The 57,671-nt window shown below is 68.2% G+C and carries 45 protein-coding genes and 4 pseudogenes (1 of these 49 running past the window's edge); 22 read left to right on the top strand and 27 right to left on the bottom strand.

The window, feature by feature from the left end; genetic code table 11:
- Both AB0L75_RS38310 and AB0L75_RS38305 read left to right on the top strand, forming a co-directional pair.
- A protein-coding gene (locus tag AB0L75_RS38310) for a hypothetical protein (protein ID WP_365190721.1) crosses the window boundary here: on the top strand, positions 1 to 502 show its 3' portion. The gene continues 308 nt to the left of window position 1, outside the view; 502 of the gene's 810 nt are visible here — the last part of the coding sequence; its start codon lies off the left edge, out of view; the stop codon is at positions 500 to 502.
- Positions 503 to 713: 211 nt separating this feature from the next.
- Positions 714 to 1,034 (top strand): hypothetical protein, encoded by a 321-nt coding sequence (locus tag AB0L75_RS38305; RefSeq protein WP_365190719.1) that lies wholly within the window; start codon positions 714 to 716, stop codon positions 1,032 to 1,034.
- A 123-nt stretch (positions 1,035 to 1,157) separates the two neighbouring features.
- Here AB0L75_RS38305 and AB0L75_RS38300 read toward each other — a convergent pair whose 3' ends face one another.
- The 10 genes and pseudogenes from AB0L75_RS38300 to AB0L75_RS38255 form a co-directional block, all read right to left on the bottom strand.
- Complete coding sequence (locus tag AB0L75_RS38300; protein ID WP_365190718.1) at positions 1,158 to 2,099, bottom strand: DUF6193 family natural product biosynthesis protein; 942 nt, start codon at positions 2,097 to 2,099, stop codon at positions 1,158 to 1,160.
- A gap of 123 nt (positions 2,100 to 2,222) precedes the next feature.
- Positions 2,223 to 2,348 (bottom strand): hypothetical protein, encoded by a 126-nt coding sequence (locus tag AB0L75_RS38295; RefSeq protein ID WP_365190717.1) that lies wholly within the window; start codon positions 2,346 to 2,348, stop codon positions 2,223 to 2,225.
- A gap of 108 nt (positions 2,349 to 2,456) precedes the next feature.
- Positions 2,457 to 4,241, bottom strand: coding sequence for a reverse transcriptase domain-containing protein (locus tag AB0L75_RS38290; RefSeq protein ID WP_365190715.1), 1,785 nt, complete (start codon positions 4,239 to 4,241; stop codon positions 2,457 to 2,459).
- A gap of 372 nt (positions 4,242 to 4,613) precedes the next feature.
- Positions 4,614 to 5,312 carry a transposase gene (locus AB0L75_RS38285; RefSeq protein WP_365190714.1) on the bottom strand — a complete coding sequence of 233 codons (699 nt, stop codon included), beginning with the start codon at positions 5,310 to 5,312 and terminating at the stop codon, positions 4,614 to 4,616.
- A 165-nt stretch (positions 5,313 to 5,477) separates the two neighbouring features.
- Positions 5,478 to 6,383, bottom strand: a complete 906-nt coding sequence (locus AB0L75_RS38280; RefSeq protein WP_365190712.1) for an oxidoreductase — start codon at positions 6,381 to 6,383, stop codon at positions 5,478 to 5,480.
- A 95-nt stretch (positions 6,384 to 6,478) separates the two neighbouring features.
- Entirely contained in the window at positions 6,479 to 6,904 is a 426-nt protein-coding gene (locus AB0L75_RS38275) for a hypothetical protein (RefSeq protein ID WP_365190711.1), read from the bottom strand.
- 42 nt (positions 6,905 to 6,946) lie between these two features.
- Positions 6,947 to 7,156, bottom strand: a complete 210-nt coding sequence (locus AB0L75_RS38270; protein WP_365190709.1) for a hypothetical protein — start codon at positions 7,154 to 7,156, stop codon at positions 6,947 to 6,949.
- An 89-nt stretch (positions 7,157 to 7,245) separates the two neighbouring features.
- Positions 7,246 to 8,451 carry an acyl-CoA dehydrogenase family protein gene (locus AB0L75_RS38265; RefSeq protein ID WP_365190708.1) on the bottom strand — a complete coding sequence of 402 codons (1,206 nt, stop codon included), beginning with the start codon at positions 8,449 to 8,451 and terminating at the stop codon, positions 7,246 to 7,248.
- Positions 8,452 to 8,874: 423 nt separating this feature from the next.
- A complete protein-coding gene (locus AB0L75_RS38260) occupies positions 8,875 to 9,690 on the bottom strand; it encodes an SDR family oxidoreductase (RefSeq protein WP_365190707.1) in 816 nt (271 codons plus the stop codon).
- 212 nt (positions 9,691 to 9,902) lie between these two features.
- A pseudogene (locus tag AB0L75_RS38255) lies at positions 9,903 to 10,139 on the bottom strand (transposase family protein); the annotation flags it as partial.
- Positions 10,140 to 10,271: 132 nt separating this feature from the next.
- Between AB0L75_RS38255 and AB0L75_RS38250 the strand changes: the two are divergent.
- Positions 10,272 to 10,763 (top strand): hypothetical protein, encoded by a 492-nt coding sequence (locus AB0L75_RS38250; RefSeq protein WP_365190706.1) that lies wholly within the window; start codon positions 10,272 to 10,274, stop codon positions 10,761 to 10,763.
- Positions 10,764 to 10,928: 165 nt separating this feature from the next.
- On the opposite strand, the gene AB0L75_RS38245 is transcribed toward AB0L75_RS38250, so the two are convergent.
- Together AB0L75_RS38245 and AB0L75_RS38240 are read right to left on the bottom strand one after the other, a co-directional pair.
- On the bottom strand, positions 10,929 to 11,744 hold the full coding sequence (locus AB0L75_RS38245; protein ID WP_365190726.1) for a class I SAM-dependent methyltransferase: 816 nt from the start codon (positions 11,742 to 11,744) through the stop codon (positions 10,929 to 10,931).
- Between the two features lie 207 nt (positions 11,745 to 11,951).
- On the bottom strand, positions 11,952 to 13,001 hold the full coding sequence (locus AB0L75_RS38240; protein WP_365190704.1) for a S8 family serine peptidase: 1,050 nt from the start codon (positions 12,999 to 13,001) through the stop codon (positions 11,952 to 11,954).
- 781 nt (positions 13,002 to 13,782) lie between these two features.
- Here AB0L75_RS38240 and AB0L75_RS38235 point away from each other — a divergent pair.
- On the top strand, positions 13,783 to 16,311 hold the full coding sequence (locus tag AB0L75_RS38235; RefSeq protein WP_365190703.1) for a Helicase associated domain protein: 2,529 nt from the start codon (positions 13,783 to 13,785) through the stop codon (positions 16,309 to 16,311).
- Between the two features lie 193 nt (positions 16,312 to 16,504).
- Here AB0L75_RS38235 and AB0L75_RS38230 read toward each other — a convergent pair whose 3' ends face one another.
- Both AB0L75_RS38230 and AB0L75_RS38225 read right to left on the bottom strand, forming a co-directional pair.
- On the bottom strand, positions 16,505 to 17,011 hold the full coding sequence (locus tag AB0L75_RS38230) for a ricin-type beta-trefoil lectin domain protein (protein ID WP_365190702.1): 507 nt from the start codon (positions 17,009 to 17,011) through the stop codon (positions 16,505 to 16,507).
- Between the two features lie 503 nt (positions 17,012 to 17,514).
- Positions 17,515 to 19,413 carry a hypothetical protein gene (locus tag AB0L75_RS38225; protein ID WP_365190701.1) on the bottom strand — a complete coding sequence of 633 codons (1,899 nt, stop codon included), beginning with the start codon at positions 19,411 to 19,413 and terminating at the stop codon, positions 17,515 to 17,517.
- Between the two features lie 438 nt (positions 19,414 to 19,851).
- Between AB0L75_RS38225 and AB0L75_RS38220 the strand changes: the two genes are divergently transcribed.
- Both AB0L75_RS38220 and AB0L75_RS38215 read left to right on the top strand, forming a co-directional pair.
- Positions 19,852 to 20,151 (top strand): hypothetical protein, encoded by a 300-nt coding sequence (locus AB0L75_RS38220; protein WP_365190700.1) that lies wholly within the window; start codon positions 19,852 to 19,854, stop codon positions 20,149 to 20,151.
- A gap of 215 nt (positions 20,152 to 20,366) precedes the next feature.
- Positions 20,367 to 20,516: a hypothetical protein gene (locus AB0L75_RS38215; RefSeq protein WP_365190698.1), complete on the top strand. Its 150-nt coding sequence runs from the start codon at positions 20,367 to 20,369 to the stop codon at positions 20,514 to 20,516.
- A gap of 88 nt (positions 20,517 to 20,604) precedes the next feature.
- On the opposite strand, the gene AB0L75_RS38210 is transcribed toward AB0L75_RS38215, so the two are convergent.
- Positions 20,605 to 21,129, bottom strand: coding sequence for an SMI1/KNR4 family protein (locus AB0L75_RS38210; RefSeq protein ID WP_365190697.1), 525 nt, complete (start codon positions 21,127 to 21,129; stop codon positions 20,605 to 20,607).
- Positions 21,130 to 21,281: 152 nt separating this feature from the next.
- On the opposite strand from AB0L75_RS38210, the pseudogene AB0L75_RS38205 reads away from it, so the two are divergent.
- Positions 21,282 to 21,872 (top strand): annotated as a pseudogene (locus AB0L75_RS38205) (site-specific integrase); the annotation flags it as partial.
- 178 nt (positions 21,873 to 22,050) lie between these two features.
- Here the strand turns inward: AB0L75_RS38205 and AB0L75_RS38200 are convergent.
- Positions 22,051 to 22,383, bottom strand: coding sequence for a hypothetical protein (locus AB0L75_RS38200; protein WP_365190695.1), 333 nt, complete (start codon positions 22,381 to 22,383; stop codon positions 22,051 to 22,053).
- A gap of 82 nt (positions 22,384 to 22,465) precedes the next feature.
- Complete coding sequence (locus AB0L75_RS38195; RefSeq protein ID WP_365190693.1) at positions 22,466 to 30,262, bottom strand: ricin-type beta-trefoil lectin domain protein; 7,797 nt, start codon at positions 30,260 to 30,262, stop codon at positions 22,466 to 22,468.
- 299 nt (positions 30,263 to 30,561) lie between these two features.
- On the opposite strand from AB0L75_RS38195, the gene AB0L75_RS38190 reads away from it, so the two are divergent.
- The 3 genes from AB0L75_RS38190 (at position 30,562) to AB0L75_RS38180 (ending at position 37,931) form a co-directional block, all read left to right on the top strand.
- Positions 30,562 to 34,896, top strand: a complete 4,335-nt coding sequence (locus AB0L75_RS38190) for a LamG-like jellyroll fold domain-containing protein (RefSeq protein ID WP_365190692.1) — start codon at positions 30,562 to 30,564, stop codon at positions 34,894 to 34,896.
- A 357-nt stretch (positions 34,897 to 35,253) separates the two neighbouring features.
- The gene (locus AB0L75_RS38185) at positions 35,254 to 35,982 is read left to right on the top strand and encodes a hypothetical protein (RefSeq protein WP_365190690.1); all 729 of its coding nucleotides are present in this window, start codon (positions 35,254 to 35,256) and stop codon (positions 35,980 to 35,982) included.
- A gap of 1,046 nt (positions 35,983 to 37,028) precedes the next feature.
- Positions 37,029 to 37,931: a VCBS repeat-containing protein gene (locus AB0L75_RS38180; protein WP_365190688.1), complete on the top strand. Its 903-nt coding sequence runs from the start codon at positions 37,029 to 37,031 to the stop codon at positions 37,929 to 37,931.
- A gap of 36 nt (positions 37,932 to 37,967) precedes the next feature.
- Here the strand turns inward: AB0L75_RS38180 and AB0L75_RS38175 are convergent.
- Positions 37,968 to 38,584: pseudogene (locus tag AB0L75_RS38175) on the bottom strand (maleylpyruvate isomerase N-terminal domain-containing protein).
- Positions 38,585 to 38,648: 64 nt separating this feature from the next.
- Entirely contained in the window at positions 38,649 to 39,053 is a 405-nt protein-coding gene (locus AB0L75_RS38170) for a nuclear transport factor 2 family protein (protein WP_365190686.1), read from the bottom strand.
- A gap of 141 nt (positions 39,054 to 39,194) precedes the next feature.
- Here AB0L75_RS38170 and AB0L75_RS38165 point away from each other — a divergent pair, with 141 nt between their 5' ends.
- On the top strand, positions 39,195 to 40,031 hold the full coding sequence (locus AB0L75_RS38165) for a MerR family transcriptional regulator (RefSeq protein ID WP_365190684.1): 837 nt from the start codon (positions 39,195 to 39,197) through the stop codon (positions 40,029 to 40,031).
- Between the two features lie 101 nt (positions 40,032 to 40,132).
- Here AB0L75_RS38165 and AB0L75_RS38160 read toward each other — a convergent pair whose 3' ends face one another.
- The 5 genes from AB0L75_RS38160 to AB0L75_RS38140 all read right to left on the bottom strand — a co-directional run bounded on the left by AB0L75_RS38160 (position 40,133) and on the right by AB0L75_RS38140 (position 44,221).
- Positions 40,133 to 41,116 (bottom strand): sugar-binding domain-containing protein, encoded by a 984-nt coding sequence (locus AB0L75_RS38160; RefSeq protein ID WP_365190682.1) that lies wholly within the window; start codon positions 41,114 to 41,116, stop codon positions 40,133 to 40,135.
- A 43-nt stretch (positions 41,117 to 41,159) separates the two neighbouring features.
- Positions 41,160 to 41,627: an ATP-binding protein gene (locus AB0L75_RS38155; protein WP_365190681.1), complete on the bottom strand. Its 468-nt coding sequence runs from the start codon at positions 41,625 to 41,627 to the stop codon at positions 41,160 to 41,162.
- A gap of 286 nt (positions 41,628 to 41,913) precedes the next feature.
- Complete coding sequence (locus AB0L75_RS38150) at positions 41,914 to 42,510, bottom strand: Type-2Aa cytolytic delta-endotoxin (protein ID WP_365190679.1); 597 nt, start codon at positions 42,508 to 42,510, stop codon at positions 41,914 to 41,916.
- Entirely contained in the window at positions 42,503 to 42,895 is a 393-nt protein-coding gene (locus AB0L75_RS38145) for an antibiotic biosynthesis monooxygenase (protein ID WP_365190677.1), read from the bottom strand. The genes AB0L75_RS38150 and AB0L75_RS38145 overlap by 8 nt, the downstream gene beginning before the upstream one ends.
- Before the next feature lie 96 nt (positions 42,896 to 42,991).
- Positions 42,992 to 44,221: an alpha/beta fold hydrolase gene (locus tag AB0L75_RS38140; protein WP_365190676.1), complete on the bottom strand. Its 1,230-nt coding sequence runs from the start codon at positions 44,219 to 44,221 to the stop codon at positions 42,992 to 42,994.
- A gap of 101 nt (positions 44,222 to 44,322) precedes the next feature.
- Between AB0L75_RS38140 and AB0L75_RS38135 the strand changes: the two genes are divergently transcribed.
- Positions 44,323 to 44,952, top strand: a complete 630-nt coding sequence (locus AB0L75_RS38135) for a TetR/AcrR family transcriptional regulator (RefSeq protein ID WP_365190725.1) — start codon at positions 44,323 to 44,325, stop codon at positions 44,950 to 44,952.
- Between the two features lie 158 nt (positions 44,953 to 45,110).
- Positions 45,111 to 45,449, top strand: a complete 339-nt coding sequence (locus AB0L75_RS38130; RefSeq protein WP_365190675.1) for a helix-turn-helix transcriptional regulator — start codon at positions 45,111 to 45,113, stop codon at positions 45,447 to 45,449.
- Here the strand turns inward: AB0L75_RS38130 and AB0L75_RS38125 are convergent.
- Positions 45,439 to 46,314 carry a hypothetical protein gene (locus AB0L75_RS38125; RefSeq protein ID WP_365190673.1) on the bottom strand — a complete coding sequence of 292 codons (876 nt, stop codon included), beginning with the start codon at positions 46,312 to 46,314 and terminating at the stop codon, positions 45,439 to 45,441. The two genes, AB0L75_RS38130 and AB0L75_RS38125, sit on opposite strands and share 11 nt — an antisense overlap.
- 152 nt (positions 46,315 to 46,466) lie before the next feature.
- Between AB0L75_RS38125 and AB0L75_RS38120 the strand changes: the two genes are divergently transcribed.
- The 3 genes from AB0L75_RS38120 to AB0L75_RS38110 all read left to right on the top strand — a co-directional run bounded on the left by AB0L75_RS38120 (position 46,467) and on the right by AB0L75_RS38110 (position 50,073).
- A complete protein-coding gene (locus AB0L75_RS38120; RefSeq protein ID WP_365190672.1) occupies positions 46,467 to 47,054 on the top strand; it encodes a histidine phosphatase family protein in 588 nt (195 codons plus the stop codon).
- Between the two features lie 224 nt (positions 47,055 to 47,278).
- Positions 47,279 to 49,324 carry an endonuclease/exonuclease/phosphatase family protein gene (locus AB0L75_RS38115; protein ID WP_365190670.1) on the top strand — a complete coding sequence of 682 codons (2,046 nt, stop codon included), beginning with the start codon at positions 47,279 to 47,281 and terminating at the stop codon, positions 49,322 to 49,324.
- An 89-nt stretch (positions 49,325 to 49,413) separates the two neighbouring features.
- The gene (locus AB0L75_RS38110; RefSeq protein ID WP_365190668.1) at positions 49,414 to 50,073 is read left to right on the top strand and encodes a zinc ribbon domain-containing protein; all 660 of its coding nucleotides are present in this window, start codon (positions 49,414 to 49,416) and stop codon (positions 50,071 to 50,073) included.
- Between the two features lie 100 nt (positions 50,074 to 50,173).
- Here AB0L75_RS38110 and AB0L75_RS38105 read toward each other — a convergent pair whose 3' ends face one another.
- Positions 50,174 to 50,638: a helix-turn-helix domain-containing protein gene (locus AB0L75_RS38105; RefSeq protein ID WP_365190666.1), complete on the bottom strand. Its 465-nt coding sequence runs from the start codon at positions 50,636 to 50,638 to the stop codon at positions 50,174 to 50,176.
- A 129-nt stretch (positions 50,639 to 50,767) separates the two neighbouring features.
- Here AB0L75_RS38105 and AB0L75_RS38100 point away from each other — a divergent pair, with 129 nt between their 5' ends.
- Positions 50,768 to 52,000, top strand: coding sequence for an MFS transporter (locus tag AB0L75_RS38100; protein ID WP_365190665.1), 1,233 nt, complete (start codon positions 50,768 to 50,770; stop codon positions 51,998 to 52,000).
- 43 nt (positions 52,001 to 52,043) lie between these two features.
- Here AB0L75_RS38100 and AB0L75_RS38095 read toward each other — a convergent pair whose 3' ends face one another.
- A complete protein-coding gene (locus tag AB0L75_RS38095) occupies positions 52,044 to 52,910 on the bottom strand; it encodes an AraC family transcriptional regulator (protein ID WP_365190663.1) in 867 nt (288 codons plus the stop codon).
- Between the two features lie 201 nt (positions 52,911 to 53,111).
- Between AB0L75_RS38095 and AB0L75_RS38090 the strand changes: the two are divergent.
- The 5 genes and pseudogenes from AB0L75_RS38090 to AB0L75_RS38070 all read left to right on the top strand — a co-directional run.
- Positions 53,112 to 53,253 (top strand): annotated as a pseudogene (locus AB0L75_RS38090) (DDE endonuclease); the annotation flags it as partial.
- A gap of 240 nt (positions 53,254 to 53,493) precedes the next feature.
- Positions 53,494 to 54,561: a MerR family transcriptional regulator gene (locus tag AB0L75_RS38085; RefSeq protein WP_365190662.1), complete on the top strand. Its 1,068-nt coding sequence runs from the start codon at positions 53,494 to 53,496 to the stop codon at positions 54,559 to 54,561.
- 353 nt (positions 54,562 to 54,914) lie between these two features.
- Entirely contained in the window at positions 54,915 to 55,487 is a 573-nt protein-coding gene (locus AB0L75_RS38080) for a helix-turn-helix domain-containing protein (protein WP_365190661.1), read from the top strand.
- On the top strand, positions 55,484 to 56,038 hold the full coding sequence (locus AB0L75_RS38075; protein WP_365190660.1) for a transposase: 555 nt from the start codon (positions 55,484 to 55,486) through the stop codon (positions 56,036 to 56,038). Before AB0L75_RS38080 ends, AB0L75_RS38075 begins: the two co-directional genes overlap by 4 nt.
- Before the next feature lie 151 nt (positions 56,039 to 56,189).
- A complete protein-coding gene (locus AB0L75_RS38070; protein WP_365190659.1) occupies positions 56,190 to 57,515 on the top strand; it encodes an IS701 family transposase in 1,326 nt (441 codons plus the stop codon).
- Positions 57,516 to 57,671 lie beyond the last annotated feature (156 nt).

Here is a 57,671-nt window from a genome sequence, read left to right as displayed (position 1 = left end):
AAGCGAGCGCTGGCGGGAAGCGGTGTCCACCGCACTGATCGGCAGCTGGTGCGATCCCCTGTGGCAGACCGGACAACTGTCCTCCACCGCGCTCGGGGCCCTGAAGGCGGAGGCGCGTGTGGTGCACCGGCAATTGGTGCCCCTGTGGCGGCGCCGGACACGGCACGGCCGGGTGCTCTCCCTGGACGCGAGCCTCGGCGACGGGCTGTCGCTGTACGACCTGGTCGCCACCGACGTCGACCTGCTCGCGCGCACCGCGGACGGGGTGTTCGAAGACGAGCGGCTCAACCGCGTGCTGCACGGCCTGACCGAGAACGAGCGACAGACCGTGTTCGCGTACGCCGAGGGCGAGGGCACCACCTGGACCGAGGCTGCGGTGTACGCCAGCGCCACCGACCCGGAGGCCTTCGGCGAACGGGTCCGCCGCAAGGCCAAGCGCCTCGCCGCCGAGCAACGGCGGCGTGCTGAGCAGCGCCGGACCGGCTCGCCTGCACCCCGCTGACCCACCCCTCGGCGTTGCCCTGCTGGTGCCGCGTTCCTCCCCCAAGAAGTGTGCCCCTTCCGCAGGGACTTGCACTGCTTACCCCCCCGGCTCTCCCACGCGTCGGCACTGTCAGATCCGCTGCCCGCGACGCAAGGGGTGGAACTGCCACACGCTCCGCCCCGCACACGCATCCGGCGCCTGCGCCCTCCGAGTCCGAAGGACCACCGACATGACCACCCGCACGTCCGTGCGCCGCTTCCTCGCCCGGACCGTCCTGCCCGTCCTGCCCGTCGGCGCCGGCGGCTTGACGCTTGCCCTCATGTACTGCACCGGCGCCCCCTTGGGGGGCGTCGCCACGGTAGGCGCCACCGTCAGCACCGTTGTCGGTGCCCTGCCGCAGCTGCTGCCGCAGGAGTCCGAGCACCGCCGCGACGTGTGGCGCGACCTCCTCCTCCACCGCGAGCGCATGGCGCGGCTGCGGATCAACGCTGCACAGGCCCGGCTCCGCACCACGGGAGGGCGACCTGACCGGAACGAGGTGCCCAGCTGACGGCAGGTGTGGGGCCACCTTCAAGCAGGAGCCGGCCGCTTTCAGGGCTCTGGCCGCTCTATCGTGAAGGATCTCGAGTAGAGGCCGCGGAGTGCTGATATCGACGGGCGTGGCCACACACCGTCACACGTGCTCGCCCGCGGAGGCGGTGATGACGGGCTCGGGGCCGGTGGGCAGGAGTTCAAGCACCAGGGCCACGGCTTCTTCGGCGGTCTCGACTTCGCCGATCACGGCGAAAGGACTGCGTCGGCGAACCTCGAACCGTCCGTTGTACAGGGGCTCGATCGATCCGCCCAGCACACTCCAGGGGTAGCTGGTGGAGCTGCTGAAGAGCAGGGCGAAGTGGCTGGTGAACGGATACAGCCGCCGGAGTCGTGGTTGAGCGGCGGCAGCCTCCAGCAGCGGAACGATGCCCGGATACGGGCGCCCGGGCGAGCGGATCTGGTGCACTGCATGCCTCCACTGCCAGCTGAGTCGTAGGGACTGCCAATGGGCCTCGACAACGTCAGCCGGCCCGCGACTGCGTGCTGCAGCTATGTCTGGCAGAACTGGCTTTGGAGGCAGGGGCAACTGTTGATCGCAGGTCTCGTCATTCGCGTCCACTGTCATAGTGTCGCGGCCGTACATGGCTCGCTTGAGCGTTTTCACCCGGTTTTCGTGCCCTTCGACGACTCCGGAGCTCCAGGGCAGGGCGAGATCGCAGGCCCGGGTGATGTCCGGGCAGGCGAGCGGGACTTGAAGGGCTCGCTCGGCCTGGCTTTCGGTGAGCGTCTCCCGGGGCCGCATGATCCACGAGGTGATCTTGCGGGGGCTCGGGATGTCGACCCGGACGGGTTCGGCGGTGCCCGACCGGAGGGCGGCGAGGTGTTTACGGACGACCTGACGGCTGCCGGGGTAGCCGCGAGCCTGGATCTCCAGGAACAGTCGGGTGCCGCTGACCTGGCCTTGGGCTTCGGTGAAGCGGACGTTGAGGTATGCCTTGAACGGCTCCAGGACGCCGTTGGGGCGGCGCTCGCGGGCGCAGGCCGGCCGCTCGTCGAGGTCGGTGCCGCGGAAGCGGCGCACGGTCTTGCGGTCGAGGTTCAGGCGGCGGGCGATGGCACTGATCGTCCGGCGTTTGCCCAGCAGGCGGTGGATGTCCTCGTAGCGATGGCGGATGCGTTCGATGATCTGGGCGCGGGGCAGTTCCTAGGGCGGTAACAGAATCGGGGGCGACTCCGGCATCTCGGTCACCGTCTCCTCCTCGGCACGCTTGCGCAGGCAGTCGCGGTGCTGATGGCAGGTCTTCTCCACCGCCGCAGACAGGTTCTGCAACAGGGTACTGGTGGGCCGTCGGCGAGGTGCCTGCTGAGCAGGCCCTGTTCCCACGGCCCCCAGCCCGAACGACGCATGCGACTTTCGCCGCACGTCGCTCTCCGGTGACTACTCCGTGAGTGCTCGCACAGGTCTTATGCCGTGGATGTCCGCGTGACAACTTCCGCAGACCACAAGGGTTTTGCGGTGTCGTGCGGCCATGAGATCCGCCCACGGCGGCCGGTTCCCGGTTCGTCCGAGGTCGGCGAGTTTGGCAACGTGATGGACTTCCACCTCGTCGACGCATCCGCATGCCTCGCACCGTCCTGCAAGAAGCCGAGTGACCAGCTCCTTGCGCTTGATGGTGACCGGAGCCAGCCGACGGTCGGTGAGGACCGTCTTCTTGTTCTGTCGCAGCGGGATCCCGCCGAACCGTCCGACCAGCGGCTTCCTGCCGGTGCGTTCGACGCGGGCCTCGAAGCACTTGCGCGGCCCGAACGGTGTCTCAATTGTGGTCGCGTACTTGCGGGCCATCTTCGACACCGACGAGCGGTGCTTGTTGGCGAGCGTCATGAGCATCGAGGTCTCCATGACCCATTGCAGCCGGGCCAGTCGAAAGACATCGCCGGCCATCAGGTAGTACTGGACGATGCCGCGGTACTCGGATCCGTAGGTGCTGATGATGTCGTGATCATCGTGGTTCAGCAGCTCGGGCCGACGCGCGGGTTTGCCGCGCTCCTTGTACTGGGCCTGCTTGGCAGATACCACCGAACGGGGGACACGCAGACCGATAGTCCCATTGACAGAGCGTCGTCTGCCGGAGACCTTGCGGTCGTTGTGAAGTACGGTGATGTCGTAGCCGAGGAATCTCACCGCCCCGGTTCGAGCGTGCGTAATAAGCGTCTTTTCTGGTGACAGTTCCAACTTGAGTTCGTTACGCAGGAATTGCGCCAGACGCCTCTTGATTTCCTCAGCTTCTGCCCTTGGTCCGGCGAACCCGAGCAGGGTGTCATCGGCATAGCGAACATACCTCAGCCGTCGATATCCAGGATCCTGGGTATCCATGCTGGGCATGCTGTGGAGTAGCTTGCGCAGCTCCTTCACCTTGGCGCGGTCTCCGCGCTTCCGGGCGGTTGCCATTGCCTCCCATGTGCGTTTAAAGGCACGGTTCGGCTTTCTGACTCTTCCTCGGGTGTGTTTTGGGATGAGAACTTTCTCGACGTACTCGTCCAACTTGTGCAGGTAAATGTTGGACAGAATCGGGGAGACCACTCCACCTTGCGGGCTACCGCTGTGCGTGGCGTTCCAGATCCAGTCCTCCATGTGTCCGGCCTTGAGCATGTTCCGCACCAGTCGCAGGAACCGGTTATCGCGGATCTTTTCGCCCAATATCCGAAGCATGACCGAATGGTCGAGTCTGTCGAAGCACTGAGCAATGTCGCCTTCGATGAACCAAGTTGTCCCCGTCCAGGTCTTCGCCACATCACGCAAGGCCGTGTGGCAACCTCGGCGAGGGCGGAAACCGTGAGAGGAGTCAGAGAAGCTCGGCTCGTAATACGCCTCAAGCAGCAGGCGCACTACTTCACCGACGAGCTTGTCCGACCACGGCGGCAGGCCGAGCGGTCGCAGCTTCGCGCTGCCCCGCCCCTTCGGGATGTAGACCCTCCTGGCTGGGCTCCACCTGTAGCGTTCGTGGCGCAGCGCGTCGATGACGTGCTCGATCTTGCCCAGCGACATGCCGTCCACGGTCTCCCCGTTGACCCCGGGCGTCATCGCTCCCTTGTTGGAGTACAGACGTCCGTAGGCCAGCAGATACAACTGCGGATTGAAGAGCTGTCGATACAGTTCATTGCACGGCAGGCTGCGCCTGCCGCGTTCGCGGAGGACACCCAGCACCGTTTCGGCGCTCTGCATTTCGCATACCTTTCGACTCTGTGGTGTCCGATCACCTGGCCCCCTTCGCCCGATGCGGACGGCTTTCCCGTCCTCCTTGGCCGGTCGTGACTCCGGCGACTACTACGGGGCCTCCGTCGCCATAGGAAGATCTCTTCCCGTAGGCGATCCCATGTTCGTCCTTGTCGTACGTCCTAGCGTGATTTAGGTGCCCCACTCATCTCCTTGAATGCCCTCGCTGGGCATCGCTCCGCACCCTGGAGGTTGCGTCGGCCATGGCACTAAGCCATCGCAGGGCGCGGCGTCGGTGTCAGGTATCTTTCCGGCGGACTTGACCTTCAGTCTTCTGGAGATTGGGGTTCAGGCAATCCAGCTTTCACCGTGTCACGCGGGTCACTCGACGCCCCGTCTCCGATACCTGAGCCCGGCCGTCGATTTTCTGGCATGCTGCGGTCCCATCACCGTTTCCGGATTAGGTGAGCCATCAGACCCAAGAATCTCCCTCCAAATTCTTCCCGACTGAATCGGGGATACGACAAGGCGCCTCATGGCGCACAGCCAGCGATCAGCGACTTCCAGGGCATGCGGGGCAGCTTCTCTGACCGCCTTGGTGTAGGCGGTAGCCCGGTCCCGGCAGATGATCTCCGCTCCGGGATGCTCGGTCAGCCAGGTCGCGAACATCTCGGAGGTGCGATCGGGCAGCACGTCCACGACCCGGCCGGCCTCGTCGTCAACGAGCACGGTGCCGTAGGTGCAGCCCTTGAGGAAGGCGGACTCGTCCACCCCGAGCACCCGCGGCGCACGGGCCGGCGCCGTCGGCGCCGTCGGCGCCGTCAACAGCCCGAGCAGCCGGGTCCGGCCCGCGGCCGGCCGGAGGCGGCGGCACAACCGCGCGGCCGGACGTCCGCCGAGCTCGATCGCGATCGACCGCAGCCAGCCTGTCAGCCCGGTGCTGGAGCGGCGGTGCCGCTCGGACAGGCCCGGTACCTGCTCGACGAACGTCTTACGGGAACAGCTCTTCCGGTCGCAGAAGTACCGGCGGACCCACAACCGGATCACGACCTGGCAAGATCCCAACGGTCTTTCATTCAAGGCGCGTTGGTACGTGCTGTGTATGCGTCTCGCCTGCTTCCGGCAGTACCTGGGGATTCACGAAACTGCGGACAGAGCCCTGAAGACGACCAGGGGCACTCCTCGCCCCACCCGATCCAGTTTTCAACGGAGTGGAGAAGTTCACCGAACATCGCGGGCAAAGGCTCAGGCAGTGCTCTCGTCCGGCTTGTCGAGGAGGGCCAACTCCTCCTCGGTCAGGCGCAGGGCTCCTGCGGCGATGTTCTCTGCCAGGTGCGCCGGGTTCCTGGTGCCGGGAATGGCCAGCACATGCGGACCACGGTGGAGGGTCCAGGCGAGCCGCACCTGGGCTGGCGTCGCATGGTGTGCGTGGGCAACGGACTGGACGCGCGCGTCCTGCTCCTGGCCTGCGGCTGCCTCGCGCCGCAAGCCGGAGACCGCGAAGAACGGGACGAAGGCGATACCCTGCTCCCCGCACAGGTCCACCAGCCCAGTCTCGTCAGCGCGGCGCCAGTCCAGGCCGTAGGAGTTCTGCACGCAGACCACGGGCGCGATCATTTGGGCCTCAGCCACGTGCTCGGGCAGGACAGCGGATAGCCCGAGGTGCCGGATCAGGCCGGCATCGCGCAGCTCGGCGAGGGCGCCGAAGTGCTCGGCGATCGTGGCTGTGCGGGGGCCGCCGGCGCGCAGGTTCACCACGTCCAGGTAGTCCCGGCCGAGCTGGCGCAGGTTCTCCTCGACCTGGCCACGCAGCTGGTCGGGGCGGACCGTATCGAGCCACTCGCCGGAGGGATCGCGTGCCGGGCCGACCTTGGTCACCACGACCACGTCGCCGCGCCAGGACGAGAGGGCGCGGTTGATGATCTCGTTCGCGGACCGCAGTGGTGAGAAGTAGAAGGCGGCCGTGTCGATGTGGTTGACGCCCTGCTCGAACGCACTGTGCAGCAGGTCGACGGCGGCATCGCGGTCGATCGGCGTGCCGTCGGAGTTCCCCATCATGCCGTTGCCCGTCAGTCGCATCGCGCCGTAGCCGATGCGATTCACCTCCAGGTCCCCGAGCTTCCAGGTCCCCGCTGTCGCCACTGCGCTCACCGTGCTCCTCCACCCGTCGGTTCGTCAGGTCCTGGAGTATGGGGCCGTCTCGGTGTGCTGCGACAGGTCAACGGGCTGCGCGAAACATCACGTCCCTATCCGGAACTAACCATCTTTGCAGAGCCGTTGGACTTGACGAGAGAGCGCCGTTCGGCCACCACGTAGTCGAGATACTCGTCCTGGACCATGCCAGCGTTGACCCACCTTCCGCGTCCCGCTCCGGTGGCGTCTTCGGCGGCTGCGAGGGCGGCTAGCGGGGCGTCGCGAGTCGCGACAAGGCGGCCGAACTCCTCTTCCTCATCGTCGGTGCAAAGAGGAGGGAACTCGACCACGTCAACGAAGGTCTCGTGACCGACGTCTTCCAGGGTGTGCAGGTAGATCTCGTAGCGGGTCTTGGCCGGTCTGACCTCGATGTAGCGGATGCCGGGACGCTCGGGTGAGCCAGCAGGGCCGAGGAACTGCTCGACCGGTCGGCCCTGCCTCAGGGCGCCAAGGGCGAAGGACTCCGTCAGATAGCGCACGTGAGAAGCGTAGAGGGCCTGTAGGGACGGTCAGTGTGATGCTCATGGCTGGTTGAGGATGCGGGTCCGGCGCAGTTCGAAGGAGGCCCTGCCATACATCGCCCGCTTGAGCGTTCGCACCCAGCCCGGACACTGGCCCGGACGTGCCATCGACACCGCCTCCACCACCAGGACGCCGGAGGAGTCACTCACCCTCTCCACCCGCACATCGATCCCGGGAAACAGCACATCCTCAACCGACTTGCTCGCCACGACAGGAAACACCCTGCCGAAACGATCCCCCGTTCCCGCCGCTGACCCGGGGGTTCACGAAACGGCCGCCAGAGCCGGACGCTCCCCGTTCAGATCAGCGGGGCGATCTGGTCCTCGATACCGAGCAGGGCCCGGCCGTACATCTCGGTCGCGATGGCGGGGTTGACCATGGCGTGCCGCGTACCAGTCTCCAGATCCCGCCAGATGCGCTGCAGCGGACTGTCGTCGGCGAAACTCCGGGCCCCCTGGACGCTCAGCAGCAGGTCCACTGCATCTCGTGAGCTGCGGGCGACTGTGCCGATATCCATGCGCGCTCGGGTCCGGTTGACCAGGGGCATGCACTGGCCGCTCGCCGCCCAGTCGTCGGCATCGTCCGCGGCACGCATCAGGTGCAGGGTGGCGGTGTCGATCAATGATGCTGCCTCGGCGATCTGCATCTGGGTGGAGGGTGCCTCGCGTGCCTGTGCGTAGTGCGTATGCGAAATGCCCCGCCCCGTGGCGAGGGAGGCCAGCACCAGCTCCATCGCGCCGCGGGCCAGGCCCAGCAGAGGGCCGGCGAGTGACAGGGCGAGCGTGGGGACGAACGCCGCGCGGTACAGGGTCTCGTCCTTGAACTCGGTCGGATAAGTGCCCTGGAGCGCGTGCGTCACCGACAGAATGCGGTGGGCCGGGACAAAGACGCCGTCGGCGACGAGGGTGTTGCTGCCGGTGCCGCGCATCCCGGCAACGTGCCAGGTGTCCTCGATCGTCAGCTGGTCCATCGGGACCAGGGCCAGTGCTTGGTCCAGGCGCTCGCCGCGCTCGCCTGTGCGCGTCATGCCGAGCAGCGCCCATCGGGCGTGGAGACAGCCGGAGGCGAAGCCCCACCGTCCGGTGACGATGCTGCCTGCGTCGGCCGTCCTGCCGGTCCCATGGGGTGGCAGGACCGCACAGGCACGGGTGCCGGGATCCTGCGCATAGACCTCACGCTGCGCGCGTTGGGGATAGAGGCCGATGAGCCAGCCCGAGATGTTGATCAAGCTGGTGGTCCAGGCAGTCGATCCACAGCCGCGGCCGAGTTCGGAACTCACTTCGACCAGCGTGCGGATACGTTCCTGGTGGCCGCCGAGCCGCTGGGGAACGGTGAGGCTGAACAGGCCGGCCTCATCGAGTGCCGCGATGTTCTCCGCAGCGACACAGCGGTCCTGTTCGGTGCGGGCGGCATTGCGCCGGAGTAAATCGACCAAGGCTGCGGCCCGTCCGGGCAGCGTGGCCTGCTCGAAGTCCGGGGCAGGTTCCGCGGCGCCCATCGTCATGAGAGGTCCTCCTTCGCACATGAACCGGCCGGGCAAGAGGCCAGCAGCCACCCGGCACCGTACCCGTATGCCTGCGCCCGCACCTCCTGTTGCGGTCGGCCACCTGCTGCACGCAATCGAAAGACCGCGGCTGCGCCCTCGTCGACGAGGGCGATCCCACGGGTCCTCTGTTCACGGTCCTCCCCCGGGAGACGGTGTGGGGGCCGCGTCTGGAGCGGGTGATGGCGGCCAATGCCGTCCGGTGGGGGCTGGGGATCGGCCGAGCTGGGGCCTTGAGCAGTGACGGTTGCTGGTGCGGGACGCGGTGATCACTGCTCAGCCGGGGTTCGGGAGGGTATGCAGCCAGTCGCGCGCACTCGTGATCACCCGGTGCGCGGCCAGCCCTGCCGCAGGCGCTGTGGAACAAGCCTGTCCGGTGGTCCGCTACAGGCGCGGGGTGCGCGCCTCGATCCGGTAGTCGAAGGCGGCACCGCCGACGCCGACCGTGGTCACCCCGCCGTCGACGGTGAGGACGGCCCCGTTGGCGTAGGACGCGGCGGGCGACAGCAGCCAGTCGATCGCCGCGGCGACCTCCTCCGGATCACCCGGCCGCCCGGCGGGAGTCAGCCGGTTCGCCTCCTCGTACGCCGCCTCGGCACCGCCCGCCAGCCCCGCCTCCGCCGCGAACCGCGCCATCCGCTGGTCGGCCATCTCCGTACGCACCCAGCCCGGGCACACCACGTTGGCCCGCACCCCCCGCGGCCCGTAGTCGACGGCGAGGGAGCGGCAGAGGTGGAGCAAGCCCGCCTTGGACGTCGCATAGGCGGCGTTGCCGACGCTGTTGCGGAGCGCGGCGACCGAGGCTACCGCGACCACCGCACCACGGGCCGCCAGCAGATGCGGCAGCGCGGCACGCAGCAGCAGGAACGGGCCGGTGAGATTGGTCCGTATCAGCTCTTCCCAGTCCTCCACCGTGGTGTCGCCGACCGCGCCGCCCCGCCCGATTCCGGCGTTGAGCACCACACCGTCGAGTCTCCCGTAGGCCGTCACCGTCGTCTCGACGAGTTCGCGCACGGCCTCGGGGTCCGCGGCGTCGGAAGGGTGGGCCAGCGCTCCGGTCTCCTCGGCCACCCGGCGCAGTGGCTCGGGCCTCCGCCCGGAGATCACGACCTGGTGCCCGGCCGCGCGCAACAGCCGGGCGGTGGCGGCCCCGATTCCCGTCCCCCCGCCCGTCACCAGGACAACACGCTGTTCCGACATGGTCGTTCGCCTCCGAAGGTGGTCAGCTTCCGGTTCCCCGCACTGCGAGCATACGAAGCGCCGGCGCCTCCGGACCGACCGGGTGCAGCTGCCGTCGGCACCGCGGCTGGGTGCGGGGCGAGGAACGACCGCGGCGAACAAATCTGCGACTAATGCGCACACACCGAAAACATCACCGGGTCGTGTCTGGGGGCAACCACCCGGCTGGCGGCCTCGGCGATCGTGCGGTCGCGTGTGGGCACGAAGGTGCCGTCCACGATGAGCACGGTGTCCTTGCGGAACCGCTGGCGTGGCTGGAGGGCGAGCAGCGAGCCAAGATGGTCGATGATCCGGTCGGCCGCCGACTTCGAGATGCCGAACAGCGACGCGAGCTGCCCCATCGTCAAGTTCGTTCGCCAGCAGGCCGTGACCAGCAGGATGCGATCCTCCAGCGGCAGACTCCAAGGCCGACTGCTCTGTCGATCTGTGGCCCCGCGATCGTTCCACTCTGGACGAGGTTGCCGAGCGACAAGCGTGGTTCACGGATCGGCAAACCAGCGTCTCTCCACCTCTCGGGCCGGGATCGGCCCAGAATGCTGCCCATGGTCGACCAAGAGCGGAACGAGGCAGAGGCACCGACATTCCTGTCGGCCGCAGCCGAGGTGGCTCGACTGCTGGACCTCGACAACGCGGCGAGCGTGCCGGAAGACAGGCACGCTCGGCACCTGGCCCATGCGGTACGCAAGCCACTCCTCGAACGCGTCAGTCTGTCCGAGGAGTTCTTCGCACCGTTGTTGGCCGCAGCCGTCCATGACCCTGACCCCAGCTTCTGCCGTTGGTTCATCGAGCCCGCGCTCTACGTATTCGGGCGCCGGCGAGTCACGGCGGCACTGCTCAACTACGCGCGGGCGGGTACGGACGCGGAGCAAGCGGGCGCCAAGCGGGCCTGGTACTGCGCCCACTTGCCACTGCGTGCCGACCGGTCTCCGGCATACGCGCCCGGTGGAAGTCGCGATCCGGCTCTCGACGAGTCCCAGGACATGGTGGACAAGTGGCTGCAGTACACCGCCTCACCGGATCGCAACGGATCCTGATCCTGCGCACGCGGATATCGGGACAAGCTTTAGATGACCGATTCCAAGGGGTTGAGTGGTCGTAGGCGGTCAGTGCGCGCATGACCGGCTGGCCGCGCGTGAACCTGGCTCCACTCATCAGTCCGGCCCCCTTGGAATCGATCATTCAGGGAACCGGGAGGCGCTCTACCGGCGGACCGCCGAGATGAGTCCGCCGGGCCACTCTTCGCGCTGCGGCGGGGTGCTGATCGGGCGGCCGTAGGCGGCAGCGCACTCGCGCAGGGTGTGGCAGTCGGCCTCCCAGCCGTGCCCGGCCAGCCAGCCCACCGGGTCGTCGGGCATCTCCGAGACCCACATGGACGCCGCCGATCCCGGCACGGCGTCCGCGCCGAAGCGCTCGATCACACCGCGCGAGCCCAACGTCAGCCCCATCCGACTGCCTGCCGCCGACTGCGCGCTGATCCGGGCCAGCAGCAGCTCCACCGCGTCCTCGGGCAGATAGATCAGCAGTCCTTCGGCGATCCACACGGTCGGCACCGCCGGGTCGTGCCCTGCGGCGGCCAGCGCGCCCGGCCAGTCCTCACGCAGATCCACCGCGACGGTGATCCGCTCGCAGCGTGCGACGGCCCGCTCCTGGCGCAGCACCGAAGCCTTGAAGTCCAGTGGCGCGGCGGTGTCGACCTCGAACAGCCGGGTGCCCTCGGGCCAGTCCATCCGGAAGGCCCGGCTGTCCATGCCGGCGCCGAGCAGCACGACCTGCCGGATCCCGGACGCGGAGGCCTGCTGCAACAGGTCGTCGAGGAACCTCGTCCTGATGACGATGGAGAACGCCACGGCCAGCCGACGGCGTCGCGCGGCCTCGTCATCGGGCAGCGGCGGCGAGGAGGGCCACAGGCCGCCGGCGGCGGCGAAGGCCTGTGCCAGTGGGTCGCGGAACAGCGCGTTCTCCCGCTCGGTCTCCAGCGCCCGCACCCTGGCCACACCCACCGCCGTGGCCCACACTCCCGACGGCTGCACCCGCTCCTGCTCATCAGTCACCGCGCCAGCCTAGATGATTGATTCCAAGGGGCCTGATGAGTGGAGCCAGGTTCATGCGCGGCCAGCCAACCGGTCCCAGATCAGAAGCAGGTACTCACAGCGCTCGGTAAGCGGGGAGGTGAGCCACGGCGCCGCTCACCGTCGGCGTCTTTCCCGGCTCGATGTCTCGCATCAGGCGGCGCCGTACCCTCCGACCGAGGGGTCACGCAGTCCGGCAACGCCGGCGGGGGTGCCGATACCGGTGGGCGCGTCGTATCCGGGCACCGCGGAGAAGGAGCCGGCCATGCCGGTGGTGATGTCGAAGAAGTCCTGCGGGTGGGCGTAGGGATAGGAGTTGGGAAACGTGCCGGGAGCGGGGTTGCCGGCCAGTGCGTACATCCCCGCGACCAGCGGGGAGGCCACGCTGGTGCCGCCCGCGACCACCCAGCCGGTGGAACCGTCGGGGATGGGGGATGTGGTGTACACCGCCACGCCGGTGGCGATGTCCGCGACCGCGGAGACGTCGGCGATGGTGCGGTTCGGGCAGATGGTGTCGTGCTGGAAGGCGGGCTTGGGCTCGAAGAGAGAGCAGCCGCATCCGCTGCCGTTCCAAGCGCTTTCCGTCCAGCCGCGACGGTTGTGCGCACGAAACAGTGAAGTACCGCCCACGGCGGTGACATAGGGGGATGCGGGCGGATACCGCGTCTGGCCTCCGTCGTCACCCGAGCTGAAGGTGAAGGCCACGCCTGTGTGGTTGAAGTGGAAGTCGAAGGCGCTCTCGAACGAGGCCTCCGGCAGGTCCCAGCTGTTGGAGATGAACTTGGCGCCCTGGGCGAAAGCCTGGTCCACCCCGGCGAACACCTCGCCGGGGGCGGAGTCGTCGTCTTCGACGACCAGGATGTGGCAGCCCGGGCAGGCGGCGCTCACCATGTCCACATCGATGGCCTCCTCGAGCGACCATTCCGGGACGACGGTGGTCGGCAGGGCGCTGCCGCCGTTCTGGTTGATCACACGGAGGCAGCCGCTGGCCGTGGTGCACGGCGGGAGGTGGAACTGGCGACGGTAGACGGCCAGATCGCTCTCCATGTCGGGATGGTGGTAGGCGACGTTGATGGCCACGGTCCGGCGCCTGCCGTGGGTGCCGGCCAGCTCGTAGGCACTGCGGATGTCGAGCGGGCTGAGGCCTGCCGGCTGCGCACCCGGTGGGAGGGAAGCGACGGCTCTGAAGTTGGGATTGATCATGGCCAGACAGGCCGCCCGATGCCAATCGGATGTCGGCCGGCAAACTCGCACGGGAGGCAGCGGTTCGGGTCGGTCGGCAGCCGAACCATGGACGGCCGCTGGACGGTGACCGGGGTGACCGACGGGCGAGCCCTGAGCCTGGGCGGTCGCCGAAGCCGCCGCCAAGCCCACCAGCACGAAGACCGCGGCCCGCAACGACCGGATCGGACGGGCGCGGAACATGACACTCCTCCGGAGCCGGACGGGCGGCGCCGTGCTCGGGCGGGCTGTAGCCGCCTGGTCTTCGGGCTCGCGTCCTTGGCCCGTGCCTCCCGGCTCTTCCCGCCGGTCCGCGCAACCCGTAGCGGCGTCTGCCGCGGCGCCCACTGTCGGCCCCCGACCACGGGACCAAACCCGAGCAGCACCTGATCACCCGTCGGATGGCTTACCGAAACCGCCCATACAGCAGATCCCCGGATCACGGACGGCAACGACGCCTGTCGACAGCTAGCTGCCGATCGGCAGGAGCGGGTGGCGGCTCGTCATGGCAGTGCCGCACCAGCAAGATCACGGTGTACAGCTGGCGAATGGGTTCCCGTCATGCTCGTGGGTCTTCCCTCGCACGTTCCTTGCTTCAGTTTGAAAGTGGATAGACTCTGGAATCAGAAAAAAATTCAGTGGAGGGGATATGTGCCGGTCACGGTGCGCCTTCACTGAAGCTGATCAGCGTCCGACCAGCCTGACCAGTGCCCTCATGAGCGGAGCCGCGCCAGCTCGACCCGGCAGACCGGAGCAGATTGGAATGGCAGTGACGCAACTCCGTCCCCACCAGCGGGAAGCCGTTGACGCGGTACTGCGGCACCTGGAATTGCCTGCGCGATCGACCGTGCCCGAACGCGGGCTGCGGACTCAGGTGGTCATGGCAACCGGCTCCGGGAAGACCCTCGTCGCCCTGCGCAGCGCGGAGGAACTGCGGGCGGGCCGGGTACTGGTGCTCGTGCCCTCGCTGGACCTGCTCGCGCAGACCGAGGCTGCCTGGCGGGAGGGCGGCCGTACCGGGCCGATGATCGGGGTCTCGTCCCTGCGCGGGGATGAGGTGGCGTTCCCGAACACCACGGACGCGTACGAGCTGGTCAACTGGGTGCGGCCGTTCGACAAGGTCACGGTGTTCGCCACGTACGCCTCGCTCGGGCTGGGCACACTGGAACGCGCGCACAGGGCCGGCCTTCCCGGCTGGGACCTGATCGTGGTCGACGAGGCGCACCGGACCTCGGGACGGATCGGGAAGCCGTGGGCGGTCGTCCACAACAACACGCGCATCCCCTCACTGCGACGCCTGTACATGACCGCCACGCCCCGGCTGTGGCAGCTGGATGAGGACACGGAGCAGGGCGCGCCGGGTGAGCTGGTGGCGAGCATGGAGGACGACCCCAACGGGCCATTCGGGGCGCGCTGCCACACCCTCACGCTCTCCGAGGCGATCGACCGGGGCATCTGCGCCCCCTACCAGGTCGTGTGCCTCGACATCACTGACACCCACCTGCAGGCAGCCCAGCTCCTCGGCATCGAAGGCCGTTCGGACCAGGTCCGCGGGGCCCGGCTCGCCGCCCTGCAGACCGCGCTGCTCAAGGCGGCCTCGGAGGAGGACTTCCGGCGCACGCTGGTCTTCCACCACGTGGTGAAGGAGGCCGAGGCTTTCGCAGCCGGCCTTGCGGACGTCGCCGCGCGGCTGCACGCGGACGACCCGGAGCTGTACCCCAGGACGATCTGGGCCGACTGGCTGTGCGGCGATCACAAGCCCAACCACCGTCGGCGGGTCCTCGGAGAGTTCGCCGACGGGATCGCCACGGACGGCACGGTCGTGGAGAAGGGCTACCTGGGATCCGTGAGGGTCCTGGGCGAGGGCGTCGACACCCGCAACTGCGACTCCGTGTTCTGGGCCGACGTGCGCGGCTCCATGCCGGATCTCGTCCAGGCCGTGGGCCGGGCGCTGCGGATGCAACCCGGCGAGGGCAAGACCGCATCCCTCGTGGTACCGGTCCTGCTCGGACCCGGGGAGACAGCGGACAACATGCTCACCTCCCGGGCGTACGGCGGCTTGGCGAAACTGCTCGAGGCGCTCAGGGCGCACGACGCCAGGGTCGTGGAGGCCCTGGCGCAGCAGCAGGCACAGAGCCGGGTCCGGGGCGTGCGGAGCCGCAGCGGGGCAGAAGGCGAGGAAGCCGAGAGCGACCGAAGCGACCGAAGCGACCGACTGTCAGTGCCGGCCAGAGAGCTGCTGAAGTTCTCCACCCCGCGTGACCCGGCGCACCTGGCCGCGTTCATCAACCTGCGCGTCCTCAACCCCGAACACGCCCACTGGCGCCGCGGGATCGAGGCCGCCGTCCTCTACCACCGGCTCCACGGCGACCTGAAGGTCCCCTTCACCTACCGCGTCCCGGGCCGCGACGACGCGGCGGCAAAGACCGAGGGATGGCCGGACTCGCTCGCCGCCTTCCCGCTGGGGCAATGGATCGCCGACGCCAGAAGGTTCTACGCCCGCGGGCACATGGACGAAGACCGCATCGCACAGTTGCAGCAGCTGGGCATGGTCTGGTCCCACTTCGATGTCGCATGGGAAGAGGGCCTGGCCGCCGCCCGTGGGTGGGCCGCGGAACACGGGCACCTGCTGGCCCCGACCGACGCCACCTACCAGGGCTACAAGGTGGGCATCTGGCTGAAGAACCAGCGGGCCGCCGCCCGTAAGGCCGCCCAGAACGAGCAGCGGCGTGCCGAAGGCCGGCCGGTTCAGTCCGCGGTCGGGGCGCTCTCGCAGGAGCGACGCGAGCAACTGGACGGCATCGACCCCGCCTGGTGTCCGGCCTGGACGGTGAAATGGCAGCGATGCTTCCACCTGGTGCGGACACACCTGGAAGCCGGCGGCACACTGCCCGCATCGCCGGGCGACGTCGTGAACCAGGGCGAGGACCTCGGACACTGGGTGCACCAGCAGCGGCTCGGCTTCGACCAGCTCACCGGCGCGCAGCAGTGGATGTGCGAACACATCCTCGCCATCGAACCCACAGGCGAGGACGAGAGGCCGGAACCGCGACGTGCGCAGGCCGACCGGTGGGCCCTCAACTACACCGCCGCCCGCCAGTACTACGAACGCGAAGGCCATCTCCGCGTACCCCGCAAGCATGTGGAGACCATCGCGGTCGGCGGCGACGAGGACCAGGAGGAGCGCGCCATCAAGCTCGGCGCCTGGATCAGCAACCAGCGCAGCAGAGCCGCCGCACTGTCACCGGAGCGGATCGAACAGCTCTCCACCATCGCCATGCGCTGGGCATAGAAGAGGGTATGGCGCAGGGTGAGTTGTTCAGTGCGTCGGCGAAAGCCCGCACGCCGCGCTCGAACAGCGGAAACAGGCGGACAAGGGCGTACAGGACGAAGCCAGAATCATCTGCCCCGTTTACCCAAACCCTGACCACGACCCCGACCCGACCCCGACCCCGAGCGGGATTTCGAACCCGCCATGGTATGGGTCAGGCGAGTTCCCACTGTTGGTAGGCGTTGTTCAGGTGGCAGTCGTTGAACTCCAGCCAAAAACCTGAGCTGGCTGGGTTCTGCTGTCCCGAGTCCAGGCAGATGCTGGGATCTTCGTGATTCTGAAAGAGGAACACGTTGTTGTACACGAAGTCTGCGTCCCAGAGCACGCGCGGGTTGCCTGCGCACGACATGAGGTACGTCTCGCCCAGTACAGGAAAGATCCCTCCGGCTTGATTGTAGTGTTCCAGGCATGTTCCGGTGGCCACGTTCTGAATCTCGTTGTAGCCGTCGTCGGGGATGATGTTCCACTGGGCGGCAGCGTCGCCGCAAGAGCCGAGCGTGACTTCACGTGGGCCGTCGGTGCGCAGACACGTGTTCCTCTGCGAGTTGTACATGATGACGTGTGAGCGGGATATCTGTTGTGCGTGGGCGGATCCGGTCGCAGCCATAACTGCGGCCAGCGACGCCGCGGCGGCCAGCGCCACCTTGATGCCGGATTTCATGGATTCTCCATCTTGTGACTGGGCTGGTACTGGAAGAACAGGCGAAACGGTCCGCAGTATCAACTGAGCGCGATGGGCTCCGGCCTGCTCGAACGCAGCCTTGTACACCACGCTTCAGGCGGTACGGGGGTAGCACAGCAGTTGGCGTGTCTGCGGTGCCGCTCGGTTTGGCCTTGCGTGAAGCCGTCACGAAGCTACGGCCGGCAACGCATCGTGTGCAGTGGTCAGTTGCACGGTGAAGAGAGGGTTCCGGTGCCGCAGTGCACAGTGAGCCGGGAAAGCACAGGTGGGGCCCGTTTCAGCACCGACGGTGGTACGGGGAGCGGGCTGCCTTGCCTGTTCATGATGCGGATTCGGAGGGGGACGGCATGCACAGGGCCGGCACCCCGCCCCCGTTGCGCCGGCTGGTCGGCCGGACGGGGGTCCAGATCCAGGGGAGTCCTCATATGCCGATGACCTGGGGATTTCCCAGGTCATCGGCACTTTTCAAGAGGATGTACGGCTCAGGGCACGTATGACTGGGTGTTGCCGGCCCACAGGGCGCCGCCCTTGCCGGGTCCGCCGGTGCTCGTGTAGACGACGAAGTTGCCGTCGCTCTGCAGCAGGGCGTACGCGCCGGTGTGGCCGCTGGTGTGGGTGGACCACAGCGCACTGCCGGTGCTCGAATAGACCACGAGGTTGCCGTCGCTCTGCATGTAGGCGTAGGCGCCGGAGTGGCCGGAGGTGCCGGAGGACCAGATCGCCTTGCCGTCGTGTTTGCGGTAGATCACGAAGTTGCCGTCCGGCTGCATCACCAGGCGCGTGTACTGGGTCTGGGCCCACCAGCCGCCCTGCAGCTTCTGGCCCGAGCCGATCTTCGTCGACCGCGTGTAGGTGCCGTCCGACCACAGCGAGCCGCCGGTGCCGGGCCCGCCGCCGGAGCCGTAGACCACCATGTTGCCGTCGTCCTGCACCAGGAAGTAGGCGCCGCTGTGCCCGTTGGTGTGGGTCGACCAGAGCGCGCTGCCGGTGCTCGAATAGACCACGAGGTTGCCGTCGCTCTGCATGTAGGCGTAAGCGCCGGAGTGGCCGGAGGTGCCGGTGGACCAGATCGCCGGGCCGCTGCTGCTCGTTCCGTTCGTCTTGAGGTAGGCGACCAGGTTGCCGTCGCTGCCCATCGTGAGCGTGATGTTCGCGCTGCTCAGACGGTGGCCGGAGGTGAGCTTCTGACCGGGCTGGAGCGAGTTGACCGTGCCCGCGCCGCCTGCGAAGGCTGTGGTGCCGTTGGGGGTGCCGAGGCCGGTCGGGCCGTCGTAGCCGGTGCCGGCGGTGCACAGGTAGCTCGTCGAGCAGGTGCCGTCGCTGCCCGAGGTGACGTCGTTCAGCGCCGACCTGTGGCCGTAGGGGTACGAGGACAGGTAGCTGTTCGCGGTCGGGGTGCCGGCGAGTGCGTAGGTGGCCGCGATGAGGGGCGAGGAGGCGCTGGTGCCGCCGTAGACGTCCCAGCCTGAGGCGCCGTAGGTGTCGTAGACGGCGACGCCGGTGGCCGGGTCGGCGACCGCGGAGACGTCGGCGACGGTGCGCTTGCCGCAGCCGGTGTCGGACTGCCAGGTGGGCTTTGCCTCGTCGGCGGAGCAGCCGGATCCGGTGCCGTCGGTGCTGCCATTGGACCAGACCGACTCGCTCCAGCCGCGGGTGTTGCTCGCGCGGCTGAGGGAGGTGCCTCCGACCGCGGTGACGTAGGGGGAGGATGCCGGGTACTGGACGCCGTAGCCGCTGTCTCCCGCGCTGACGGTGATGGCGACGCCGGGGTGGTTGAAGTACTGGACGTCGGCGGTGGTCTCGGTCGGGTCCTCGGGGCCGCCGAAGGAGTTGGAGACGTACTTCGCGCCGAGCGCGACTGCCTCGTTCTCGGCCCTGCCGATGTCGCTCATATTCGTGGAGGAGGCCTCGACGAGCATGATGTGGCACTGCGGGCAGGCCGCGCTGACCATGTCGAGGTCGAGGGAGATCTCGCCGGCCCAGCCGGAGTCCGCGCTCGGGTAGGTGGTGCCGCCGGTCTGGTTCACCTTCTTGAAGCAGCCGTTGGCCGTGGTGCAGGCGGTCAGGCCGTACTGGGACCGGTAGGCGGCCAGGTCGGACTCGGCGTTGGGGTCGTCCATGGCGTCGACGATCGCGACGGTGCGGCCCGAACCGGCGGTGGAGGACGGCAGGTTGTAGGCGCTCTGCAGGTCCGAGGGGCCGTAACCGGACGGGGTGGTGTCCGGGCCGACGGTCAGGTGCTGGACGACGTCGGTGCGGGCCTCGGCGAGGCACGCCACATGGCCCGGTGTGGTGGCGTGGGCGCACAGGTGTTTGACATGGGGTGCCCCGGTGGCCGACGGTGCGGCGGACGCGGTGGCCGTGAGCCAGCCGGTCGACATGAGTGCCGTGGTGGACAGCAGGGCGGCGGCGGATGCCGCCCGACGTCTCCTTGGGAGCAAGGAAATGCCCTTCTTGTGGTGGTGACGATGGGGGACCGGGTGGTCTGCCCATGACATGCGGATGCTGCCGACCGATGCCGATGCGAGATCCGCAGATGGGGGGTGCACGAACGCTAGCCACACCACCGACCACGAACAACGCGGAACAGGTAAATCCTTGATCAGAGATGCGTACGCAGCCGACGGACGATCTCCAGCCACCGAGCCTCGATCGGCGAGCCGCCTACGTCAGCAGGAACACGCACGGTGAGTGCCCGCACGCGCTTCCGCTCCCGGCGCCCCGTCTGGCCGCCCCCATGCGCCGTTGCCGCTGCCGTCGGGGCGGCAGACCGTGGGACGACATACGCCGGATCCAGCGGAAAACGGACAGGAGCACCCGTGGCCGTCATCGTCACCTTTGACCTCGAAAACACTTCTGCCGCCCAGGAGTTGTACGACACCTGCATCGAGCGCATCACCGAAGGCCGCGGCTTCACCTCGCCGGCCGACCTGCCCGTGCCCGGACTGCTCACCCACATCGCCGGACCCGTCGGCGGTTGTTGGCGAGTCACCGATGTGTGGGAGTCTTCCGAGTCGTTCGAGGCCTTCGCCAAGATCCTCGGCCCCGTCCTGGCCAACCTGGGCCACGGGGACCTACAGCCGGACGTCTCGCCCGCCCACAACGTCGTCCTGCGCTGAGCCCAACGACCCCAGAAGAGGCGGGGCGCGGCGGGAAGGCAGGGCTTCTGGTTCGGCCGGTTCCCGGTGCCATGGGCGAGGGGCAGAAGACGCGCCGGTGTCCGCGGGCTCGGGACATGCCCGAGAGACGCCACCTACACCGTCCTGGCTGAACGCCCTGCGGACCGTCTGCCAGTGCTGCGCACAAGGAACTCCTGGGCCACGCCCACATCGGCGTGACCGCAACGGTCTACGCCCACGTCCGCCTCCGCCTCCAGTGCCAGACCATCGGCCTCCTCGGCCACGCCCTCAGCAACCTCGCCGACACCACCATCGAGCCCGACGACAGCGACGACCCGCCGCTTCGTGCAGCACCCGTCCGCTGACGTTGCCGTCAACTACTGCCGTCAAACACCACAGCGGCCCCACCAGAATCAAATCCGGCGGGGCCACTGACGCAATTAAGGAAGGCTGCTAGTAAGACTCAAAGATCGGTGCCATTGACGGGAATCGTCGCGGAAAAATAGGCACAGCAAGTGTACGATCTAGGACCTTGGCCAAGAATCCCGACATGTCGCCAGGGAATTCGAACCACCCTTCACCCCGAGGCTCCTTCACAAGAACGGTCCATGTATCGGGAGCTTCAATGTCCATACGCCTCCAAAAGAGAACGTCCCCGTTGTCCGTTCGGCCGAAAGCGAGCACTTCCGCTGGATCGTCGATCCGATACGGCATTGGCTCACCGGCGTCTCTCAGATACCTGAGCGCCCACAACGAATCGCCAACTTGAGTAGGAAGATCAATGGCCCGCAGTTCACTCGAAGACTGATAGATGTGAATGAAATGCGAGAAGCAGCCCGGACCGTATCGCCGGACCATCTCCTTATAGTCGGCGGGCAAGGCGCAACCAATCAGGCGCTCGACAGACTGCCAGTCGACTTCACCAGGGTGGACACCCGGGGGAGGCGACACTACGGACGCTAGTTCGTCGATGCTCATGCTACCTCCCATTCAAAATTGTGACATTTAGATTGAAGTCTCCGTTGCCATACGCCGAAATGGTTACGGCGCGCGGCGCTAGATCACTTCCCTCATATATAGGAGTGACCGAGTATTGGACAAATTGACCACCTTCTACGGCCAGTCGAACTGCCCTGCGCACCGGCCTACGCAAGGGCGAACTCCTCGGCCTGTGCTGGGAAGACCTCGACCTCGACGGCGGCACCGCCACCATCCGCCGCACCCTCCAGCGCACCCGTACCGGCGGTCTGACCACCCTGCCGACCAAGACCATCAGCTCCGAGCGGCACATCGCGCTGCCGGTCTCCTGCGTCACCTCACTTCGTGCGCACTGCAAGCATCAGGCACAGGAGAAGGACGAGGCGGGCTCGGCCTGGCAGGGCAGCGGTCACGTCTTCACACGGCCCGACGGCCATCCGATCGAACCCGCCACCCTCACCCGGCAGTTCAACGCGCTGCTCCGCGATGCCCAGCTACGGCCGATCCGGTTCCACGACCTCCGCCACTCAACGGCAACCCTCCTCCTGGAGCAAGGCGTCGAACTCGTCGTCATCAAGGAACTGTTGGGCCACGCCCACATCGGCGTCACCGCCACCGTGTATGCCCACGTCCGCCTCCGCCTCCAGCGTCAAGCCATCGACCTCCTCGGACGCGCACTCGGCGACCGAGCCGAGGGCAACGACGGAGACGGCCCGCCGTCTTATGCAGCACCCGTCCGCTGACGTTGCCGTCAACTACTGCCGTCAAACCGCCCAGAGAGACCGCAACGGCCCCACCGGACAATACCGGCGGGGCCGCCGTCTGGTGCGCCTTCCAGCCGACCGTCAGCCAATATCCCCAAAGCGTTAAATGCCACTCAGGGGAAATCATATGGGGCTGCCGAAGTTAAACACGAAGACCTCAGCTTTCTCCCTCACCTGCCAGCAGAGCACGCAGGCGCCTAACTTCACCCACCAAACGCGGTACAGCCTCTCGCGCCATTGCAATAAAGGCCGCATTCTCATCCCAACGCTCGTCACCAGAATCAACGTAGCGCGGGTGTTGAACCAGCGTTGCAGCCACGATTTCGCGATGATCGAAATTAGGCCACCTCTCGGCGTGACCGGTATCCGGCACCGTGCTCACCGCGACAAGATTCATGGCAGAGTCATCGTCCAAGGTCCTGACAAACCAAGGCCCCGGAGTAGCTGCAGAGCACAGCTCCTCGATCTCTTCAAGCTCATCCTGACGCATACAGTCACCACCTTCTACCAGCAGGTTGTCTAACTAGTGGTGGCCCGCAAGTGATAGAGCAGGCCACCCTAACTACATCCAACTAATATCGTTCACTCGAATATCCGAGCCTATCTATGTTCTTATAGAATCTCTTGTCGTTTGTAATGATTGACAATTCATCCTGCATGGCGGAATGCAGGACTGAGGCGTCATCATCCGCAATCATCGGATTGAAGGACTTGCCCCTCCACATAGCCCTGAGTCGATCTTGCAGGGAAGCAACACCATCGCTTGTTGACTCAGGCCCCATACGACCGCCGCGCTCCGCTAGCCAGCTAGCAATATCCTCCGCCGAGTGCCCACCCTCAAGCAGTTCACGGTGGGCAGTAGGCGAGAGCACGGGCGCACGCCCCGCCAAGGCGGCATCTACCTCAGCAGTCTTCGCACCGGAAAGGGCATCCGTCACAGCATTAGTGTCAACCGCCACCTCACCGCAGGTGTTGTGAACCAAGATCGTCGTGCGGCCCGCCACCACATAGTACGTGTGGAGTTGCTGGACGGTCAGGTTCCAGCGGTTTGCGGTGCCAGGGGTGGCGTGGGTGGCGGCAACGTAGGCATGGCCGACGGCGGTATTGAGGGCATCGCCGTTGTGGAGTTTGCCAGCCGGTACCCAACTGTGGGTGGTGTCGTCCCAGAAGGGGTGGTTGGCGGTGGTGTGAAGGGTGGCGGTCTGTCCGTTCTTGGTGCGGATCGTAACGTCGAGAAGGTCGTGGTCGTGGTTGATCCACACGTGCTGGACGGTGCGGGGGCCTCGGTGTTTGCCGGTTGCCGGGTCGCCGGCTTCCACCTTGTCGCCGGGCTTGACCGCGGCGATCGCCTTGGTCTTGCCATGCGCCATCACCACACGGGTCGACGGGCTGAAGCTGCAGCCGCCTTCACCGCCGCCGGAGGCTCCCGTATCGGGTCGGCTGGGAGTTGCGGCGGTTGCTGTGGCTTCTTCCGTGGTCTCGCTGACGACGTTCTTGACCTCCGCCGCGGCCGCGAGGCCGTCCTGGGCGTCGCTGGCCTCGGCCACGGCCGCGGCGGCTGCCTCAGTGGCATCGCCGCCGTCGCTGAATGCCACCGTCGCGAGGACCACCGATGCTTCGGCACCCTTGTACGCATCCGTGTTGGGGTGCGCGTTCAGGACGTGCGCTGCCACGTGGCGCGGCTGTACGTACTTCGGCGGACCCGCAATGCCCGGGGCCATGCCATTCGCCACGTCATGGGGGACGTTGCTTATCGCCCAGCCGGGGTTGTACTGCTCAACCAGGTTGATGACCCCGTCGAGCCACCCGGCTATGGAGTCGCGGAGGGTTCCCGACGTCGGCGGACCGTAGGTGCCCATCTGCTGGGCTTCGCAGACATCGCCGCCGAACTTCGACGCGACGTTGCAGACGGGGCCACTGGACGGAGCCGCTGTGGTGCCTCCGCTGGAGGTCGTGGTGGCGCCGCCTCCTCCCCCGCCGTCGCTGGATGAGGGGCCGCCACCGCCGACCGAGGCTCCGCCGCCTGAGGGGCAGGCTGGGTCGTCCCCGTCACCGCACCTCAGACGCAGGCCGGTGGGGTCGCTGCCGGTGCTGGGGTTGTCCGCGGCATAGGAGTAGCCGCTCATCTGGTTCGGGTCGCCGGCCTCCATCAGGGGGTCGGCGGTCAGGAAGCGTCCCTGGACGGGGTCGTAGTCGCGGGCTCCCAGCAGGTCGAGGCCGGTGGTGCCATCGGTGGGCTTTCCGAGGTAGCCGTGGTTGTCGGCCCACGTTGCCGGCTGCGGACCACGAGGGTTGCCGTAGGGGTCGAAGTAGCGGCGGGTGACCGCCAGGTTCGACGCGGCGAGGTCTTCCGTCGCGGTTCCCTGGGCGTTGGAGACCTCGTAGGTCAGCGTGCCGTCGGAGGACCGTACCTCGGTGATGCCGTCCGGGCCGGGGTAGTACCGCTGGCCCGTGACCGTTGCCGCGCCGGTGCTGAGGGTGAGCTGTTCGGCACCGCCGAAGAGGTAGAGGATCTTGCTGGTCGGCGTGGTCTGCAGTAGCAGGCTGCCGCCGGCGTCGTAGAGGTAGGCGGTGGTCTGGTCCTTGCCGCCGGACGGAGTGGTCACTGAGGCCGTCCGGCCCTCGGCGTCGTAGGCGAAGGACTGCGTGGCGCCGGGCAGGACGGTGCCCGTCATCGCGTTCGTCCAGCGTTGCGCCGACGACGCGTTGCACGTCCAGATCTGCAGCTGCGTACCGTTGGTGGTCGAGGACGACGGATCGTCCAGGCACTTGCCGGACGCGGTGTTGACCAGCGAGCCGTTCGCCCCGGCCTTCCACTGCTGACCGGAAGCACCGTTACAGGTGTACAGGTCGATCTTCGTACCGTTGGTCGTCCCGCCACCCGACGCGTCGAGGCACTTGCCCAGCACCCGCACCGTGCCGTCGGTCCCGATCGTCCACTGCTGCGCGCCGGAGCCGTTGCACGTCCAGAGGTCGATCTTGTTGCCGTCGGTGGTGCCGGACGCGGAGTCGTCGACGCACAGCTTCGTGCCCGAGCGGGTCATGCCGGAGACGAGCGGGCCCGCCGTGGTGACCGTACGGCCGGTGGTGTTACCGGCTCCGTCGCCATAGCGCGGCGTCATCGTCGCCGTGCCGCCCGGCCCGGTGGTGGTGATCTTGGTCGCGGCGTTCGCCAATGTGGCGGGGGACGTGCCGCTGCCGGGGTAGGTCGCCGTCTGGGTGACGTCGTTCGCGGTGGTGCCGGAGGTGTCGTGCTGAACCTGCTGGGTGCGGTCGCCCAGGGCGTTGTAGGTGTACGACTGCCAGTACGGGGCCGGGCCGCCGATCGTCGATGCCGACGGCGTCGTGGTCGTGCATCCGCCGGTGCTGCCGGTCCCGGCCGAGGTGAGACCGGCGGTGTCGGTCCAGGCCGTCGTCAGTCGGTTCAGGTGGTCGTAGGTGAAGCACTGGGTGTCCGTGGTGCCGCCGGACTGGCTGTCGGAGACGGCGGTGACGTCGCCTGCCTGGTTGTAGCGGTAGCTGGTGACGTCGAGCGCGGAGGTGGAGCTGGTCTGCAGGTTCACGCTGGACTGCGTGACGCGGCCGGTGGCGCCGTCGTAGGAGAAGGTCGGCTCGACCTGCTCTCCGTACAGCCCCCACCGGGTGTCGGTCACCTGGCCGAGCGGGGTGTAGTCGGTGGTGTCGAGGTAAGTGTTCTTGCCGCCGAACCCGCCGAGCAGGCCCTGCATGTCGTAGCCGTAGCCGACGGTCTCGGAGGGGAGGCCGCCGTCCGCGCCGTAGTCCGTCTCGGAGAGCAGACCCATGACGGGGGTGTAGCTGTACTTGACGGTGTAGGTGTTGGAGTTGCCGCCGGTGCCGTTGCTGGGGAAGCCGGTTGACGTCGGGATGGTCGTGGAGGTGCCGGTGGGCTTGTAGTCGGTGGTGTAGCCGGTGACGGCCTGGGTGTAGGCGTCTCCGCCGGCGCCGCCCACGTAGCGGGTCGAGGAGGTGGGGTGTCCCTTGGCCAGGGTGTCGTAGCTGAAGGACGTGAGTTCCTTGCTCGGGTCCGGGGTCGCGGACCAGGCGCCCGAATACTCGGCGGTCTTACGGTCCAGGGCGTCGTACGCGTACGACAGGGTCTGGCCGCGCGCGTCGGTGGTCTGCAGCAGGTTGCCGAGATCGTCGTACTTGTCGAACGTCGTGGTGCCGGTGTCGGGGTCGGTCTGCTTGGTCTCCTGGCCCAGCAGGTCGTAGCTGTAGGTCCACTTGTTGCCCGCGTTGTCGCTCATCGTGGCGACCTGGCCGGCGGGCGTATGGGTGTAGCTGGTGACCACCGCGTCGGATGCCTTGCCGGTCGCAGTGGCCGTGTCGTCGTACACCCAGGTCGCGGTGGTCTGGCCGAGGGCGTTGGTGAAGGCCGAGGTCGCCGTGCCACCGGATGCCGGAGTGGTGTCGGTGCGGTCGACGCCCGGGTAGGCGGTCGTGGACTGCCACTGCTGCGTTCCCTTGGACCACAGCTGGGTGGCGGTCGTGCGTCCCTGCCCGTCGTGGACGGCTACCTGCTGCGAGGGCACCTGGTTGTCGTCGGCGACCCACACAGTGGTCGTCGGGGAGGTGCTGCTCTCGTAGTAGGAGCTGTTGGCCTTCCGCGCCCAGCCGTGGCTGTCGTAGAAGGTGTCGGAGATCAGCCGCCCGGCCTGGTTGTTGGCGGTGGTGGACTGCGTCTGACGCAGCTGCAGCATGCCGTCGTAGATGTTGATGGCGGTGTTGTAGGTGCCGTCGTCGCGCAGGGTGTTGGTGGTGATGGTGCTGGGTGCCGTGCCGTTGACGGCGTAGGTGAAGGTTCTGCTGGCGCTTTGCGAGGTCGGGCGTCCCGGCAGCCACATCGCGGTACGGCGTCCGAGTGCGTCGTAGTCGATGGTGGTGGTACGGCCGTTGGGGTCCGTGCTGGTCATCGTCAGGCCGCGCAGCGGGTCCATGACGGATGTGGTGGTCCAGTTCCGCGGGTTGGTGGTGACGAGCTGGGTCGGGAGCTGTCCGGTGGTGGGGGTGAAGGTGGTCTTGGTGGTGTTGCCGGCCGCGTCCTGGACCTGGATGGCGCGCCCGTACTGGTCGAAGTGGGTCGCCTGGGTCGTGCGGTAGGAGGGGGCTCCGCCGCTGTAGCCCGTGATGATCTGGGTGGCTGTGAGGTCGCCGGTGGCGCCCAGGTGGCCGAACGTTCCCGGATTGGCGACGGTGCCGTCGCCGTCGTAGAACATCCGCTTGTCCGAGATGGTGGTGCTGCTGCCGGGTGTGGTGCTGCAGGGGCCGGCGACGGAGAGGATCTCGTCCGGGTAGGAGAGCATCATCGGGTTGCCGCTGGGCGGGGTGGCGTAACTCGTGGTGGCGCACTTCTCCTGGGAGGCCACGCTGACGTCGCCCTTGGCGTCGATCGTGGTGGGCAGGGCATCGCCGTTGTACGACGTGTCCGTCTCCGCCTCACGCCAGCCGCCGCTCGCGAGCAGCCCGTACGTCCGCTGCTGGCTGGTCTTGATCATGCGGGCGACGACGGCGGGCAGCGAGGAGCCGCTGCTGTGGGTCGCCGTGGTGGTGTAGGACTGCGGGAGGTCGATCTGTTTGGCGTCGATGCTGCCGCCGGCCTGCGTGTAGGTGTCGGCCTCCAGCGGCGTCCCGCTCAGCCAGTCGCTGTCGGTGACGGTGTCGCCGACGCTGTCCGTCACGTTGACCGAGCGCTTGGATCCGTCCGCGAGGACGTCGCCGTCCATGCCCTGCAGGTATGTGGTGGTCTTCTGGGTGATCGGATCTGGGGACGCGCCCGTGGTGACGGTGACGGTGCGGTAGCCGCGGAACTGGTCCCACGTGCGATAGGTGTCGTCGGTCAGTTCGGAGTCGTCGCGATGCCAGGCGGGCTGGGAATACGTGTAGTTCGAGACCTGCATCGGTGAGCCGACGCCGGTCTGGTCGGAGACGTCGACCGTCTTGACCCGGGTCTTGTTGAACCAGTCGGAGACCGGTGTGACGCCGCCGGGGATGGTCCAGTAGACGTTGTAGCAGGACATCGTGTCGGCATCGGGCGACGACGGCATCGTCTTGTTCAGCCGGGAGCAGTCCGGGTCGTCATAGGTGACGGCGATGGACTCGCCGGTCTCCGTGGTGATCGAGGAGATCCGCGGATGGAACAGCGACGGCTCGTTGCCGCCGTCGACCCGGTTGTCGATCTCGGTACCGAGGAAGCTGACCTTCGGCTGCGTGATCGCGCTGCTGCTGCCGCCGCTGGTGTCGTCACCGGTGTGCTGGAGGGAGCTGAGCCACATCACCGACTGCAACTCGCCCTGGTCGGCCGCGTCCTTGCCGGACTGACCGGTGACCGGGTCGACGGTGCCGCCGGCGTCGGAGTATGTCTGGTTCAGCTGGTAGGTGTCGACGTTGGTCAGGGTGCCGCCGACGTTGACCTGGGTGACGACCGAGTCCAGCCGATCGGTGGACCAGAAGGACGGAGCCGTGGTCAGGCAGACGTTCGAACCGGTGCCGGACGTGGTATCGGTCGAGGCGCAGTTCAGGTCGTAGGGGGTGTCCGGCCAGTTGGTGGCGGTCTTGTCGTTGAGGTTCGCGTACGAGCAGTCGGTGAACGTCGACGAGGTCTGGCAGCGCTGGGCCGTCTTGAACAGCACGCGCGCGCCGGGCTTGCTCCCGGCGGCCTCGTCCGTCAGCTGGTAGCCGTAGTCGATCTCTGTCAGGTAGCCGCCGCGGACGTACTTGGTCAGCGTTCCCGAACCGCCGGAAGCGGCCACCTGGCCGCCGCCGCGGTCGTAGTAGTTGGTCTCGGTGGCGTAGGTGTAGCGCTGGACGTTGGTGTGCGGGTCGACGACGAAGTCGAGGTTGAACCGGTAGCCCATCGTGCACTGGGAGTTCTTGCCCTGGCCGGAGTCGTAGCAGGGGTCTCCCGACTTGGGGCTGTAGACCGGTTCGCCCCAGGCGCTGTTGGTGGCCGCGTCCGAGGTGGCGCCGGGGGCGTGGTTGCGCCCGAAGTAGTAGGTGGTGCCGTCGGTCGTGGTGACCTTGAAGTACTCGCCGTTCCACAGGCCGTTGTCCGCGCCGCCGAGTTCCTCGATCTTGGTTCCGTCGTCGCCCTGCAGGTGCCAGGTCTGGGTCGCCGTCGGCGTGGCGGAGTTGCCGGCGTCGTCACGGACCAGGGTTCCGGAGTGGCCGCCCAGGGAGAGGGTGGCGAGCCAGCCGCCCCAGCACAGGTCGGCGGAGCCGCTGATGCCGTCCTGCTTGCACGGTTTGTAGGAGCGCTCGATGAAGCCGGGCGAATATGACCAGCCGTCACCGATCCACGACGACTGCGAGTTGCGGGCGGAGGTCTCGCCGTCCTCGGACTGGGAGTCGTAGGAGAACGCCACCGAAGGGGCCGAACCGCCGAGTGACCGCGGCACGGAGATCGGGTACGAGTAGGTGAACGCGCCGGTGCCGTTGGCGCCCCAGCTGCCCGAGGGGTTGAGGCTGGTGGCCGTGTAGTCGCCCTGCGAGCCGGAGGTTCCCGAGACCGCCTCGACGGCGGTCATCGGCGCCACCGAGGCGGAGCGGGACACGGCGTCGGGATGGTTTCCCGCACCGGCCGCACCAGAAGTCGTGGCGCGGGGCAGGTCGAGAGTGGCCGTGAGCTTCTTGGCGACCGGATTGTTGGCAGAGGCGAGCGGGGTGCGCTCCCGGCACGCGGGCTTCTGAGGGGTCGTCAGGATGCAGCCGGGTACGGTCACCAGGTGCAGGCGGGAGGCGAACCCGCCGCCGTATGCCTTGTCGAGGGCGGAGTAGTCGAGGGTGATCGCCACGCGGCCCGACGACGCAGCGCCGTCGGTGCGTGCGAAGCCGACCAGCATGCCGTCGGCTCCGGCCGCCTGGGCCTGGGCGTGGCCTGCCAGTTGTACGCGCACCGCGGCCGGCGCGGTCGGAGCCGCACCGCGCTTCTTCGCCGCCTGCTCGGCCGGACCGACCCACACCGGCAGGTTGCCGGCCCGCACGGGGGAGGTCGCCTTCTGGGCAGGTGACTTGCCCTTCGCAGCCGCCGTGGTGGCCGATGGCTGTGTGCCCGGGCTCAGCACGACCGTGCTGCTGCCCGCGCTCGGCCAAGCCGGGCGAGACGGCCGGTAGGTCCGCAACGGCTTGACGCTCTTCGGGGATGCGACGAGGCGCTTCGCCAGAGGGCGTCCGCCGACGCTGGGCGTCTTGTACGTCGGCCCGGCGCTCCACAGCTTGCCGTCGTAGTGATACTCCGGCACCCCTTGGGCGGCAGCCGCCGACACAACCAGCGTGGAAGCGGCGACGGTCGCTGTCGCCACCGTGAGCCCACGCCCCCACATCCGTCTGCGCACGGTTGCGAACCAGCGCACGCCAGAACCCACCTTGAAGCCCCCCTCTTGCCGAGCGCCCCAAAGTGAAGAAACGGTAAGGAACCCGTAACGGCGCAGTGACGGCAGAACCGGAGGAACCTTATTGATCAGACATCAGTTCGGCAATAGCCTTTGCCGGCGGTCCCGCCGGGAACTGCGGCCGCTTCTGTCACTCAACTCGCCCATCAGCGCCGGGCGACGGCAACGCGGGGCACGTCCAGTCCACCCGCGTACACGTACGTCACTGATGCCTCGTCGGACCGGACACCTGTCCTGATCCACACCTCGAAGGGGTTCCCATGGGGGGAAGAACGCACCTGCACCGCGGGCGATGGCGCACCGCGCCGCACCAACTGGCCGTCATGTCGGTCCTGGGGGCGCTGGTCTTCGGGGCAGCCCCGATCGCCGCCGCGGCGAGCAGCGACCCCACCCCCGGCAACCCGACCCAGAGTGCCCTCCTCCAGGCTCAGGCCACCGGTAAATCCGTCCCGATCGACTCGCTGACCAGCGAGACGACGACCACCACGGCCAACCCGGACGGATCACTCACGACGACCGAGTACGTGCAGCCGGTGCGAGTGATGAAGAACGACGCCTGGACGCCGGTGGACGCATCGCTCGTGAAGAACTCGGACGGTTCGTTCAGTACTGCGGCGACGCCCAACGGCGTCACCCTCTCAGGCGGCGGCAGCGGCCCGCTCGTCAGCCTCACCGACCAAGCCGGCCGTAGCCTCTCGCTCTCCGTGCCGTTCACCTTGCCGACCCCGGCGATCAGCGGGGACACCGCGCTGTACTCTTCGGTGCTGCCCGGCGTCGACCTCGAAGCCACCATCAGCGACCAGGGCGGCTTCAGCGACGCGCTGATCGTCCACGACGCCACGGCCGCCGCCAACCCCGATCTGCGCCGGCTGACCCTGGCAGCCACCACCCGGGGACTCACCCTTGCCGGCACGGCTGACGGCGGGATGACCGCGAACGCGGCGGACGGCACCACCGCCTACACCGCCAGCGCCCCCATCATGTGGGACTCCAGCACCCCCAAGGCCAGCCCGCAGGCCGCGTCCCTGCGCTTGGACAACCCCACGCCCACCGCCTCGCCCACCGACGGACCGGCACCGGGAGCCGACGTCGCACCGGTGACCATGACGACCACCAGCAGCGGCCTCACCCTGACCCCCGACTCGTCCATGCTCACCGGCACCGGCACCACCTGGCCGGTGTACATCGACCCGGGCGTCGCCCCGAGCGAGCCCACCAACCACTACTTCGAGGCCCAGCGGGGCTGCGACTCCTCATCGGCCAGCTCCCACGAGTACGACTACCCGCAACGCTACGGCGAAGGAGTCGGCTACCAGCGCTACGACTCGTCCAACGGCGACTGCATCGGCGCCCAGCGCACGTTCTACGAACTGAAGACGAGCAATCTCAACAGCAGCATGCACATCCTGTCGGCGGACCTGCATCTGACGGAGACCTACGGCGAGGCCCACGGCTGCACGCACACCGCACCCGTCACCCTCAAGTGGACCGGACGCATCACCTCCGGCATGTACTGGGACACCCAGCCGAGCGTGGTCTCCACCATCGGCACCCTGCATCCGCCCAGCGCCTACAACGGCGCCTACGTCAGCGCACCCACCCCTTGCGGCGACCAGGGCGTGAAGTTCGAGGTGACCGACCAGATCGCTTCCGTCGCCGCGGCCAACGACGACACCTGGACAGTCGGCCTCTACGGCAACGAGGACTCCTCCGCCAGCGACATCGACTTCATGCGGTACTCCACCAACCCGTACATCCAGACCACCTACGACATCCCGCCCGACACCCCGGTCATCGGGGCCACCACGCCCGACACACAGAACCCCTCCGGCCCCAACTGCGGTAGCAGCACACGGGGGTGGATCGGCCAGACCACTCTCGACGGCAGCACCAGCGGCATCACGCTCAACGCCGAGCTGGCCTCCCACGTCAGCGGCGAGAACGTCAAGGCCGACTACACGGTCTGGGACGACCAAACCGCCAACAGCAGCGGAAACGCGGCCACGGTCGCGACACCGAGCACCGGTTACGTTGCCTCCCACACGACAGTGCGCACCAACATCGGCACCACGGTGCAGGACGGCCACCAGTACGGATGGCAGGCCCGCGCCTACGACGGAACTCTGTACTCCGGGTGGAGCAGTCCATGCGGTTTCAGGGTCGACCTGACCCCGCCGTCCCAGGCCGCGGTGACCACACCGAGCGCGGTGTTCCCGCCCTCCGGAAGCGGCCAGACGCCCACCGGGCACGCCGGCCAGACCAGCAGCGTCACCGTCACCAGCAGCGACCCCACACCGACCGGGTGCACCCGCGGCACCTGCCTGTCCAGCGACGTCTGGCGCTTTTGCTACGCACTCGACGTACAGCCGGCGGTCAACTGCCCCGACTACGTCACCGCGACCGCCAACTCCAGCGGCACACCAAGCGCATCGATCCCGCTCGATCCGACGACCTGGGGCACCCACACTCTCTACGTCGAGGCCGAGGATCACGCGGGCAACACCCAGGCGCTGGCGACCACTTACACCTTCTACGCCCCCTGGAACCCGGCCAGGAAGGTCACCGCGGGCGACCTCGACGGGGACGGCGTCCCCGACCTGCTCGGCACCACCAAGAGCGGCGACCTCACGCTCCTGCCGGGCAACACCGACCCCGGCAACTCCCCCACCGTCGCCTCCACCGCGTCCCGGAGCCCCAACGGCAAGAGCGGCTGGAACGACTACCTGATCACCCACCGCGGCAGCATCAAGCAGGACGGCCTGGACGACCTGTTCGCGTACGACAAGAACAGCCACGACCTGTACGTCTACAAGAACGACGGTGCCGTCTCCGGAGGGACCGCCGGCCACTTCACCGACACCGCGGACTACAGCTCTCTCGCCAGGCCCCAATGCCTTCCCACGGCGGACAACGCCACCAACTGCGCCACGTACAACACGGCCGACTGGTCCTCGGTGACCCAGATGATCGCCCCCGGCGACATCTACGGAACCGGCTACCCCGACCTGATCACGATCGAGAACAAACAACTCTGGCTCTACAAGGGTTCAGCGCAGGACAGCAGCTACTTCGGCCCCGCCACCGGCGGCACCGCCGGCACCACGCCCGTGCTGCTCGGCACGGGCGACTGGTCCCACTTCACCCTCATCGCACCCGGAGCCGTCAGCAACACACCGACCCTCTGGGCCCGCGACAACAACACCGGAACCCTCCACACCTTCCCCCTCACCCCTGACGGCAACGGCCTGCCCCCGTTGTTGACCGCACCCAGCTCATTTGCGCTGGCCTCTGGGCTGACCGCCGCGGACGGCTCCGGCCTGTGCGCGGACGACTCCCACTCCGCCACCCAGAACGGCAACAAGATCCAGATCTGGGGCTGCAACAACACCCTGGCCCAGTCCTGGACGCCCGCCAAGGACGGCTCGATCCGCGTGCTCGGCAAGTGCCTGGACGTCACCCACAGCGGCACCACCGACGGGACCCTGATCGACCTGTGGACCTGCAACGGAAGCGGCGCCCAGCAGTGGACGCCCGGCTCCAACCACTCACTGGTCAACCCGGAGTCGGGCAAGTGCCTGGACGACCCCAACTCCTCCACCACCCCCGGGACCCAGGTGCAGCTGCACGCCTGCAACGGCACCGGCGCACAGAGCTGGACATCCAGTGCACCGGGCACCTGGAACAGCACCCGCGCCACCACTCTGCCTGTCACGCTCGCGCCCAGTGACTACCCGACCATCGCCTCGCCCGGAAACCTCAACGGAACCACCGCCGGCTATCCCGACCTCTACACGACCACACCCGCCGGCGAACTCATCGAATACCCCGGCGCCGCCCCCGACACCAACGGCACGGCCACCTTCGGCTCCCCCGTGACCATCGGCTACTACAACGCCGCCAGCGCCGCCTGGCCCCTGAACGACGCCACCGGCACCACCGCAGCCGACTCCATCGGCACCAACAACGCCACCCTCAACGGCGCCGCCACCTGGACCAACGACTCCAGCCGCGGAAGCGTCCTCAGCCTGAACGGCACCACCGGCTACGCCGCAAGCGCCTCCAGCGCCCTCCAGACCGGCACCCACACCGACCCCGCCGACGGCACCACCACCGACAACAACAGCTTCAGCGTCTCCGCCTGGGTCAAGCTCAACGGCCTGACCAACAACTCCACCTTCGTCTCCCAGTCCGACAGCGCCGGCAACGCCAACGCCTTCCAGCTGTACTACTCCTCCGGCGCCCAGGTATGGGCCTTCGGCCGCCACAACGACGACACCACAAGCCCCGGCTTCACCGCCGTCTACGGCTCCAAAGCCACCACCGGCGCGTGGACTCATCTCGTCGGTGTCTACGACGGCCCCACCAACACCCTCAACCTCTACGTGAACGGCACCCTCACCGCGACCAGAACCTTCGCCGGCACCCCCTGGAACGCCACCGGCCCCGTCCAGATCGGCCGCCGCCTCTACCAAGGCACCTACGGCGAATACGCCAACGCCGCCATCAGCAACGTCCAGCTCTATGGCACCGCGCTCCCGGCATCCGAGGTAAGCGCACTCGACTACGAGCAGACCCCCTACACCCAACTCAGCTAAACCCGACCCCGTGCGGGCCCCCGCCTCAGCCAGAGTGGGGGCTCGCACGTCGCGGTCCTCCCGCGGCGCTGGCGTGGCGAACGCTCCCTGGGGTGGATCTTGAACACCCGCCGCAAACGCCTGCGCCAGCACAGCGAAGCACACCTGAACTGGGCACTCATCGCCCTCAGTGCCAGGCGAGTGACCCGGAAGAAGCCAGTCTCCGGCTGGACGAAGAAGCGGACGCCCACCGGCTGATCTATCGCTGCAAGCTCTTCAGAGCCATCGATGTGCAGATGCTTGACTCCCTACGCGGCGACGAGCTGGGAGGGTGTGTTTATGATCTGCCCCTGTCAGCTGACCCGAGGGGGAGCCATAATGCGCAGAAGAAGCAGAGGGTTTGTCATCGGCGTGGCGTTGTTGCCGCTTGCGGTCGGCGTGAGTGCGTGCTCATCCTCGTCGGCCCCCAAGGCTACCGAGGCCCCCGCGCGGGCTTCCGCCCAGTCCGCAGATCCAGATCACGACGTGTGGACCGGGGAAGACCTGTCAACCCTGCTGCTATCGGTCGGCGACCTACCCAAAGGCAAGCGCTACAAGGTGCAGAAAGGGTACCCAATCAACAGCGGTACGCATTTCGGCGGTCCATTCAGCAAGCCTGTCAAAGCACGCTGCGACTGGCTCCTGAGCACTACGTGGTCTGATGCCTCCAACGTCGGGGTCGCCTCCTATGCCGGCTCCTACTTCGCCAACGCCGCGCAAGACGAGTACATCGAGGAGATCGACTCCTACCGCAGCACCGACGCCTGGACCGCCATGGACCACCTGAAGAAGTACGCGCGAAGCTGCTCCACCTTCAAGGACACCGACGGATCACCGATCATCGTCGGAGCAACGACGAAAACACTGCCAGGCCTGGGCGACGACAGCCTCGAAGTCGACATGACCTCCAATGTCAACACCGTCGAGGGGACCACCACAGTCGTCTCCCGGATCGGTCACGACATCATCTTCTCCGGCTGCACTGATACCCGCTCTCAAGCGATACAGACGGCCGAGGAGAACGCACGCAAACTCGCAACCACTGTGAAGGCCAAAACCGGGAACTGACGGGGCAACCTCGGACAGCCTTCCCGTCGAGCTGGTCGGGCGCATCCGGGTGACCGCGTGATGCGCCTGCCCGAGCCGCCCCGAGTTTCTACGACCCGAAGGGCGGCCGACCACCGAAGCACGGTCCGGTGTTCCGCTTCGCCAAGCCGGAGACCTGGCCTGAACCCACCATCGCTACCCGCGCTGCCACTGTGAACCATGGCAAGGCCGTCACCCAGGCATGGAACCGTGTCCATCCGACGCTGGCCCATCGGGCCGCCTGGCTGGACCACGAAGGCGAGCTACCGCTGACTGAAGGGACGTTGATGGGGCTGGAGGTCGAGCATCTGTCGAAGGACCGCGCGGCGCGTGCGGTGTGGTTGTGGTCCTCGAAGACCGGCGCTGCCGACGGGATGTCGACCGGACTTGGCGGGCGTTTCTGTGACGGTTCGACCTGGAACACACGTTGGGTCGTTCAAGCAGACCCTGGGCTGGACCCGGACCCCGCTGTGGGAACCGGATGCGGCGGACCGATGGACCTGGCTGATCATCGCCGCCTACCCAGCTGCGGCTTGACCGCCCGCTCACCCGGGACCTGCGGCACCCCAACGGCTCACGACCGTCCAGCAATGGATGCTGGAGCACACCCTTGCAATCCAACCCGCCGACGAGAACGAGAAGCCACGCCCGCGCCGTACGCAGGCCGACCGGTGGGCGCTCAATTACACCGCCGCCCGCCAGTACTCGGAGCCTGGATCGACAACCACCGCAGCCGAGCCGTGAGCCTGTCGCCAGGACGCTTGGAACAGCTCGCCGCCGTCGCCATGCGATGGGCGTAGGCACCCCGAGGGCAACTCAAGCTGAAATTCAGCGAATGCTCGCGGAAGAACACCCTCTGAAGCTTCTTCCGCGGTGCTGTCCGGGTGGAGTCCGGGTGGAATTGCGCATTCCGTACCCCGCGGCAAAATCACTGGGACAGACGTGCGAAGATCCGGACAATGATGCGGGCGCTCCCCACACCTATGCAGAGCGCACCGCCTGATTCCGCATACCTCATGGAGTCATACGTGACCCAGTCTTCCTGGCGTGCACGCGCCCTGTCGCGTCTCGTCATCTCGGCGATCGCCGTCGCCGTGGTCGGTGGCACCGCCGGCACCGCTCTGGCCGACGCCCCTGCGACGACCGGTCCGGCGAAGATCGTCGCCAGGAGCGCCGCCGCGGCCGGGCAGCACAAGCCCACCCCCGCCGCGCCGGACTTCTTCCTGACCGGGATCCTGCCGTCGGGTCAGACGTACGTCTATTCACCCGACGGGAAGGGCGGCTTCGAGGAACCGTCGGGTGCGGGCGTCTGGCCGCACTTCAGGTTCGGGGTGCCGGTCGATCCCGATCTGACCGGTTATCAGGACGGCGAGTACCAGGTCATGGACGACGGCACGCTGAATCTCTTTCGCAACGCGCGCCTCAAGAAGGTGGCCGGCGGCTGGGGTCAGTACAACGTCGTCTTCTCCCCCGGCACCCTGGGCGGCGCCAAGCACCCCGATCTGCTGGCCCGCGACAAGCAGGGCGTCCTCTGGCGCTTCCAGACCAGGGCGGACGGCTCGCTGGCACCGCGCGTCGAGGTCGGCCCCGGCTGGAACCAGTTCACCCAGATCACCGGCCAGGGCGACCTGACCGGCGACAGCAAGCCGGACATCGTCGCCCGCGACAAGCAGGGCGTCCTCTGGCTGTACAGGGGCACGGGCGATCTCCGGAAGCCGTTCGCGTCCCGCGTGAAGGTGGGTCCCGGCTGGAACCAGTTCAACAAGCTGGTGGCCACGGGTGACGTCGACGGCGACGGCCACAGCGACCTGCTCGCCCGCGACCCCCAGGGCAACCTGTGGCTGCACAAGGGGACGGGCAGGGCGGCCGCGCCCTTCAAGTCCCGAGTCAAGATCGGCACCGGCTTCAACCAGTACCGCGACATCTACTGACTCCCACCGGTCCGCGAGCGTTGCTGTGCACCAGTCCTACGGCTCCGGGTCCCAGGCCTGGAGTTGGTCGAAGAGGTGTCGGTCGCCGTCGAGCTTCAGGGAGTCCAAGGAGATACGGCCGTGGAAGGCGAGGACCAGTTCACTGGCCGTGCCTCGGGCGGAGGCGTCGGCCCCGTCCGGGGCCTCGCCGGCGGCGGTGACGGTGACGGGCGTGGTGCCGAGGGTGAGCTGGGCTTCGTAGGTGTGCACGGCGACCTCGTGGAGCTGGCGTCGGGCGACGGCAGCGCAGGTCCGCGGCGACTGCGACTTGCCCCATCACGCCCAGCAACCGCGATCCGGGCCGGCCTTGCGCAGTGCGTCCAGTAGCTGCTGCGTCGATGCGGCCAGCCAAGCCAGCAGGGCCTCGCGCTCCCGAGGCGCAGCCGGGGCGCCCTGCGGTGCGGCCTTGGCCGTGGCGTCAGGTCCCGCGGCGATGGTGGCGGCCCAGGCGCGGCGCCCCCGCCCAGGTGCTGCACCAGGTCGAACAGCGTCCACTCGGGGCAGGTCGGCACCTGCACGTCGAGGCTGGGCGCGGCGGCGACCGCGGCGCGGAAGGCAGTTGACCGTTCGTCGATCAGCCGCAGCAGGTCAGGGAGGTCCAGGGTGTTGTGCACTCCGGATGTCCATCACCGTACTGCGGCAACCGGACGGCGCTTTTCGGAGCCGACGCCGAGGGCGCTATGCCTCGGGCAGTGGCTGGACGGTCAGGTGGTAGTCCTGCAGGATTCGGCCGTCGTCGTCGAGCACGAGGAAGACCCGGGCGGCCCAGGCCACTTCGTCGGCCCGGTGGCCCGTGGCATACGTCAACTGGACGGTGAACATGACGATGTCGTCATGAACCGTGACGTGGTCGTCGTGCGTGATGTGGTACTCGCCGGAAGCGACGAACAGTCCGTACGCCTCCGCGACCCGGTCGACCAGTCCGTCGTGGCCGCGGTACTGGGTTCCCTCGATGAACTCGACGCCGTCCGCGGCCCACAGCTCGGCGACAGCGCGCTTGCGTGCGGCGGTGTCCGGTTCGCTCCAGACAGCGACGTAGCGCTGCACGATCTGGTCGACGTCGGGGGCGGTGATCTGCGACATGCGGGGTCAACTCCCTTGCTCGGTACGTGATCTGCGGCCTGGATCCGGCCGCGGGCACCAGGCTTGCGGCGGCCGTCGCGGGAGAGTCAAGGGAACAGGTCCGCCGAACTCTCCCCCTGCGGGAGGGCACACAATCGACGCGTGACGAGCTACCTGTCGATCGGTGACTTCTCCCGGGCCACCCACATGACCGTCAAGACCCTGCGCCACTACCACGAGGTCGGGCTGCTGGAACCGGTCGACGTCGATCCGCACACCGGGTACCGGCGCTACTCGGCCGAGCAGATCCCCACGGCCCAGGTCGTACGCCGCTTCCGTGACCTCGGGATGCCTCTGGAGGAGATCAGGACCGTCCTGGCCGCCTCCGACATTCCCACCCGCAACCGGCACATCAGCGCGCACCTGCACCGCCTGGAGGAGGAGCTGGGCCGCACCCAGCGCGCGGTAGCGGCACTGCGCGGCCTGCTGTCGCCGCCGGCTTCCGGGGACTCGCCCGGGATCGAGTTGCGCAGCGTCGGCGCGGTCCAGGCCGCGGCGATCACGGCGACGGTCGAGGCACAGGACATCGGAGCGTGGTTCCAGGGCGCCCTCGGCGAACTGTTCGCGACCGTGGCGGGCCAGGAGCTACGGGAGACCGGTCATGCCGGCGGGGTGTACGCGGACGAGCTGTTCACCCATCACCGGGGGCAGGCCACCGTTTTCGTGCCCTGCGACGGGCCCGTCCGGCCGGTCGGCCGGGTCGAACCACTGCTCGTGCCGCTGGCCGAACTCGCCGTGATCGAGCACTGCGGACCGCCCCTTGAGGTCGACCGCGCCTACGGCACGCTGGCCGCCTACGTCGCGCGCCACGCGCTCGCCGTCGACGGCCCGATCCGCGAGTACTACGTGGTCGGCCGGCGCCACACCCCGGACAGCGCACGGTGGCGGACCAAGGTCTGCTGGCCGGTCTTCCGCACCGGCGTCACCGACCGCGGATAGCGTGGTGATCTGGTGATCTAGTGATCCCGTCCGGCGCCACAGATGTCCTTGGAAGGACACGGGAAGGACAAGTGGCCTGGCGGAATCGCCACGTTGCCACGTCATGCGAGCAGGTGCTCCGCTACGGCCGTGTCCGTCACGATTCCGTTGAACAGGCCGGTCTTCAGGGCCGCGGAGGTGGCGGCGGCCCGCTGCCGGCCGTCGGCCAGGAGAATCACATCGGGTACACGCCGTAGTTCTTCGAAGCTGATGGCGATGATCCGGTCGCTCAGTTCCGGGGCGACGATGTGTCCCTCGGCGTCGAGCAGCCTGCCCGACACTTCGGCGCACGCTCCTCGGCGCCGGTAGTCCTCGCGCTCGGATGCGCTGAGGGCGTCGTAGACGGTGGACAGCCCTGGCCCCCATGCGCCGACGGTGATGATCGCCTTGGTGATCCGGCCGAACCGGCTGACGGTCTCGGCGATGCCGGGCTGCTGGCGCAGCATGGTGGCTGCGGCGCCGTCGGGCAGGAGGAGCGGCGCGTAGATGGGGTAGGCGGGGCCGCGGGCCACCGATGCGGCCCGCCGTACGGCCTCCACGGCGTTGGCGTCCGCGGGGCGCAGCGGGGTCACGCCGCACAGTTGCACGACCGTGCACCGGGGCAGGGTGGTCAGTTCGGGGCCGAGCGCCTCGATCTCGGGGCCCCAGATGAGCCCCAGGACGTCTCCCTCGGTGACGATCTCGGCGAGCAGGTCCGCCGTGACCGCGCCGAGTCGGTGAGTGACCAGCGCCGCGCCGCCGGGATCGTCTGCTCGTGAGGTGAAGACGATGGCGTGGCGAAGGCCGTACCGCGTGCGCAGGGCGTCGGAGCGTTCGGCGTCCAGGTCGGCGGGCAGGCGGATCTCCAGCCGGATCAAGCCGTCGCGAACGGCGGTCTCCAGGGTCCGGGCCACCTTGAAGCGGCTGATACCGAACTCTTCCGCTATCTCGGTCTTGGACTTGCCCTCGAGATAGAACATCCGGGCCATGGCGGCCGTCTGCACCAATTCCTCCGGGCCCGGGTGGTGTGCGCGGGCTCCGCCCTTCGGTTTCTGCTGCGTGCGCATATGGCTGCTCGCTGATCGTCGTGACGACATTCCAGGACGGTTGTCAGCCCGCGTAGGCGCACCTGCGCGAGAGAGTGGCCCTGACCCATTTGCCGCCGCCCCTCTCGCGGCCGCAGGTCCAGGACTCGGCGAGAGCGGCGATGATCGCCAGTCCGCGGCCGCGGTCGTCGTCGCATCCGGCCGCACGCCGGACGGGCAGCACCGCGGACCCGTCACGGACCTCGATGTGCAGCGCGTCCGGCCGCAGCGCCAGGCTGAGGGTGATCGTCGGGTCCGCGTGGCGCTCGCGCTCCGCCGGTTCGCCCAGCAGTCGAGCGCCGTAGCGGATGGCGTTCGTGACCAGCTCACAGACGACCAGCGTGGCCGCGTCGACGACCTCCTCGCCCTCGCCCCACAGCCGCAGGGATCCTTCCGTGAAGGCCCGTGCCTGACGTGCGGCGGGAGGGACTGCCCGCAGTTCCAGTGAGGCAGAGGCGGCTTCTGTATCAGGGGGAACGGCACAATCCGCCACGGAATTCATTTTCTCGGCCCTTTCAAGAAGGTGCGGAGATCCAAGAGCTGTGGGCCTCGCAAGCGACTGTGCTCGATTGAGCACGGTCCTCTCGGATGTGCTGCTACTTCCATTAAGGCGCCCCGTACGGCGAGGTCAACAGCGGAAGGCCCGCCGGCCCGTGATTTTTTGAAAATCGAGCGGATGGTGCTCGAAGGAGCAGAAGGGTTGGCTTTTTACGCGACGCCAGGCGGTCGTGCGCGATTTCGCGGCCCGGGACGGCGGGCCGTGACTGAGGAACTGGGGATCAGGCCACGTTCGCGAGTTTCTGGCGCACGACGATCGCGTTGAGCCGGACCGCGAACGGCGCGGTGTCGGTGAGGCCCAGGGTCCCCACACGGGACTTGCCGAAGCCGACGGTGACGTCGGCGCAGAAGGCGACGGCGTACAGGTACCCGCCGGCTTCCTCGTCCTGGAGGGCGAAGAACAAGTCGCGGTAGTAGCTCGTGTGGTCCGCCCCCTCGTCGTAGTAGGCCAGTCCCGGTTCGCCTTCCTGCGCCGCGAGTCCGGTGAAGGCATCCACGAGGCCGTGCTCGACGGTGTCCCAGAACGACGCCTTGGCCGCTTCGGGCGGGAGCGCCTGGCGGACCGCCTCCTTGAGGGAGAGTGCCATCACCAGGATCGGCGCCTCCTCCTGGAGCCCCCAGCCACGGATCATCTTGACGATGTCGCTGTCGGGCAGCGCCGCGGCGGCATCGCGGATGTGACCGAAGTCGTAGTTGACGGTGGCGGGCGCGATCGCCTCCTGGAAGGCACGCCCCAGGGCCTCCGCTTGGGCGAGATGAGCCTCTCCCACCTTGATGACTGACCTGAAACAGGCTGCCAACTTCGCCTCCTTAAACATTTTGTTGCACTGGTGAGGCGTCAGTATGCCGCAGCGCTCGCGTGAACCCGTGACTCCGCTCCACCTTCGCCACATGCAGCGTGTAGCTCTCGTACCACTCGGCTTGCCCGCGCTTTTGCGCCGCGCGGTGCTCGGCGTTGCTCCGCCACTGCGTGAGAGCGTCGGCGTCGCGGAAGTACCCGACGGTGATACCCAGCCCGCCGGGAGTCTGCGCGTGGTCCATCCCCAGGAACCCGGGGACGTCCTTCACCAGGTCCTCCATGCGCGCGTTGGTCTCGCTGTAGCCGCTCTGGTCCTGGGTTCGCACCGTGGTGAAGACAGCCACGTAGTAGGGGGGTTCGTAGGCCTCGACGGGCGCGACAGGGGCTTCCGAGTGATCGCTCATGGCGCCACCGTAAGGCGGGTGCGCCCAACGATCCAGGGATCGGGCCGAAGGGCGCGAGGACGGGGAACACCAGGGTGAACGCCGGCCGATGCGGCACTAGCCGGCCGTGTGCCGGTGGTGCAGCGTGTCGTCCAGCCAGTCATAGACGCGGGCCAGGGCGAGTCGTTGCGCTCCCGCCTGGCAGTGCGCGTCGGCGCCTTCCTCCGCGGTGAACTCGAGCAGGGTCTTGGGGCAGGTGAGGCTGTCGTAGAGCTGCCGGGCCTGTCCGGCGAAGAACAGGTCCTCGGCGGCCTCGCACACAAGGGCGGGGCATGTGATCTGTTCGGCGATGCCGTCACGGAGGTGGTAGTCGAGATAGGCGGCGCCGAAGGCGCGGGGGGTCTCGGCCCCCATGACGTACATACCGTGGTTCAGCGCCCAGCGCAGGACCGGGTTGGTGGCGATCAAGTGCTCCAGCTGGGCGTCGAGTTCGGGATCCGAGGCCGCGCGCAGCCGCCGTTCGGTCTCGTCGGGGTCGCCGGGCATCAGGGTGGTGACCGCCCGGCCGAGGTCGTAGACGCCGTCGATGGCGATCACCGCGGCCAGCCGGCGTTCGAACGCCGCCGCCCTCGGGGCGAGCAGTCCGCCCATGCTGTTGCCGAGCAGCGCGACCCGGTCGCCGTCGACCTCCGGCAGGGTCAGGGCGAAGTCGAGGACGGGGCCCACGACGTTCTCCCAGTCGGGACGGAAGACCAGGCCCTCGTGGTGGAGCGGCCCGGGCTGGCCCGGTCCGTCGAACGCGAGGACGTTGTAGCCGCGCTCCACGCCCGCCATCGCCCCGAAGAAGTGCATCTCTTCGACCGTGCCGTCGAAGCCGTTGTGCATGATCACGGTGGGCCGGGGAGTCGCGGAGGTGTCGGCGCGGTAGAGGTAGCCGGGGAGTGTGGTGCCCTCGTAGGGGATGCGGACCGGCTCGATCCGCGGGGTGAACAGCGCCGCCGCGGTGTGGAAGCACTCCACGCTGCGGTCGTAGGCGTGGTGGTGGCGGGGGTCGCACGGGTTGCCGTGCAGGAAGAACTCGGCGGACCGGTAGTAGTTCGACGCCCGCAGGAAGCCGTCCCGGGCACTGATCGAGTGGCCGTCCGCCAGGGCCCGTTCGGCCTCGGCGGCGACTCGGTCGGCCGTGGCCAGCCACTCGTCGTGCCAGCTGCCGTAGTCGCCTGCCACGATGCGTGTGCTCGTCGCCACGACCTCCCCGAAGTCGGCGCCGCCGTAGGTGATGTGGCCGAACGACCGCAGGGTCTCGTACCAGAACTGGACGTCGTCGGGGAACAGCAGGTTCTTCATGCCCACTCCCTAAAGCAACTATGTTTGCTTTCGTCGAGGCCAAGTAGAGCACCCCCGGGACGTAAAAGCAAACAGATCTGCTTTAGACTGGTGGTGTGAGCATGAACGCATCGACCCCGCGCCCCGGCGGACGGGCAGCCCGCGTCCGGTCGGCGGTCCACGAGGCAGTGATCGAGCTGCTGTCCGAGCCCGGCGGCAAGGACGTGACCGTCCCGGCGATCGCCCAGCGCGCCGGCGTGAATCCCACCAGCATCTACCGTCGCTGGGGCACCCGTGAGGCGCTCCTGGCCGATGTGGCGGTCACCCGGCTGGAGCAGGACTCCCCCTTGCCCGACACCGGCACGCTGAGCGGGGATCTGACGCAGTGGGCCACCGCGGCAGCCGCCAGCCTCCTGCGCCCCGAAGGGCAGTTGATCCTGCGCGCCCTGGCCATGTCCCTGCCGGGGACACCCGAGGCCCAGGAGGAACGCTCGCGCCACGTCGCCCGCCGGGCCGACGACATCGGCCGGATCCTCGACCGCGCCGCCGCCCGCGGAGAGAATCCCCCCGACATCGACCAGGTGCTCGACCACGTACTCGGGCCGCTCTACCTGCGGGCCCTCTTCGGCGCCATGCCGGACACGCCCGCCTACCCTCAGGCGCTCGTCGAGACAGTGCTGCACGGCGGCACCGCTCCGGCCGGCCGGGCGCGCAGTCAGGCGGCAGTGCCGGTCGCTGACCCGACAGGGTGATTTTGCGTCAGTGTCACGGTGGGTTGCCGCAGGTCAGAACCGTGGATGGGGCGTGTTGGGCGTAGATTTCTCACCAACCGCGTTTTTAGTCATAGCTAAAGGTGGCATGCTGATGGAGAGGCAACGAGCGTTGTCTCTCCATGAGTTGGGGGTGAATCATGGGCATCTTCGCCCGTGACGAGAGCCGGACGACGTTAGCGGCTTCCCGGATAGCGCGGCAGGCGACAGCCTCCCTGGCCGGTCTGCTGGCAGGGCAGGGCAAGACACGCTCCGACCTGGCGGCGGCCATGGGCGTCAGCCCGGGCCGGGTCAGTCAGATCATGTCTGGCGATGCGAACCTGACCGTCAGAACACTCGCCGCCGTGGCGGAGGCGCTGGACGCCGACGTCCAGATCACATTCTGTCCCCGACCGCAGTCGGCGGAGGCCAAGGCGGGCGGCAGCACGGACTCCTCGTCCCTCAGAAGCAGCGGGCTCCCGGCCCGTCTCAGCGGGTGAGCCAGCGGTCGAACCAGCGACGCTGCGGGGGCAGCGCCGGACTGTGGAAGGCGTCGTTGGACATCGCCTTCGCACGCAGCGTCTTGAGTTCTTCGTTCTCGCTGCGGCGGCCGTGAACGTACGCGAAGCGCAGCAGGTGTCCGCAGTGGGCGAGGGCGGTGCCGAACGCCTGGCGCCGGGCGACGAGTTCATCCGCCGTCGCCTCACGCTCAGCCTGCCGGCACGCCTCGTCGATCCCCGTCTGGACGTCCAGCGCCACGTCGATCGCCGCCTCCACATCCGCGTAGATCGCGTTGATCATCTTGGTCTCGGCAGCGAGCGGATGCCGCTCCAGCAGGTACAGCTTGAGATCGTGGACGAACACCCTGAGCTGGGCGGACGTTTCGATACCGCGGAGGAAGCGGTCCGACCAGGTACAGGCGTCGAGGTGCACACGCTGCACCAGCCGCTCCCTGACCAGGGCGATGCCCAGCGTCATGAACTTGACGTACGGCTGCGCCGTCTCGTCCTGTTTCCGCCGGGGCAGCGCGGTCGCCCCCGTCGCGGCGCCCGCGATCACCGGAGGGATCGACGCCGCGTGCGGCAGCAGCACCACCGCGCCGGCCGCCACCGCGCCCATCAGCGCCAGCACGAACAGCATCAGACCGGACGACGCCCAGCTGCCCAGCAGCCGCCCTTTGCCGGAGAACTCGCGTGCCAGCCCCACCCACGCGATGGCCGCGCTCACCCCAGCGGGTAACACGTAGTCGACCAACCAGGTGTGCTGAAACCAACTCATCGACGGCGCCCCCAAGACGTTCCACGGACGGGCCGAACCGCCTTCAGCGTGCGGATGCCCAAAGGCCTCCCTCTCGGCACAGGTCACACCAGCGCTCAGCCCTCTCGCCGCCCACCTGTCATCGAAAGCTGCCGCGAGTGGAGTTGATGATGTCAGTCAACGCGATACCACGCCGTCACTTTCAGCGACAATCGGCCAGCGTGTCCGCCGTCTCACGTGATCGGATAGCGTGCTGCCGCATGGGGGAACTGATATTGATCAGGCACGGCCAGACCGCGTGGAGCCTGTCGGGCCGGCACGCGGGCCGCACCGACGTCCCGTTGACCGATGCGGGTGAGACATCGGCCGAAGCGCTTGCTCCGAGGCTGGCCCGACGCCCGCTGGTCGCCGTGTTCAGCAGCCCGCTGAGCCGCGCCATGCGGACGGCCGAGCTGGCGGGGCTGACCGGCGTCAGGCCCGATCCCGACCTGGTGGAGTGGGATTACGGCGGCTATGAGGGCATGACCGCCGCGCGGATCCGGGAGGGGCGGCCGGGCTGGGACCTGTGGCGGGACGGCGTCGTCCCCGGCGGCACCGGCCATCCCGGTGAGCGAATCGAGCAGGTGGCCGCGCGTACGGACGCGGTGCTGGACCGGATCCGGCCACTGCTGGACGACGGCGACGTGGCCGTGGTCGCTCACGGTCATCTGGCGCGCGTGCTCGCCGTGCGCTGGCTGGGCCTGGACGCGTCGGCCGGCCGGCTGCTCGGCCACCCGCATCCGGGGACTCTGAGTTTCCTGGGCACTGAGGACGGCCAACCGTTCATCTCGGCCTGGAACGTCCCGTAGCGGCAGCCCGCCTCGCGATCGCGGTGTGAGGTCTCTGACGTACGGCCATGGACCGCACCCCCATGCCTGCTGAACCGCGGCAGGCCGGGGGGCCGTCGGCACGGGCGGGGGCGGTCCTCGGCTGATCGGGTTCCGTGATCCGTTTCAGCACCGCTTGTGACGCCGGCGCGGGGCCGGGGGCCCATATTTTTGATCTCGTGGAGCTGACGGAGTGTCACCGGCGTGTGGGCGCTGCCGCTTTCTGGCGTCTTGTCGTCGCGTTCAGTGTGTCGTTGCTCGTGCTGCTGACCGCGGTGCCGGCGGCCGGTTCCGTAGTGATGGGGCCGGGGTCCCCCGGTGCCCGTCCGCGCCAGGTGGAGGTGCACCGTTCCGCCACGTACAACATGCACTACCGGGCGGAGCGCTGGCAGCACGGGGTCTTTCCGCTGACCGTGCAGGCGGAGATCCTGACTCTGCAGGAGGTCCCCGACGGTGATCCCCCGGACGCCGAGCCGGCGGCCGGGAGGCTGGTGGGCGCGCAGACGACCATGCCCAACGGCTATACCGTGGAGCGCTATCGGTGGGTGAACTGCCGTCCGCCCGACCCGCAGAGCCCCTGCATCATCTACCGGCTGAAGACGCCACGTCGTAACCGCTCGATCGCCGTGGTCGTCAACCAGGCCGGGGACAACGTCGTTGCCGTCAACGTCATCGCACCCCAGTCCACGCAGCCCGACGCCAAACCCGCGCTCGGCATCGAACTGTCGGACGGGACCTGGTTCTACTCCGTGCACGCGCGAAACAGGGCGAACCGCGTCCACCAGGCCAACGACGCCCCCGACCTGGTGAGGGAGATCGCGCGGGTGGCGGGTGATCACTGGGCGGCCTCGGGCGACTTCAACCGCACCCCGGATTCGTGGGGGCATCAGCTGCCCCCGGGCCTGTCGTTGGTGCGGTCGGGCCTTGCCACCTATCCGGTGGGGGCGCCCACGGACGAACTCGACTACATGGTCGTCAAGGGGCTGTCCGCACCATGGCGGTACACCGCCTACCGCCTGACCTATGTGGACGGCTCCGACCACTACCCCGTCGGCTTCTGGTACAGCCTGGTCCCCGGCGGCAACGAGTACCGCTGCGATCCCGGCGACGCCCAACTGCGCGCGAGGCAGGACGAGTGCGCTCGTGAGGCAGCGACCGTGGCGATGGGCGACAGCTACATCTCCGGCGAGGCCGGCCGCTGGGCGGGCAACGCCAACACCAGCCCGGAAGGAACGGTCTGGGGCACGGACCGCGCCGCGACCGACTGCACCAGCGAGTCGAACTGCGACCACGACCTCGACCGGGTCTACGGCCTCACCTCCTACGCCGAGGGCGGCAACCGCTGCGACCGCTCCGACACCGCACCGATCATCACCGCCTCCTATCCCGAGGTCGCCTCCTGGCGGCACTTCGACCTGGCCTGCTCCGGGGCCACCACCAACGAGATCACCCAGCCCTTCACCGAGAAGGACGAGCCCGCCCAGACCGAACAACTCAAAGCCGTGGCGTCGGCCTACCGGGTCAAGGAGATCGTCGTCTCGATCGGCGGCAACGACCTCGGCTTCGAGGACATCGTCCGCTCCTGCGCCAAGCGGTTCCTGCTCGGCTTCGTCGCGTACTGCAAGAACGCCTGGGGGGACCAGAGCACGGAACTCGACACCGTCGGAAACAAGGTGACGCAGTCCCTGAGGGACATCCAGAACACGATGCGCCAGGCTGGCTACGGCCCCGGGGACTACCGCCTGGTCGTCCAGGACTACCCGCAGCCGCTGCCGCCGGGCGACGCCTACCGCTACCCGGAGACGTACGAGCGTTACTCCCAGGGCGGCTGCCCCTTCTATGACACTGACACGGACTGGGCCCGCGACACCCTCGTCACCGGCATGGCCCGGGAACTCGGCCAAGCCGCCAAAACAGTCGGCGCGGCATTCCTGGACGTGCGCGGCGCCCTCGCCCACCACGAGCTGTGCCACGAGGACACCCTGCACGCCACGAGCCTCAACAACCCCCTGGATCCACAGTCGGCCGAATGGGTGCGCTGGATCTCCTACCTCTACTTCCCCCACGCCTTCTGGGCCTCCCAAGGCAACCAGCAGGAGTCGATCCACCCGAACGCCTTCGGCCAGCGCGCACTGGGCAACTGCCTCACCCAGCTCGGCGACCAGCCGCCCCCGGGCGTCAACTCTCAGTTCCGTTGCACCAACGACGGCCTTCACGGCACCGACGGCATGCAGATCAAGGAGGTCGGATGAGCCGAACGTACCGGTCATGGCCAGAACCAGCGGGCTTCCGCCGACGTCATAGGGCTGTGTGCTAATGGCCTGAACTGTGGGGGGACCACGTGAGCAGCGAGATCTACTTCAGTAACAACTACCGCGACTTGTGCGAGCGCAACGGTACCGGGGCTGGCTTCCAGTTCGAGTTCTCATGCTCGCGCTGTCATGACACCTGGCGTTCGCCGTTCGAGCCGTACAACGGCGAGCGGGCCGCCAGTTGGCTCAGCAAGGGTGTCGACATGGCCTGGAACCTGCTGGGCAGTACGGGCCGTGGGGTCACATCCGCCGTGGACGGGCTGGCGGGGGCCGGTTGGGGCCGGTCCCGCGACCATGCCTTCGAGCGGGCGATCAGCAACGCCCAGGGGCACTTCAGCCGCTGTGCACGCTGCACCAACTACGTCTGCGGACGCTGCTGGAACGCGGCGCAGGGGCTGTGCCTGCACTGCGCCCCCGACACCGCGGCCGAGGCCATGGCGGCGCAGCAGCGCGGCCTGAACGACATGGCGTCACAGCTGGCATACGCCGCAGGGCAGCAAGCCGGGCAGAGCTACGACGCCACCGTCCCCCGGCAGCTGGTCTGCCCTCAATGCCGTACGGAGACACACGGAGCCCCTTACTGCTCCGGCTGTGGTCATCAACTGGCCCAGTCCCACCAGTGCGCCTCCTGCTCCGCCGTCGTGCCGGACGGTGCGGCCTTCTGCCCGGGGTGCGGCACACGGCGGTAGGGCGTGGCTGCTTGTGCTCACCCGCTTCAGGCGGTCCTGGCCTGAAGCGGGTGAGGGGCGTACGCCGCCGACCGCGGCGTACGTGTCGGCGGGGGCGGGGTCAGCCACTCGCGTCCGTGGTGCCGAGCTTTTCGACGATGGTCTCGTCCGGGCCGACGGGGCGCCCGTCGCCGGAGCGGATCTCCAGCGGGCTCAGCGGGCGTCCGCTGCGACGGTCGAGGAGTCGCGAGTGCGGCTCCCCGGGGTCGAAGCAGTGCGTCTCGCCCCACTGGCGCAGTGCGACGACGACAGGGAAGAGCGCGCGCCCCTTCTCTGTGAGTACGTATTCCTGGTAAGGGCTGCCGTCGGAGGCGGGCGCGGTTCTCATCACTCCGGCTTCCTCCAGCGTGCGCAGCCGGCTGGTGAGGATGTTCTTGGCGATGCCCAGGCTTCGCTGGAACTCGCCGAAGCGGCGACTGCCGTCGAACGCGTCGCGCACGATCAGCAGCGACCACCAGTCGCCGATGGCGTCGATCGACCGGGCAACGGGACACGGGGCGGCATCGAACCGCGTACGGGCGACCATTCCGCTCTCCTCCTCAGCACCACAGCGTCAGCGCCACGCGTGTGAGTGCCACGCATGGTTGCAACATGCTACCTCGCTGCCTAGGGTCCAGTAGGTAGCAAGTTGCAACCACCATGGAGGGGGCACCGTATGCCGAGCGACTGCTCGACGGCCGGCGGCCGGACGGCCGTGAACACCGCACTCGCACCGCCCGGGCCGCCAACCGCACGCCTGACCCTGCTCTTCGCCGTCGCCTGCGGCAGCGCGGTGGCCAACGTCTACTTCGCCCAGCCCCTGCTGGTCACGCTCGGCGAGCAGTTCTCGCTCGGCTCCGGGCTGCTCGGCGCCATCGTCACCGTCACCCAACTCGGATACGCCGCAGGGCTGTTACTGCTCGTCCCGCTCGGTGATCTCGTCGACAGGCGCAAGCTGATCACGCTCCAGCTCGGCCTGCTCGCTGCCGCGCTGCTGGCTGTCGCCCTGGCGCCCGGGACCACGGCGCTGCTCGCCGCCCTCGCGGCGGTCGGTGCGCTCGCCGTCGTCGCCCAGACCATGGTGGCCGCAGCGGCCCATCTCGCCGCTCCGGCCTTTCGGGGGCGGGTCGTCGGAGCGGTCACCAGCGGGGTCATCACGGGCATTCTGCTGGCCCGCACGGTGGCGGGCACAGTGGCCGACCTGGCCGGATGGCGCGCCGTCTACCTCCTCTCGGCCGCGATGACCGCGACGCTCGCCGTGCTCCTGCGCCGCGCCCTACGGGCCGGACGGCCGCCGACGGTCGCCATGCCGTACCGGCGTCTGCTGGTGTCGACCGTCGTCCTGTTCGCCCGCCACCCCCTGCTCCGGGTCCGCGGCGGGCTGGCGCTGCTGGTCTTCGCGGCCTTCAGCACGCTGTGGAGCAGCGTCGTCCAGCCGCTCAGCAGTCCGCCCTGGTCGCTCCCGCACACCGCGATCGGCGCGTTCGGGCTGGCCGGAGCGGCCGGAGCCGCGGCCGCGGGCGCCGCCGGCCGATGGAACGACCGCGGACTCGCGCAGCGGACCACGGGAACCGCGCTGGTCCTGCTCGCCGTGTCGTGGCTCCCCCTGGCGTTCACCCGGCACTCGCTCTGGGCGCTGGCCGTCGGCGCCGTCCTCCTGGACTTCGCGGTCCAGGCGGTGCACGTCACCAACCAGTCCCTCATCTACGCCGTACACCCGGATGCGGGAAGCAGAATCATCGGCGGTTATATGGTCTTCTACTCGGCCGGCAGCGGCCTCGGCGCCCTCGGCTCCTCACTGGCGTACGCGACGACCGGGTGGACAGGGGTGTCCGCCCTGGGGACGGCCTTCAGCTGCGCCGCCCTGCTGCTGTGGGCGACGACCCGGCGCCTGGGCCCAACAGCGTGACGTCACCAGCGTGCGGCGGCACTGGGCCGCCGCACGCTGTCGGTCAGACCGAAGCCCGCTCCACGGGGATCCACAGCTCCGCATCCGCCTGTGTGGCGTCCTGCGACAGCCGGGTCCGCAGAATCTCCGGTCCCGGCCGGCTCCGGTACGGGTTGGACGGGAACCACTGCGTGAACACGTCCCGCCAGAGGTACTGGAGCGCCTGCGGAAACGGCCCGGAGTTCTCGAAGACAGCCCAGGTCCCGGCCGGCACGGTGAGCGCGTCCATGTCCTGGGGCACGGCGGCACGGGTCACCACCCCGTGGTAGTAGTCGAGTTCGGTCCCCTCCGCCCGACTCGGGTCGAGGTCGTCACTCACCGATACGATCCCCTGCGGCTCCTGATCGGACAGGCTTTGAATGCGCTGCAGCGTCTCCTGCCCGATGCCCCGGATGAACTCGGCGATGGCAGGGTTCACCCCCTCGTGCACGAGGGGGACGCGCGCCTTCCTGCCGACCACACGGAACTCGTCCTTCTCCACGACCCTGTATCGCATACTGCTGCTCCCTTCGACGGTGAGGCGGAAGGACAGCCGTGGCTGGGACTGCAGACTCGCACCGGACCGTCTGGCCTCGCCGGGACCGACGCCGTGCATGGCGCGGAACGCACGCGCGAACGCCTCCCCCGACGTGTAGCCGTACCGCACCGCGATCTCCAGCAGCGTCCGTTCCCCGGCCAGCACCTCGGCACCAGCGATCGTGAGCCGCCTGCGCCGGATGTACTCCGACAGCGGAATCCCCGCCAGCGCGGAGAACAGCCGCCGCAGGTGGTACTCCGAAGTCACCACGATCCGCGCGAGGTCGGCCCCCTCGATCCGCCGATCAAGATGGCACTCGATGTGCTCCATGGCCTGGTTCAGCCGCTCCAGCACCCCGGCCTCCTTCCCTTTCGATCACTAACGTTAGGAAGGACTCACCTTGCCGGACCCGACATCCTGTGCCCGATCCGGTCGGGTACGACAAGCGACCGGCGACCCGCGCACATCCCACCCGTAGCAACCACAACGGGAAATAGGGGATTTCATGAAGCAGACCAGCCGGATGGCAGATGGCAGAACGGGCAGCTTCGCCAACGCACCACTGGCCAACCGCGCCTTCACAGATCCCGAGGACCTGATCACCGCCGTCCGGCAAGGATCGCGCCGGCTCCAGTACCGCAGCGACGTACTCGATGGCTGCCTTGCCGGAACAGGACTCGTCCGGGCCAGACCATGAGGACATGGGCATCCAAGGCAAGTGGCCGTACGTCCGGTACGCCGTGGCGGGGTGGGGTGGGGTGGGGTGGGAGTGTCGGTCGATCCGATAGACCGCTGGGGAACAGCTTCCTCTGCCGACAGTCTCGCCTCAGTGCCGCCGAGCCACAGCACCTGCCTTCCGCTGTCGCGAGATCCGCTCCAGCGCCGGGTTGACCCTCGACCTGGTGCAGGGCCCAGAGTGCTGGGTGTGGAGAACGACATGCACAGCATTGGCGAGATGGCCCGCGACAGCGGTCTGGGCGTGAGCGCCCTGCGGTTCTACGACCGTGCCGGTGTGCTGGTCCCGGCCTGGGTGGATCCGGTGAGCGGTTACCGCTGGTACGAACCCGAGCAGCTGGAAGAGGCCCGGCTGCTGGCCCGCTTGCGCCGGGCCGGAATGCCACTGCCGGACATCAGGCTGGTGCTGGCCAGCTGGTCCGGCGCGGACACCGATCTGGTCCGAAAGCTGCTCAAGGCGCACCTGTGCCGTCTCGAACAGGGACTGTCCGATGCCCGCGGCGAGTTCTCCGCGCTCCGAGCACTACTCGATCACCGGGAGAATGCCATGACTTCGCTCCGCATCGCCACCGTCCGGATGCCCAGCGCCGCACCCGAGCTGGCAGCCGCGCTGGACGCGGTCCGTTTCGCGGCGAGTACCGACCCTGAACTGCCGATGCTCGGCGGGATCCTGTTCGACATCGAGGGCGAGAGACTCCACCTCGTGGCTACTGACCGGTACCGAATGGCTGTCGCGCAGGCCGGTATCGCCGGGCACGACGGGAGCCGAGTGCAGGTCATCGTGCCCACCCCGCTCGCCGACGCGATGCGGGCGCTGTTGGACAGCGAGGGACCCGTGCGGCTGTCTGTCGACGGCGACCGCGTGACGCTGGAGGTGGGGGACAGGCAGGCAGCCGGCCAGTGCCTCGACCACGACTTCCCCGACTACCGTCGTCTCCTCCCCCAGGCCGCAGGGCGCCGCGCCGTCGTCGAGGTGGCGGCCTTTCGGAAGGCGCTGGAGACCGGTCCTGTCCGTTCCGGAGAGGCCGGAGCGCCCGACCTCAGCGTGCTCAGGGTGGAGGATGGCGGCACGGCGACCCTTTGCGCAGACGGTGACGCAGACCCGAACCGCGTCGCCGTGAACCGTGAGTTCCTGCTGGATGCGCTGGCCGCCGGGGCCCGGGAGCGACTGATTCTTGAACTCGGCACCCCCACAGTGCCGATCGCGATCCGCCGGCCCGACGACGAGGGCACCTTCTCGATCCTGATGCCGGTCCGCCTGGAGGACTGACGGTCCACGCACCCTGATCCGGCTCGCCCAGACCAATCGGACGCAGCCGGCTCAGGGTGCTGGCGAACCCATTGATGGCGACAGACACACCATCGTCGATGGAGACGAACCCGCACCATGATGCCCGGGCCGCCCATGGAAGCCGTCACGGCTGCTGGGCCCTCGGCCTGTGACACCGCCAGCACAAGACGCGAGAACTCGGCCGACGAGACGTCGACTGCCACCGCAGGGATCACCACCCATCAGCGCCACGACACCACGCTTTGAAGGTCAGTAGTGCTGGGTTCCTCTTTCGCTGGGTATATGTCCTGGTGGCGGGGTGGTTGAGGGTGCTCGGGGGCGGGTGCTGGGCGATGGTTTTACGGGCACGACCGGTATTCGACGAGGACGAGCGGACCGTCGTCGGCCGATTGTCGCGGGCGAGGAAGGCTCCGCGGGATGCAGTGATGCGGGCCCGCGTGATCCAGTTGAGTTGGTCGGGGCTATGGGTGCCGGCGATCGCCGTGGAGCTGGACTGCAGCCAGAAAACGGTCCGCTGCCGGCTGCACCGCTTCAACCGCTCAGGCCTGCAGGGGCTGGAGGATCCAGGCGGGCAGGGCCGCAGGCGACGGATCACCGAGGAGGAACGATCTCGGATCATCTCCCTGGTCAAGGACATGCCACCAGGGCGGCTGAGGTGGGAGCCGGTTGGGCAACCGTGGGCCTTCGACGAGTCCGGACCTTCCGAGTGGACCCTGGATTCCCTGGCTGCGGCCGCGGGCCGAAGGGATCCAGGTGGGCCGCTCACAGGTCAGGCACATCCTGCTCGCCGAAGGCGTGCGCCGGCGCCGTACCCGGTCCTGGACGCGCTCGAAGGATCCGGACTTCGTCCCAAAGGACAAGGATCATCGGCCTCTATACTCACCCGCCCGCCGACGCGACGGTGATCTGCGCCGACGAGCCGGGGCCAGTGATCCCGCGGACCTTTCCGCCCGCACCCGCCTGGTCACCGGACGGGCACCGGATCAAAGCCGAACTCGACTACAGCCGCGGACCGGAGAAGACCTGGGTCTACGGCGGTCTGCGACCAGCCGATGGCCAGGCAGCCACGATGACCGCGTCGTCCCGCAACAGCGTGTTCTATCAGCAGTTCCTGCAACGGCTCGAGAACGCCAACCCGGACGGGCAGATCTGGATCGTCACCGACAACCTGTCCAGTCACAACAGCGTGTCCACACGGACCTGGCTCGAAGACCACCCCCGCATCCACCATGCCTTCATCCCCGTGGGCGCGTGCTGGCTCAACCTGCAGGAAGGCTGGTGGCGCATCTTCCGCAAGACGGCCCTCTCCGGCCGGTCATCCGCCAACCGCGACGACATCGAACAGGCCACCACCCTGGCGACGGCCCGGCCCAACGCCCATGCCGGCCCCTGGATCTGGGGCAGACCCGCACCACCTACCAGGCGCTTACGTCGCCGATATGTGTACGTCCTTTGAGGAACCCAGCAGTAGCGGTAGTTCGTTAAATCCGGCGGTGGTGTGGGTTGACGGCTAGTCCGGTTGGTCGTAGGCCGGTGGTAGGAGTCAACTGCGTTGCTGGGGGCTGGAGATGACTGCTCGCCGTCCATGTCCGCCTGCGCCGGGGCCGTTGGAGGAGTACGCGGCCCGGTTCGACGACCTCTTCTTCAGCCTGGCACAGCGGCGAGGGTTTCGCGAGTACCTGACCGGGCTGCTGGCGCCACGGGAGCGGAACAAGACGATCACCTGCCTGGCAGGCGCGGAGCCGGTGACCGGCGCGGGTATGCCGGGGGTGCAGCGGCTGCAGTTCTTCCTGTCCGAGTCCCCCTGGGAGGCCGAGCAGATCAACGACCGGCGGCTTGAGCTGCTGCGCGAGCAGCCGGCGACGGCTCCGCACGACGGCGGGGTCATCGTGATCGACGATTCCGGCGACCGCAAGGACGGCACGGCGACCGCGCATGTGGGCCGGCAGTGGCTGGGCCGGTACGGCAAGACCGACAACGGCATCGTCACGGTGACCACGGTGTGGACCGACGGCCGTGTGTACTACCCGCTGCACGCGGCTCCCTACACCCCTGCCCATCACTTCGCCCGGGGCCGGTCCGATCCGGCCTTCCGCACGAAACCGCAGCTGTCTGCTGCTCTCGCGGCCCGCGGGAAGGAGGCCGGCTTCGGCTGCCGGGCGGTGGTTGCCGACTGCGCCTACTCGGTCAGTGACGACTGGTACCTCGCACTGCGGGAGGCCGGCCTGGCCTATGTGGTGGCGCTCAAGCCGCGCAACGGTGTCTGGGCCCCGGCCGACCAGCCGCACACCCCCATCCAGGCCGCCCACGCCCTGACCTGGCGGAATGCCAAGCATCCCGGCGACTGGACGCCCGTGGAACGACACTTCCGCGACGGGCACACCGAGACCTGGTGGGCCGCCGAAGCCCGCCTGGGCGGCTACGGCCCCGACTCACAGTGCCGGCTGATCGTGGCCACCACCGACCCAGCCCGGCTGCCGGAGAAGGCCACCTGGTACCTGGCCACCAACCTGCCCCACCCTGATGCGCCTCACGCCGCCACCAGCCCGCACTCGCCGGCCGACCTCGCCGAGATCGTCCGCCTCTACGGACTGCGGCCATGGATCGAACAGAGCTACAAACAGGTCAAGGACGAACTCGGCTGGGCCGACTTCCAAGTCCGCTCCGACCGCGCCATCCGCCGCCACCAGACCCTGGTCAACTGCGCTTTCTCCTTCTGTTGGGACCAGTGGTTCGCCCCACCCGGCCCCCTGGACGCCACCGCGCCGGACCCGTGCCCCGACGAGGGGACAGAGAGGGGGCCCAACCGAACCCCACCAGCCCCAACCGCCTTGCTGGCCCAGGGCCTTACGCGCCATTCGTTCCTGGCTCACCCCCGCCATCACGCTGAAGCGGTGGTGGCGAGCCTGGACGGACAAGGACCCGCCCTTTGAGCTCCAGGCCCTGATTGACGCGGTCACCACCGGACACGGTCTTGATCTCTACAGCCGGATCTAACGAACTACCGGTAGTGCTGGATTCCTCAAAGGAAGTACACATAGCGGCGGCGTAAGTGTCTGGTGGGTGGTGCGGGTCTGCCCCAGATCCAG

Source organism: Streptomyces sp. NPDC052101 (genome assembly GCF_040680235.1).
GTDB lineage: Bacteria > Actinomycetota > Actinomycetes > Streptomycetales > Streptomycetaceae > Streptomyces.
This window is presented reverse-complemented; position numbering and strand designations above follow the sequence as displayed.

Excerpts from the sequence above, each read along its gene's own strand:
- AB0L75_RS38185 (WP_365190690.1), top strand. The coding sequence starts at position 35,254 with ATGCGCAGAAGAAGCAGAGGGTTTGTCATCGGCGTGGCGTTGTTGCCG.
- AB0L75_RS38200 (WP_365190695.1), bottom strand. The coding sequence starts at position 22,383 with ATGCGTCAGGATGAGCTTGAAGAGATCGAGGAGCTGTGCTCTGCAGCT.
- AB0L75_RS38210 (WP_365190697.1), bottom strand. The coding sequence starts at position 21,129 with ATGAGCATCGACGAACTAGCGTCCGTAGTGTCGCCTCCCCCGGGTGTC.
- AB0L75_RS38135 (WP_365190725.1), top strand. The coding sequence starts at position 44,323 with ATGAACGCATCGACCCCGCGCCCCGGCGGACGGGCAGCCCGCGTCCGG.
- AB0L75_RS38140 (WP_365190676.1), bottom strand. The coding sequence starts at position 44,221 with ATGAAGAACCTGCTGTTCCCCGACGACGTCCAGTTCTGGTACGAGACC.
- AB0L75_RS38100 (WP_365190665.1), top strand. The coding sequence starts at position 50,768 with ATGCCGAGCGACTGCTCGACGGCCGGCGGCCGGACGGCCGTGAACACC.
- AB0L75_RS38225 (WP_365190701.1), bottom strand. The coding sequence starts at position 19,413 with ATGTCGACCGGCTGGCTCACGGCCACCGCGTCCGCCGCACCGTCGGCC.
- AB0L75_RS38145 (WP_365190677.1), bottom strand. The coding sequence starts at position 42,895 with ATGAGCGATCACTCGGAAGCCCCTGTCGCGCCCGTCGAGGCCTACGAA.
- AB0L75_RS38260 (WP_365190707.1), bottom strand. The coding sequence starts at position 9,690 with ATGTCGGAACAGCGTGTTGTCCTGGTGACGGGCGGGGGGACGGGAATC.
- AB0L75_RS38170 (WP_365190686.1), bottom strand. The coding sequence starts at position 39,053 with ATGTCGCAGATCACCGCCCCCGACGTCGACCAGATCGTGCAGCGCTAC.
- AB0L75_RS38250 (WP_365190706.1), top strand. The coding sequence starts at position 10,272 with ATGGTCGACCAAGAGCGGAACGAGGCAGAGGCACCGACATTCCTGTCG.
- AB0L75_RS38160 (WP_365190682.1), bottom strand. The coding sequence starts at position 41,116 with ATGCGCACGCAGCAGAAACCGAAGGGCGGAGCCCGCGCACACCACCCG.
- AB0L75_RS38230 (WP_365190702.1), bottom strand. The coding sequence starts at position 17,011 with ATGAAATCCGGCATCAAGGTGGCGCTGGCCGCCGCGGCGTCGCTGGCC.
- AB0L75_RS38265 (WP_365190708.1), bottom strand. The coding sequence starts at position 8,451 with ATGACGATGGGCGCCGCGGAACCTGCCCCGGACTTCGAGCAGGCCACG.
- AB0L75_RS38085 (WP_365190662.1), top strand. The coding sequence starts at position 53,494 with ATGCACAGCATTGGCGAGATGGCCCGCGACAGCGGTCTGGGCGTGAGC.
- AB0L75_RS38120 (WP_365190672.1), top strand. The coding sequence starts at position 46,467 with ATGGGGGAACTGATATTGATCAGGCACGGCCAGACCGCGTGGAGCCTG.
- AB0L75_RS38150 (WP_365190679.1), bottom strand. The coding sequence starts at position 42,510 with ATGTTTAAGGAGGCGAAGTTGGCAGCCTGTTTCAGGTCAGTCATCAAG.
- AB0L75_RS38240 (WP_365190704.1), bottom strand. The coding sequence starts at position 13,001 with ATGATCAATCCCAACTTCAGAGCCGTCGCTTCCCTCCCACCGGGTGCG.
- AB0L75_RS38130 (WP_365190675.1), top strand. The coding sequence starts at position 45,111 with ATGGGCATCTTCGCCCGTGACGAGAGCCGGACGACGTTAGCGGCTTCC.
- AB0L75_RS38105 (WP_365190666.1), bottom strand. The coding sequence starts at position 50,638 with ATGGTCGCCCGTACGCGGTTCGATGCCGCCCCGTGTCCCGTTGCCCGG.
- AB0L75_RS38080 (WP_365190661.1), top strand. The coding sequence starts at position 54,915 with ATGGTTTTACGGGCACGACCGGTATTCGACGAGGACGAGCGGACCGTC.
- AB0L75_RS38235 (WP_365190703.1), top strand. The coding sequence starts at position 13,783 with ATGGCAGTGACGCAACTCCGTCCCCACCAGCGGGAAGCCGTTGACGCG.
- AB0L75_RS38305 (WP_365190719.1), top strand. The coding sequence starts at position 714 with ATGACCACCCGCACGTCCGTGCGCCGCTTCCTCGCCCGGACCGTCCTG.
- AB0L75_RS38190 (WP_365190692.1), top strand. The coding sequence starts at position 30,562 with ATGGGGGGAAGAACGCACCTGCACCGCGGGCGATGGCGCACCGCGCCG.
- AB0L75_RS38290 (WP_365190715.1), bottom strand. The coding sequence starts at position 4,241 with ATGCAGAGCGCCGAAACGGTGCTGGGTGTCCTCCGCGAACGCGGCAGG.